General features: G+C 34.9%; 51 protein-coding genes, 1 tRNA gene and 3 pseudogenes (2 of these 55 only partly in view). 32 read left to right on the plus strand and 23 right to left on the minus strand.

Annotated elements, in window-relative coordinates:
- The 9 genes from glmU to ruvC form a co-directional block, all read left to right on the plus strand.
- Window positions 1–98, plus strand: the 3' portion of a protein-coding gene (gene glmU, locus OPR17_RS03410) for a bifunctional UDP-N-acetylglucosamine diphosphorylase/glucosamine-1-phosphate N-acetyltransferase GlmU (protein WP_265022091.1). Its footprint begins 1,195 nt before the window's first position; the window shows 98 of its 1,293 coding nt (coding positions 1,196–1,293); its start codon lies off the left edge, out of view; the stop codon is at window positions 96–98.
- Between the two features lie 897 nt (window positions 99–995).
- Entirely contained in the window at window positions 996–1,298 is a 303-nt protein-coding gene (rplU, locus tag OPR17_RS03415; RefSeq protein ID WP_006279565.1) for a 50S ribosomal protein L21, read from the plus strand.
- 10 nt (window positions 1,299–1,308) lie between these two features.
- Window positions 1,309–1,578, plus strand: coding sequence for a 50S ribosomal protein L27 (gene rpmA, locus OPR17_RS03420; RefSeq protein WP_038249057.1), 270 nt, complete (start codon window positions 1,309–1,311; stop codon window positions 1,576–1,578).
- Between the two features lie 9 nt (window positions 1,579–1,587).
- A tRNA-Ile gene (locus OPR17_RS03425) sits at window positions 1,588–1,664 on the plus strand.
- Window positions 1,665–1,721: 57 nt separating this feature from the next.
- Window positions 1,722–2,894 (plus strand): methionine adenosyltransferase, encoded by a 1,173-nt coding sequence (gene metK, locus OPR17_RS03430; protein WP_265022092.1) that lies wholly within the window; start codon window positions 1,722–1,724, stop codon window positions 2,892–2,894.
- A gap of 129 nt (window positions 2,895–3,023) precedes the next feature.
- Window positions 3,024–3,698 carry a thiaminase II/PqqC family protein gene (locus OPR17_RS03435; protein WP_265022093.1) on the plus strand — a complete coding sequence of 225 codons (675 nt, stop codon included), beginning with the start codon at window positions 3,024–3,026 and terminating at the stop codon, window positions 3,696–3,698.
- A 40-nt stretch (window positions 3,699–3,738) separates the two neighbouring features.
- Entirely contained in the window at window positions 3,739–4,398 is a 660-nt protein-coding gene (locus tag OPR17_RS03440) for a thiaminase II/PqqC family protein (RefSeq protein WP_265022094.1), read from the plus strand.
- Between the two features lie 47 nt (window positions 4,399–4,445).
- Window positions 4,446–5,273, plus strand: coding sequence for a cytochrome c oxidase subunit 3 (locus OPR17_RS03445; protein WP_265022095.1), 828 nt, complete (start codon window positions 4,446–4,448; stop codon window positions 5,271–5,273).
- On the plus strand, window positions 5,274–5,762 hold the full coding sequence (gene ruvC / locus OPR17_RS03450) for a crossover junction endodeoxyribonuclease RuvC (RefSeq protein ID WP_265022096.1): 489 nt from the start codon (window positions 5,274–5,276) through the stop codon (window positions 5,760–5,762).
- Window positions 5,763–5,806: 44 nt separating this feature from the next.
- Here the strand turns inward: ruvC and ruvX are convergent, their stop codons facing one another.
- Window positions 5,807–6,274 (minus strand): Holliday junction resolvase RuvX, encoded by a 468-nt coding sequence (gene ruvX, locus OPR17_RS03455; RefSeq protein ID WP_010082183.1) that lies wholly within the window; start codon window positions 6,272–6,274, stop codon window positions 5,807–5,809.
- A 258-nt stretch (window positions 6,275–6,532) separates the two neighbouring features.
- Between ruvX and OPR17_RS03460 the strand changes: the two genes are divergently transcribed.
- Entirely contained in the window at window positions 6,533–7,432 is a 900-nt protein-coding gene (locus OPR17_RS03460; protein WP_265022097.1) for an IS982 family transposase, read from the plus strand.
- 212 nt (window positions 7,433–7,644) lie between these two features.
- Here the strand turns inward: OPR17_RS03460 and OPR17_RS03465 are convergent, their stop codons facing one another.
- The 3 genes from OPR17_RS03465 to OPR17_RS03475 are packed head-to-tail and all read right to left on the minus strand — an operon-like array spanning window position 7,645 to window position 9,651.
- Entirely contained in the window at window positions 7,645–8,286 is a 642-nt protein-coding gene (locus OPR17_RS03465) for an amino acid ABC transporter ATP-binding protein (RefSeq protein ID WP_265022098.1), read from the minus strand.
- Entirely contained in the window at window positions 8,270–8,917 is a 648-nt protein-coding gene (locus OPR17_RS03470; protein WP_265022099.1) for an amino acid ABC transporter permease, read from the minus strand. The genes OPR17_RS03465 and OPR17_RS03470 overlap by 17 nt, the downstream gene beginning before the upstream one ends.
- Window positions 8,917–9,651 carry a substrate-binding periplasmic protein gene (locus OPR17_RS03475; RefSeq protein ID WP_265022100.1) on the minus strand — a complete coding sequence of 245 codons (735 nt, stop codon included), beginning with the start codon at window positions 9,649–9,651 and terminating at the stop codon, window positions 8,917–8,919. Before OPR17_RS03475 ends, OPR17_RS03470 begins: the two co-directional genes overlap by 1 nt.
- Before the next feature lie 125 nt (window positions 9,652–9,776).
- Between OPR17_RS03475 and OPR17_RS03480 the strand changes: the two genes are divergently transcribed.
- Window positions 9,777–10,232: an arginine repressor gene (locus tag OPR17_RS03480; RefSeq protein ID WP_265022101.1), complete on the plus strand. Its 456-nt coding sequence runs from the start codon at window positions 9,777–9,779 to the stop codon at window positions 10,230–10,232.
- Between the two features lie 53 nt (window positions 10,233–10,285).
- Here the strand turns inward: OPR17_RS03480 and tatC are convergent, their stop codons facing one another.
- The 4 genes from tatC to OPR17_RS03500 form a co-directional block, all read right to left on the minus strand.
- Window positions 10,286–11,047 carry a twin-arginine translocase subunit TatC gene (tatC, locus tag OPR17_RS03485; protein WP_265022102.1) on the minus strand — a complete coding sequence of 254 codons (762 nt, stop codon included), beginning with the start codon at window positions 11,045–11,047 and terminating at the stop codon, window positions 10,286–10,288.
- Complete coding sequence (locus tag OPR17_RS03490) at window positions 11,044–12,141, minus strand: type I glyceraldehyde-3-phosphate dehydrogenase (RefSeq protein ID WP_265022157.1); 1,098 nt, start codon at window positions 12,139–12,141, stop codon at window positions 11,044–11,046. The genes tatC and OPR17_RS03490 overlap by 4 nt, the downstream gene beginning before the upstream one ends.
- A gap of 589 nt (window positions 12,142–12,730) precedes the next feature.
- Window positions 12,731–13,633 carry an IS982 family transposase gene (locus tag OPR17_RS03495; protein WP_265022103.1) on the minus strand — a complete coding sequence of 301 codons (903 nt, stop codon included), beginning with the start codon at window positions 13,631–13,633 and terminating at the stop codon, window positions 12,731–12,733.
- On the minus strand, window positions 13,596–14,516 hold the full coding sequence (locus OPR17_RS03500) for a hypothetical protein (RefSeq protein ID WP_265022104.1): 921 nt from the start codon (window positions 14,514–14,516) through the stop codon (window positions 13,596–13,598). The genes OPR17_RS03495 and OPR17_RS03500 overlap by 38 nt, the downstream gene beginning before the upstream one ends.
- Before the next feature lie 150 nt (window positions 14,517–14,666).
- Here OPR17_RS03500 and elbB point away from each other — a divergent pair, with 150 nt between their 5' ends.
- On the plus strand, window positions 14,667–15,374 hold the full coding sequence (gene elbB, locus OPR17_RS03505) for an isoprenoid biosynthesis glyoxalase ElbB (RefSeq protein WP_265022105.1): 708 nt from the start codon (window positions 14,667–14,669) through the stop codon (window positions 15,372–15,374).
- A 175-nt stretch (window positions 15,375–15,549) separates the two neighbouring features.
- Window positions 15,550–15,858, plus strand: coding sequence for a hypothetical protein (locus OPR17_RS03510; protein ID WP_039963709.1), 309 nt, complete (start codon window positions 15,550–15,552; stop codon window positions 15,856–15,858).
- Between the two features lie 2 nt (window positions 15,859–15,860).
- Here OPR17_RS03510 and OPR17_RS03515 read toward each other — a convergent pair whose 3' ends face one another.
- Window positions 15,861–17,696 carry a peptidoglycan D,D-transpeptidase FtsI family protein gene (locus OPR17_RS03515; protein WP_265022106.1) on the minus strand — a complete coding sequence of 612 codons (1,836 nt, stop codon included), beginning with the start codon at window positions 17,694–17,696 and terminating at the stop codon, window positions 15,861–15,863.
- 20 nt (window positions 17,697–17,716) lie between these two features.
- On the opposite strand from OPR17_RS03515, the gene ispH reads away from it, so the two are divergent.
- The 5 genes from ispH (at window position 17,717) to hemA (ending at window position 26,819) form a co-directional block, all read left to right on the plus strand.
- Entirely contained in the window at window positions 17,717–18,646 is a 930-nt protein-coding gene (gene ispH, locus OPR17_RS03520; protein WP_265022158.1) for a 4-hydroxy-3-methylbut-2-enyl diphosphate reductase, read from the plus strand.
- Window positions 18,647–19,283: 637 nt separating this feature from the next.
- A complete protein-coding gene (locus OPR17_RS07550; protein ID WP_218914978.1) occupies window positions 19,284–19,538 on the plus strand; it encodes a hypothetical protein in 255 nt (84 codons plus the stop codon).
- Between the two features lie 607 nt (window positions 19,539–20,145).
- On the plus strand, window positions 20,146–22,050 hold the full coding sequence (gene htpG, locus OPR17_RS03530; protein ID WP_265022159.1) for a molecular chaperone HtpG: 1,905 nt from the start codon (window positions 20,146–20,148) through the stop codon (window positions 22,048–22,050).
- A 37-nt stretch (window positions 22,051–22,087) separates the two neighbouring features.
- Window positions 22,088–25,546, plus strand: coding sequence for a host RNA manipulator TomO (locus OPR17_RS03535; RefSeq protein ID WP_265022107.1), 3,459 nt, complete (start codon window positions 22,088–22,090; stop codon window positions 25,544–25,546).
- A 64-nt stretch (window positions 25,547–25,610) separates the two neighbouring features.
- Window positions 25,611–26,819, plus strand: a complete 1,209-nt coding sequence (gene hemA, locus OPR17_RS03540; RefSeq protein ID WP_265022108.1) for a 5-aminolevulinate synthase — start codon at window positions 25,611–25,613, stop codon at window positions 26,817–26,819.
- A gap of 118 nt (window positions 26,820–26,937) precedes the next feature.
- Here the strand turns inward: hemA and OPR17_RS03545 are convergent, their stop codons facing one another.
- The 4 genes from OPR17_RS03545 to OPR17_RS03560 form a co-directional block, all read right to left on the minus strand.
- Entirely contained in the window at window positions 26,938–27,633 is a 696-nt protein-coding gene (locus OPR17_RS03545; protein ID WP_265022109.1) for an inositol monophosphatase family protein, read from the minus strand.
- Between the two features lie 8 nt (window positions 27,634–27,641).
- Complete coding sequence (gene efp, locus OPR17_RS03550; protein WP_265022110.1) at window positions 27,642–28,208, minus strand: elongation factor P; 567 nt, start codon at window positions 28,206–28,208, stop codon at window positions 27,642–27,644.
- Between the two features lie 62 nt (window positions 28,209–28,270).
- Window positions 28,271–28,777, minus strand: coding sequence for a ribosome maturation factor RimM (gene rimM / locus OPR17_RS03555; RefSeq protein WP_265022111.1), 507 nt, complete (start codon window positions 28,775–28,777; stop codon window positions 28,271–28,273).
- 14 nt (window positions 28,778–28,791) lie between these two features.
- Complete coding sequence (locus tag OPR17_RS03560; protein WP_265022112.1) at window positions 28,792–29,967, minus strand: aspartate aminotransferase family protein; 1,176 nt, start codon at window positions 29,965–29,967, stop codon at window positions 28,792–28,794.
- A gap of 65 nt (window positions 29,968–30,032) precedes the next feature.
- Here OPR17_RS03560 and OPR17_RS03565 point away from each other — a divergent pair, with 65 nt between their 5' ends.
- The 4 genes from OPR17_RS03565 (at window position 30,033) to OPR17_RS03580 (ending at window position 34,887) form a co-directional block, all read left to right on the plus strand.
- Entirely contained in the window at window positions 30,033–31,460 is a 1,428-nt protein-coding gene (locus OPR17_RS03565; protein WP_320109872.1) for a sensor histidine kinase, read from the plus strand.
- 189 nt (window positions 31,461–31,649) lie between these two features.
- The gene (bcp, locus tag OPR17_RS03570) at window positions 31,650–32,117 is read left to right on the plus strand and encodes a thioredoxin-dependent thiol peroxidase (protein WP_265022160.1); all 468 of its coding nucleotides are present in this window, start codon (window positions 31,650–31,652) and stop codon (window positions 32,115–32,117) included.
- Window positions 32,118–32,133: 16 nt separating this feature from the next.
- Window positions 32,134–33,231, plus strand: coding sequence for a DNA replication/repair protein RecF (recF, locus tag OPR17_RS03575; protein ID WP_265022114.1), 1,098 nt, complete (start codon window positions 32,134–32,136; stop codon window positions 33,229–33,231).
- Window positions 33,232–34,002: 771 nt separating this feature from the next.
- A complete protein-coding gene (locus OPR17_RS03580; protein WP_265021329.1) occupies window positions 34,003–34,887 on the plus strand; it encodes an IS982 family transposase in 885 nt (294 codons plus the stop codon).
- On the opposite strand, the gene OPR17_RS03585 is transcribed toward OPR17_RS03580, so the two are convergent.
- Window positions 34,882–35,409, minus strand: a complete 528-nt coding sequence (locus tag OPR17_RS03585) for a JAB domain-containing protein (RefSeq protein WP_265022115.1) — start codon at window positions 35,407–35,409, stop codon at window positions 34,882–34,884. The two genes, OPR17_RS03580 and OPR17_RS03585, sit on opposite strands and share 6 nt — an antisense overlap.
- A gap of 439 nt (window positions 35,410–35,848) precedes the next feature.
- Between OPR17_RS03585 and OPR17_RS03590 the strand changes: the two genes are divergently transcribed.
- From OPR17_RS03590 to OPR17_RS03610, 5 genes are all read left to right on the plus strand, one after another.
- Window positions 35,849–36,757 carry an Rpn family recombination-promoting nuclease/putative transposase gene (locus OPR17_RS03590; RefSeq protein ID WP_265022116.1) on the plus strand — a complete coding sequence of 303 codons (909 nt, stop codon included), beginning with the start codon at window positions 35,849–35,851 and terminating at the stop codon, window positions 36,755–36,757.
- Window positions 36,758–37,019: 262 nt separating this feature from the next.
- Window positions 37,020–38,066 (plus strand): ATP-binding protein, encoded by a 1,047-nt coding sequence (locus OPR17_RS03595; RefSeq protein ID WP_265022117.1) that lies wholly within the window; start codon window positions 37,020–37,022, stop codon window positions 38,064–38,066.
- A 581-nt stretch (window positions 38,067–38,647) separates the two neighbouring features.
- Window positions 38,648–40,027 (plus strand): hypothetical protein, encoded by a 1,380-nt coding sequence (locus OPR17_RS03600; RefSeq protein ID WP_406828679.1) that lies wholly within the window; start codon window positions 38,648–38,650, stop codon window positions 40,025–40,027.
- A 265-nt stretch (window positions 40,028–40,292) separates the two neighbouring features.
- On the plus strand, window positions 40,293–40,499 hold the full coding sequence (locus OPR17_RS03605; RefSeq protein ID WP_265022119.1) for a hypothetical protein: 207 nt from the start codon (window positions 40,293–40,295) through the stop codon (window positions 40,497–40,499).
- 33 nt (window positions 40,500–40,532) lie between these two features.
- Window positions 40,533–43,082: a hypothetical protein gene (locus OPR17_RS03610; protein WP_265022120.1), complete on the plus strand. Its 2,550-nt coding sequence runs from the start codon at window positions 40,533–40,535 to the stop codon at window positions 43,080–43,082.
- 194 nt (window positions 43,083–43,276) lie between these two features.
- Here the strand turns inward: OPR17_RS03610 and uvrB are convergent, their stop codons facing one another.
- Together uvrB and OPR17_RS03620 are read right to left on the minus strand one after the other, a co-directional pair.
- The gene (gene uvrB, locus OPR17_RS03615; protein WP_265022121.1) at window positions 43,277–45,184 is read right to left on the minus strand and encodes an excinuclease ABC subunit UvrB; all 1,908 of its coding nucleotides are present in this window, start codon (window positions 45,182–45,184) and stop codon (window positions 43,277–43,279) included.
- A 395-nt stretch (window positions 45,185–45,579) separates the two neighbouring features.
- A pseudogene (locus OPR17_RS03620) lies at window positions 45,580–45,852 on the minus strand (transposase); the annotation flags it as partial.
- Window positions 45,853–45,987: 135 nt separating this feature from the next.
- On the opposite strand from OPR17_RS03620, the pseudogene OPR17_RS03625 reads away from it, so the two are divergent.
- Window positions 45,988–46,836 (plus strand): annotated as a pseudogene (locus tag OPR17_RS03625) (IS982 family transposase).
- 22 nt (window positions 46,837–46,858) lie between these two features.
- On the plus strand, window positions 46,859–47,077 hold the full coding sequence (locus tag OPR17_RS03630; RefSeq protein WP_265022122.1) for an IS110 family transposase: 219 nt from the start codon (window positions 46,859–46,861) through the stop codon (window positions 47,075–47,077).
- 344 nt (window positions 47,078–47,421) lie between these two features.
- On the opposite strand, the gene OPR17_RS03635 is transcribed toward OPR17_RS03630, so the two are convergent.
- From OPR17_RS03635 to OPR17_RS03645, 3 genes are read right to left on the minus strand one after another with little or no spacing between them, the layout of a single operon-like run.
- Window positions 47,422–47,799, minus strand: a complete 378-nt coding sequence (locus tag OPR17_RS03635) for a cytochrome c-type biogenesis protein (protein ID WP_265022123.1) — start codon at window positions 47,797–47,799, stop codon at window positions 47,422–47,424.
- Entirely contained in the window at window positions 47,783–48,823 is a 1,041-nt protein-coding gene (locus tag OPR17_RS03640) for a hypothetical protein (RefSeq protein WP_265022124.1), read from the minus strand. The genes OPR17_RS03635 and OPR17_RS03640 overlap by 17 nt, the downstream gene beginning before the upstream one ends.
- Window positions 48,824–48,825: 2 nt before the next feature.
- Entirely contained in the window at window positions 48,826–49,185 is a 360-nt protein-coding gene (locus OPR17_RS03645) for a ferredoxin family 2Fe-2S iron-sulfur cluster binding protein (protein WP_265022125.1), read from the minus strand.
- Window positions 49,186–49,967: 782 nt separating this feature from the next.
- On the opposite strand from OPR17_RS03645, the gene OPR17_RS03650 reads away from it, so the two are divergent.
- The 3 genes and pseudogenes from OPR17_RS03650 to OPR17_RS03660 all read left to right on the plus strand — a co-directional run.
- Window positions 49,968–51,521, plus strand: a complete 1,554-nt coding sequence (locus OPR17_RS03650) for a Mur ligase family protein (RefSeq protein WP_265022126.1) — start codon at window positions 49,968–49,970, stop codon at window positions 51,519–51,521.
- A gap of 6 nt (window positions 51,522–51,527) precedes the next feature.
- A complete protein-coding gene (locus OPR17_RS03655; RefSeq protein WP_064125504.1) occupies window positions 51,528–52,118 on the plus strand; it encodes a COQ9 family protein in 591 nt (196 codons plus the stop codon).
- Window positions 52,119–52,140: 22 nt separating this feature from the next.
- Window positions 52,141–52,455 (plus strand): annotated as a pseudogene (locus OPR17_RS03660) (hypothetical protein); the annotation flags it as partial.
- Here OPR17_RS03660 and rsmD read toward each other — a convergent pair.
- From rsmD to OPR17_RS03680, 4 genes are all read right to left on the minus strand, one after another.
- A complete protein-coding gene (gene rsmD, locus OPR17_RS03665) occupies window positions 52,413–52,961 on the minus strand; it encodes a 16S rRNA (guanine(966)-N(2))-methyltransferase RsmD (protein ID WP_064125164.1) in 549 nt (182 codons plus the stop codon). The pseudogene OPR17_RS03660 and the gene rsmD sit on opposite strands and share 43 nt — an antisense overlap.
- A gap of 122 nt (window positions 52,962–53,083) precedes the next feature.
- Window positions 53,084–53,716 carry a WD_0853 family protein gene (locus tag OPR17_RS03670; protein ID WP_265022161.1) on the minus strand — a complete coding sequence of 211 codons (633 nt, stop codon included), beginning with the start codon at window positions 53,714–53,716 and terminating at the stop codon, window positions 53,084–53,086.
- Complete coding sequence (locus OPR17_RS03675) at window positions 53,706–57,437, minus strand: TrbL/VirB6 family protein (protein ID WP_265021195.1); 3,732 nt, start codon at window positions 57,435–57,437, stop codon at window positions 53,706–53,708. The genes OPR17_RS03670 and OPR17_RS03675 overlap by 11 nt, the downstream gene beginning before the upstream one ends.
- Window positions 57,438–57,527: 90 nt before the next feature.
- Window positions 57,528–57,671 carry the final stretch of a TrbL/VirB6 family protein gene (locus OPR17_RS03680; RefSeq protein ID WP_265021196.1) on the minus strand. It continues 2,874 nt past the right edge of the window, so the window shows 144 of its 3,018 coding nt (coding positions 2,875–3,018); its start codon lies off the right edge, out of view; the stop codon is at window positions 57,528–57,530.

Consider the following 57,671-nt stretch of genomic DNA (forward strand, 5'->3'; position numbering starts at 1 on the left):
AATCTGTAATTGCAGCAGGTAGTGTTATAGTTGAGGATGTACCAGAAAAAAGCCTTGCAATAGCAAGGGAAAAGCAGGTGATTAAGAGAATAAAGTAATTCGCTGTAATTATATTAGACTTCTTGCATTACCTCCCAGACCACAACTGTCATTCAATAGAAACAAAAAAAAATTGCTTTACAAACTTCGCCAGCCCCCTTATTATAGTATTAAGGGTATTTTTGACTCAAAACTTGTTTTTGATCTGCGCAGGTTCAATGACAAAATTCAGTAAAAAACTCAGGGTATCTTTTGGCGGATTACATAAAATTATAGCTGCTGCATGTCTTTTAAATTTTTTTCTACATTCAGCCAAACCGCGCTTAAACTAAGCGTCAGCACATTATTATAGCGCCAATTTAAAGTATTAGAGGGTCAAAACCAGCACCACGGGGTTTCTTTTGCCTTTTTTTTATTTGGTAAATTTCTTAAATATTTATGGCTAAACGACAACCGTCATCCCGCTGCTTGTGAGCGGGATCTAGAGATACCGCGAATGAATCGCGGTATGAAGGTTAAGTATCCCGCTACGTGTTAACGGATGAGATACCGCGAATGAATCGCAGTATGACGTAGAGTTAGCGTTAGCCATAACACAACACTTTTATACTCACCAACTCAGTATCCAACCTGGATCCCAGTGTCTGGGCACTGGGATGACAGGAGAAGGAGGCTACTTAGATGACAGGAAGAGAAGGCTACTTGGATGGCAGGGAGGGGCTACTTGAATGACAGTTCTTATCGTCGTTAAACTTAGAGCTATAATAACTATTTGCCTTTTTTCTGCTTAGGTTATGCAAGAAGTCTACTGTCTGAGAAAAAGTAGATAAAGGGTGAAGAAAGATAGAAGTGTTTAAATAGCTCAAAAAGAACGTTAAGTCATGCTTTTTATTTATATTGACAGCGTATATGACATCGTTTACGATTAAAGTTAATAACAATAATTTATATTTATCATGTTTGCAGTAATTGAGACTGGTGGAAAGCAATATTTAGTAAAAGAAGGTAGTATAATAAAGGTAGAGAAGTTAGAAGCTGAAGAAAAAAAAGAGGTGGAAATCAATAAGGTGATTTGTATTTCAAATAATGGCTTATCTTATTCATCTAATGCTACTGTTAAAGCTGAAGTGTTGGAGCAGTGCAGGGGGGAAAAAATTATAATCTTTAAGAAGAAAAGAAGAAAAAATTACCGTAGGAAAACTGGTCATAGGCAGTATATAACTGTTCTTCGTATAAATGAAATTAGTCTTCAAAAGTAAGAGGTAAGATATGGCAACTAAAAAATCAGGTGGTAGTTCCTGTAATGGTAGAGATTCAGCGGGTCGTAGGTTAGGAATAAAGAAGAATGGGAAGGTTATTCCTGGTAACATAATTGTGCGCCAAAGAGGCACAAAATTCCATCCTGGGAAGAATGTTGGTATAGGTAAAGATCATACGATTTTTGCCAAAGTAGAAGGCTGGGTCAGTTTTAGAAGGTCAGCAAATAAAAAGACTTTTATTGATATCGTGCCTACAGATAATATGAAAGCTTCAGCTTGAATAAATCATGGGTCTGTAGCTCAGGTGGTTAGAGCGCACGCCTGATAAGCGTGAGGTCGGAGGTTCAACTCTTCCCAGACCCACCATTTAGTAGTTACTAACTGTGTTTTCTATAGCGGTTTTGATATTGTATAAGCAAAAACATGAGTTTGTATAAAAATTTAGTAACTAGTGAATCAGTTGCGGCTGGTCATCCAGATAAAGTAGCAGATCAAATTTCAGATGCAATACTTGATAAATACCTTTTTACTGATCCTTTTGCGCGAGCTGCAATAGAGACTTTAGTCACCAAAGATAACGTTATTATAGCTGGGGAAGTGTTTGGGCCTAACATTAAGAATAGCAAGATTAAAAGTATTGTACGGAATACAATAAAAGATATTGGTTATGAGCATGATGGTTTCCACTGGAAAAAAGTGAAGGTAAATATATTGCTGCATGAGCAATCAAATGACATTGCAATAGGGTTGGATCAAGGTGCTGGGGATCAGGGCATAATGTATGGCTATGCAACAACAGAGACAGAAAACCTTATGCCGGCACCCATTTTTTATGCACACTCGATTCTGAAAAATATCATGAGCGCAGTTAAAGAAGCAAAACTTGGTCCAGATGCAAAGTCACAAATCACTTTGGCATATGAGAATAACCTCCCGGTACGTGCTGAAAGTATTATTGTCTCAATACAGCACCCTGAGGATTTGGATCAATCAAAAGTAAAAGAAATAATTTACCCTTACATAGTTTCATCTTTACCTGAAGGATGGATGTGTCCTGAGGAAAATCTCTTAGTCAATCCAACTGGTAGATTTGTTATTGGTGGGCCAGTTGGTGATTGTGGATTAACCGGACGAAAAATTATGGTTGATACTTATGGAGGTTATATTCCACACGGTGGAGGAGCATTTTCCGGAAAAGATGCAACCAAAGTTGATAGATCTGCAGCTTATATGGCAAGATACCTTGCTAAAAATATTGTCTTTGCAGGGTTGGCTGAACGTTGTCTGGTGCAGCTTTCTTATGCAATTGGTATATCAAAACCTACTTCATTCTATATTGATACATTTGGTACGAATACGATAGAGGAAAGAGTAATTAAAAAGTTTATTGAGAATAATATAGATTTATCAACAAAAGGCATAATCAAGCATTTATCGCTTAATCATCCTATATATAAACGTACAGCCTGTTATGGACATTTTGGTAAAAAGTCAGAAAATGATGGTGGATTTTCTTGGGAAAACATGAACTTGTCTGCTGATCTTTGTAGAGAATTCAATATAGAAGGTAATAGTAAAATTTCTTTAGATTGCTAAAATTTTTGATTTACAGCCCCATATTTATATACTAGCTTATTGTTAAAGTATAATTGCTTTTTCATAATAATTATACCATATTAGTGATAATTTTTTTTTATATTCAGTTTTTATTGTGAGGCTCATAAAGTGTATAACGAAATAGAAGGAGAACTGTACAACGTAATTGTAAAAGAGTTTTCCGATCTTATTGATAAGATGAAAGAACATCCTTTTTATGTTGAATTGATGAATGGTACTTTAGATTATAAAAGATTTAAATTTTACCTTCAGCAGGATTTTCTAGGTTCTGTAGATTGCGCTCGTGCTCATTTAGTTGTTGCAGCTAAAGTTAATGATGTTGAGACAATGAGAGGGTTAATTGATATAACAAAAGGAGCATTTGATTTTCGAGAACAATATAAAAAATATTTCGAGGATTGTGATCTATCTGATAATCATAAAAAGTCAAGAGCTTGTTCTGCCTGTGTTGACCTTTTCATGAGTACTGCGTATCACAATTCTGTTACTGAGACCTTAGTGTTGTCTTATTCTCTCTTTAATGTATACCAAATTGTTATATGCCATATGGTAAATGAGATAACAACTAAGGGGATTAAAAATAACAAATACAAAAAGTGGATTGATATCTGTAATAGCAAAGGAATGGACGCGGTGGTTGAAGAGGTTAGTGATATTACAAGTGAGCTATACAAAAAAGCTAGTGACTGTGAAAAGGAAAAGATATATGAGCTTTGTAGAAAAGGACTAGAGCTAGAGATAATGTTTTTGGATGAGGCATATTACTCTAATATACCTCAATAAAAACGCATTAGCACAAGTTGTTTACGTTGGCAGTATTGTAGTGTTCAGTGGTATAATTAAGAGTTGTTATGGATCAAATCTTTTAAAGGATATAATTGAGCATCCTTTTAATGTTGAATTGGCGAGTAACACTCTAAGTATAGAAAGTTTCAGATTCTATATTCAACAAGGTACATTACTCTTGAGTGATTATATTCGTACCGTCTTAATTACTGCATCCAGGGTAGAAGACTGTAACAATGTTGTTTCACTTATTAGGGTGGCTCGAGGGGCAATTGCTATTGAAAGAATTTTGCATAACCACTACTTTGCTATATATGCTATAAATTGTGGAGAGAAATCTCTTGAGTGCTTAAATTTCACTAATTTTCTTTTGTCTACCTCATATAGCAACACTTATGAAGCCATAACAGTTTTGTATTCTTATATGTTTATATACAAGATTATCGTTGATAGTATGAAAAATAGATTCAAGAAAAATAATAGATATAAGGATTGGTTTGATTTTTATAGCGGTAGTTTTATAGAGTCTGGATGCATTATTTTGGAAAATATTGTTGATGGATATTGCAGCAAAGCAAGAGAAAATGAAAAGAGCATGATGCTTAAGTTATTTAGAATAAGCGCCCAATTCATGTTAGATTTTTTGAACGGTGCATATAATTTTTCACAGTTCAATCAAGATTTTAGGAAATATTGACAATTTTAAGCTAATTTGTATCCTTAATAAGTATTTTTTAAAATGCTATGAAAAGTAAAGAACATGATTTTCATTTAGTGGATCCAAGCCCTTGGCCAATTGCTATATCAGCAGCAATTCTTATTCTTGCACTTGGATTAGTTGGCGCGCTTCATAAACAAATTTTCGGAGTGTTTTGTTTAGTTTTGGGAATCTTTGCAGTATCAGGGGTGCTGTTTTATTGGTGGAGAGATGTAATAAGTGAGGCCATTTATGACAAATGTCACACTGCCATTGTAAAACATGGACTCAAATTTGCAATGTACTTATTTATTCTCTCGGAGGTCGTATTTTTTATAGTGTTCTTTTGTTCATTCTTTAAAGCCTGGCTTGATCCAGTTTTTTTATTTGAGGCGTTTTCTCCTGCAAAAAAAGTTGAATGGCCCCCTGAGGGAATTTTGCCACCTGATCCGTGGTCACTACCGTTCATGAATACGTTAATATTATTGCTTTCTGGTACAACAATTACTTGGGCAAATCACTCTTTACTTAAAAATGATAAAAAGAGCATGATTAAAATGCTGTCCATAACTATATTGCTTGGAGTTTTTTTTATAATAGTGCAAGCAATAGAGTATCATGAAGCGAGTTTTTCTCTACAAGAAACAGGAGAAAAGCTTATTTATACATCCAATTTTTATATGATTACCGGTTTTCACTGCGCACACGTTATAATAGGAATAATATTTTTATCAGTGTGTTTATTTAGAGCAAGGAAAGGCCAATTTACACTTCAGGACCATTTGTGCTTTGAGTTTGCCTCCTGGTATTGGCACTTTGTAGATGTAGTCTGGATATTTTTATTTTTGTTTGTCTATTGGTTAAGCGTTTATTAAGTGGTTAAAATAATAGGTCTAGATCCAGGAATAAGCAAGACTGGGTGGGCCATTATCAGCCTGAACGAAAAAAATAATATTGAATTTTTGGGCGGCGGTACCATATCAACTGATGGTAAATTGGGTGCAGGTGAACGCCTACATATAATTTTTGAACAATTAAAGAAAGTAATTTCCCTATACTCTCCGAATGAAGCTGCGGTGGAGAAAATTTTTGTTAATAAAAATCCTAAATCTTCACTAACTTTAGGATATGCAAGAGGGGTTGTAATTTTAGCGTTAAAAATAACAAAGCTAACTATGAATGAATATGATGCAAACTATGTAAAAAAAAGCATTACCGGAAATGGCCATGCTGATAAGGATCAGATTATATTTATGGTGAAGCAAATAGTTAAAAATTTGAGTATAAAATGCCACCATGCTGCTGACGCTCTTGCTGTAGCAATTTGTCATGCTTATACGAAAGGTTCTTGTTTTGTTGAGTAACTTTTATATGGGATTCAGTTTGAAGATTTCCAGATCTGGAAAAACTATTTGATTGTATTTATCTTGTCTAACGTTCGTTGCAAAATAATACATGCGGAGATTTTATCATCTATTTTTTTCGATTTTGTGATTGATATTCCAGTAATTTTTAGTGTATGAGTTGCGATAGATGTTGAGAAGCTTTCGTCTTGTAAGTATATATTTACTTTATATTTTTTTATTATTTTATTTGCGAATTGGATTATAGTTTTACACCATTTAGTTTCTTGCTCGTCCATTTTTAATGGTAGTCCTATTACCATTGATCCAGATTCATTTTCTTTGAATATTCTATGCAGATAACCTAAATCTTTGCTCATATTTTTTCTGTGATATATGCTATGAGCTGTGGCTATGAGCTGTGTTTTATCGCTAAATGCTATGCCTATTTGCTTTTCTCCCATGTCAAGGCACATTATGCGCTTATCTTTTGGAATAGACTTTAGAAACTCATCTGGATTTCTATGTAGCATCTATTAGACTTCCTTTAAAGTGACCTTACCAAAAAAGTGGAGAGAAAGTTAAGAAAATTTTTTACAAAAAGAATAATGAATCAAATTGCTCAGGAATGCAATAGACTTCTTGCATAACCCAAACTAAGTAGAAAAAAGGTATCATCCGAGTAGCTGACACTGGTTCACCTTATAACGCGAATTCTGGATTAAAGGAGAATAGAAAAGGCAGAAAACAGGGTAAACTCAGCAATTATAAAAAAATAGATGAGGTTACCCATGGAAGACATAACAAAACTGTTTTGTTTGGTCGATGATTTTTGCAGAGATATAGAGAAAAATTTTGCAGGCAAACTACTGCCAAATGGTAAAAAACCCACAAGAACAACGGAAATTGAGCACTCTGAAATCATGACAATAATCCTGCTATATCAACAATCTCCGTGTAAAAATTTCAAAACTTTCTATCTACATTACCTAACGTTGCTCTACAAATCAGAGTTTCCAAAGTTGCCTTCATATACCAGGTTTGTTGCTCTAAAGCCTAGGGTTTTGTGGCATTTAGCAATGTTGTTGCATTGGCTTTGTGGACAGTCAGAAAACACTGGAATTTCATATATAGACACAACTCCCATTGCAGTTTGTCATGCAAAAAGAATATCCAAAAACAAAGTTTTTGCTGGAATTGCAAAATTAAGCAAGAGTACTTACGGCTGGTTTTTTGGTTTCAAATTACATATGGTAATCAATGAAAATGGTGAAATTCATGCACTTACGCTAACAAAAGGCAATGTTGATGATAGGATACCTGTGCCAAATTTGACGGAAAAATTAACCGGCCTTTTGTTTGGTGACAAAGGTTATATTGCAAAAGAGCTTTTTCAGAAGCTGTTTGACCGAGGTTTGAAACTTGTTACCAAGGTGAAAAAAGGTATGAAAAATACATTAATTTCGCTAAATGAGAAGATTTTACTGAGAAAAAGGTCTATCATTGAGACTGTTTTTGGTTACCTAAAAAATAGACTAGAAATTGAACACACTCGCCATAGATCCCCTGTTGATTTCTTGGTTCATATCTTTTCTACTCTCATCTCCTATTCCATCAAATCCAAAAAGCCTTCTATTTCCTATACTTCCTTCCTTAATCCAGAATTTGCGTATATAGCTAAACTGACTTAGATTTACCGACAGTTTGAAAAACAAAAATTCGTCATTCCGCTACTTGTTAGCGGAATCTATGCTGAGATATCGCGGCGGTATGACGTAGGAAAACCTTTCTTGGGTTAGCTATAGTTTGCTATATTATGTAATTTACATTCCATAATGTATATTATGTAATTTTCGATGCTAAGATCTGTTATAGCTCTCAGTATGATATGAGTGATTCTCTTTTAATAATTATTTTTTAAATAGTTTGTTGGTTCATCAATTTCTTTAGGATTGATATCTACAATTATTTTTCCGTTTTTTAACAGAATAATCCGATCTGATATTTTTGTTAAAAAATCCAAATTGTGAGAAGCGATAATCATAGTAATACCCATATCTCTAACTGATTGTAGTAGTTCCACAACGTCGACTATTGTTGCTACATCTAAACCAGACGTTGGCTCATCGCATAATAGAATCCTTGGATTCATCATTAAGCTTCTGGCAAGCGCAACCCGCTGTTTTTGCCCACCGGATAGATTGCTAGGGTAATCATTTTTTTTAGAGGCAATACCCAAAGACTCAAGTAGTGAATCACTTTGATTCTGGGTTTTATTTTTAAGCTTGGGAGCGTATGTAAGATTTTCCCAGACAGTCATATGTGGGAAAAGTTGAAAATCCTGAAATACAAATCCAGTACTATCATCGCATTCAATGCTACCAGAATCTAAAACTTCGAGTTTTTGTATACAACGTAACAATGTTGATTTACCACTACCAGAAGGACCAGCAAGACCAACTATAGATTGTTCTATAATCAGGTTAATATTATTAAGTACTGGAACATTATTAAATAACTTACAAACATTATGCATTTTTATCATATATACCTTTCTGTTCAATCTTTTTGCCTATATATTCAATTAGTACTACAAGAGCGTAATAATAAGCCCCAGCAAGACAAAGTGGTATAAAATAAGTAAATTGTTCTGCTGCAAGCATTTGCGCAGAGCGCATAATATCAACACCACCAATAGTAGAGATTAATGCCGTTTCTTTAAGGAGTGCAATGATCTCATTTATCATTGCAGGAAGAATATTTTTAATAACTTGTGGTAATATAATATCTCTCCACATATAGAAACTAGGTATTTGTAAAGTTTTAGCTGCTTCAAACTGGTTTTTTGATATAGTTTCAATACCAGCTCGTAAAATCTCAGCAATATAAGCACAGCTATTTAGACCAAATGCTATAATGCCAGCACTAAATATGTTTAATTTAATTCCTGCAATGGTTGGGGTCATAAAATAAACAACACTTAACTGTAATATAAGGGGGGTGCCACGTATTACAGATATAATTCCATTAATTAATGGAATACAGATCTTATTATATCTGAGTACTGACAATAATCCCCCTAGACTCACACCTAAAAGCAGTCCTCCTATCAATAATTTTAAAGTAAAGGCAAGGCCTGTTCCAACAAACAAGAAATTAGAAATTAATTCTTGCATCAGTTATCTCCTAGCCATTTTTCTGTTATCTTTTGTATTACACCTTTACTTTCTAAACTTTTTAACGCCTCGTTTATTTTATCCTTTAAATCAGATCCTTTATTCACAGCAATAGAATAACCATTATCTGACTTAGCGATGGCTGACCATGATAGACCAGTATTTTTTTTGCTAAATACTTTACCTTGGAATTCATCAATTAGGATGCCATCAACATGACCAGACTTTAATGTTTCTACAGCTTGATTATTATTGTCCATAGCAATAATTTGAGCTGTTGTAGGAACATGCTCTTTTAGCCAAATTTCCATGACAGTTCCTAGTTGAACGGCTATCTTCTCGTGAGTTAAATTGTTTATACCGGCTACAGGTTTATTTTTGTGATATAGAATACCAAATTCCCCTGTATAATAACTATTTGAAAAATCAAAATTTTTTTCACGCTCTTCTGTGCTACCAATAGTAGATATAGCAGCATCTACAGAATTACTTTGCAATACTGCAAATATAGTACTAAACTGCATATCTTTAAATATCGCTTCTTTACCTAACTCTTTTGCTACTAATTGAGCAAGCTCAATGTCAAAGCCAGTAAATTTACCATTTTCATAATATTCAAAAGGTGGATAATCTGCAGAAATTGCAAATCTAATGATATTATCGTGTTTATCTTCCTTGCATCCTGTTAATAGAATACTTATCGCTATAATAGCATTTAAAATGTATTTTTTCATATTACTAATTTATATTCATATTTTATTCATCTTATGAATATAGACATTAAAAATTGAATAGTCAAGAAATAATGAATATAATTTCAAATATACTTATTACATATTCAATATGAGGAAAATGCATAATGCATGACAACACACTAGGTGAACATATTTTAAATATTATTCAAAATCATGAAATTTTAGAACAGAGCGATTTACAGACCTTACTCAAAAAAAGAGGGTATAACATTTCTCAGGCTACTTTATCAAGAAAATTGAAAGAACTTAAAATTGCCAAAGTTGCTGGTATGTATAAAGTAATTGACATCAACCAATATCGATTACCATTAATACTTAATATGCAAATTTCAGATTTTGGTTTAATAGTACTACACACTCAACCAGGACAAGCTAGCAGCCTAGCTTACTTTCTAGATCAGAAGTATGTTATTTATTCATTAAATAATAGCAAAAACATAGGAATTATAGGAACTATAGCAGGTGATGATACAGTATTATTGATCATCAAAAGTAAGGCTGAACTTAACAAAGTATTACAATCAATTTATAAAACATTTCCATATTTAAGTCCTGAATAAGAATGTTGTAAGTTAAAAATGTGATATAAAGGAGATAAGAGGGATTCCTTTGTTTAAATCTTTGTCTTCTTTTTTTCAATATACCTACATATCAGAATGGACAATTCATATAGAATCAGCATTGGTATTGCAAGCCCTACTTGGCTTAATACATCAGGTGGAGTTAAGATTGCAGCGATAATAAAAATTACCACTATCGCGATTCTGCGTTTATTTGACAAATTTTGTGTAGTGAGTAACCCTACTCTCACCATCAATGTGAGTATTACTGGAATTTGAAATGCAGTGCCAAATGCAAACATAAATTGGAGAACGAGGTCTAAATATTCGCTAACTGATGGCATAAACTCTATCGGTATATCGAAGGATTTACCACTGTGTTCGAAGTTGATAAAAAACTTCCAGGCTAAAGGAAATATATAGTAATAGACTACAGTAGCTCCCATTACAAATAAAACCGGTGTTGCAATTAAGTATGGCAACAACACTGCCCTTTCACTTTTATATAACCCAGGTGCTAAGAACATATAGGATTGCCATGCAAACACAGGAAAGGAGAGCAAAAGTGCACTTATTATTGCAACTCTAAGATACACAAAAAATGCCTCTGTTAAGTCTGTGTAAATTAAAGAAAAACCTTCGCTACCTTTTGTTGCTTCTATTAGAGGTGCAAGTAAAAAACGGTATATATTTTCCTTAAAGTAATAACAAAAACCAAAAGCAACGCAAAAAAATAGAAAGCAAAAGATAACTCTTTTTCTGAGTTCCGCAAAGTGCTCATAAAAAGAGGCATATTTGTTCGAGTTTTCATTCATACTTTACTATAGCTAAATAATGCTATGTCTAACATTCTCAGCGAAAAAGCCCACTCATTGTCATACCACGCTGCAACCCTGCATATATCACCTGTAACATATGTACCAGTTAAATCCACAATTGCACTATAAGGGTTATGCACAAAATCTATTGAGACTAAAGGTTCCGCGCATATAGAAAGTACATTTGACATTGGATAACCCTCTGTCATCCTAGTACCCTCTGATGTCATCCGAGTAGCTGACACTGGGATCCAGAAATTAGATTCCAGCGTCACGCGCTGGAATGACGTAGAGGAGAGAGCTGCATCCTTAAACATTTCATTGATTTCTTTAACGGTCGCTTTCTTATCAGTCGTAAATTTAAAATCAACCATAGAAACATTGCTAACTGGAACTCTGACGGCAGTGCCATCTAGCTTTCCTTTTAATTCAGGGATGACAGAACCAATTGTTTTTGCTGCCCCGGTTGTAGTTGGCACCATAGATAATCCGCAAGCCCTTGCTCTACGCAAATCTTTATGATTACCATCAAGAACATTTTGATCATTCGTGTAGGCATGTATAGTAGTCATAAAACCGCTTTTTATGCCTAAACTAGAATGTAGGACTTTCACAATCGGAGCAAGGCAATTTGTAGTGCAAGAACCTGCTGATATCACTTTATGCTCTTTTTTGAGCATATCGTTATTCACACCATAAACTATAGTGACATCAGCATCCGGAACTGGAGCAGAGACAATTACTTTCTCTGCATTGTGCCTTATTGCTTCTTCACGTTTGTTGAATGCACCAGTACATTCAAGTATTACATCAACATTCCAAGGAATATTTTCAGGGCTCCGTTCTCTATATAAAGAAAACTTTTTGCCATTTATAGAAATCCAATTTTGAGACTCATTAAAATCAATATCACCACTGAATTTGCCATGAACAGAATCATATTTAATCAAATGTGCATGCTGCTCAGCACCGAGCGATCCATTGACAGCTACAACTTCTATTTGTTTGCTATATTCTTCTATTTCGAAAATAGCACGCAATACGCCTCTGCCTATTCTACCCAGGCCATTAATTCCTACGCGAATCGTCATCTCTTCATTCAAAAAATTTAATTATAGAGGATATCACTTGATATTTCATTCTATTCTTTTGCTTTTCTATCGATATGAACATTATAGCAAGGAGACAGGGCTAAAAACTTGCTTGACAAACTCCGCCAGCCCCCTTATCATAAAATTGAAGCTATTTATTTATCTTTGCAATCTGTGCAGGTTAATGACAAAAAACTTAGGGTATTTGGCGTCTCATGTTTAATTTTTCGCACTACGTGCATCGCATGTCTTTAAAAATTTTAGGTTTTTACCTATACAAGCCGAAACGCGCTTACAAAGCGTTTAAGACAGCAAAAAACGTCAAATTGACAAGGGAGAATTTGAATGCTAGCTACTACGGGGTTTCTTTGCCTTTTTTCCTGCTTAGTAAATTTCTTAAACACTTGCGGTGTAGGTTAGTTGCAAGTTAAAAGCAACTAAATCGCTCTTAATCAAGCGTTTTAGAATAAAAAAACGCCGATATTTTAGTACATAGTAAATAGCCAACCACCATGGGGCTTCTTTTGCCTTTTTTTTTATTTGGTAAATTTCTTAATATTTATAGCTAAAGATTGCACGAATGTTGCAATTACAAAAGCGTTTCTACTATAAACGCGAATTCTGGATTAAGGAAGGAAGTATAGGAAATAGAAGGCTTTTTGGATTTGATGGAATAGGAGATGAGAGTAGAAAAGATATGAACCAAGAAATCAACAGGGGATCTATGGCGAGTGTGTTCAATTTCTAGTCTATTTTTTAGGTAACCAAAAACAGTCTCAATGATAGACCTTTTTCTCAGTAAAATCTTCTCATTTAGCGAAATTAATGTATTTTTCATACCTTTTTTCACCTTGGTAACAAGTTTCAAACCTCGGTCAAACAGCTTCTGAAAAAGCTCTTTTGCAATATAACCTTTGTCACCAAACAAAAGGCCGGTTAATTTTTCCGTCAAATTTGGCACAGGTATCCTATCATCAACATTGCCTTTTGTTAGCGTAAGTGCATGAATTTCACCATTTTCATTGATTACCATATGTAATTTGAAACCAAAAAACCAGCCGTAAGTACTCTTGCTTAATTTTGCAATTCCAGCAAAAACTTTGTTTTTGGATATTCTTTTTGCATGACAAACTGCAATGGGAGTTGTGTCTATATATGAAATTCCAGTGTTTTCTGACTGTCCACAAAGCCAATGCAACAACATTGCTAAATGCCACAAAACCCTAGGCTTTAGAGCAACAAACCTGGTATATGAAGGCAACTTTGGAAACTCTGATTTGTAGAGCAACGTTAGGTAATGTAGATAGAAAGTTTTGAAATTTTTACACGGAGATTGTTGATATAGCAGGATTATTGTCATGATTTCAGAGTGCTCAATTTCCGTTGTTCTTGTGGGTTTTTTACCATTTGGCAGTAGTTTGCCTGCAAAATTTTTCTCTATATCTCTGCAAAAATCATCGACCAAACAAAACAGTTTTGTTATATCTTCCATGGGTAACCTCATCTATTTTTTTATAACTGCTGAGTTTACCCTGTTTTCTGCCTTTTCTATTCTCCTTTAATCCAGAATTCGCGTTAAGACCTTTATTCATAAGTCTGCTCATGTCATCTTCTAAAAAATTTTGAATGGTTCCATCTTTTACTAATTCCTTTATAGCCGATCGTTGCTCTTCATTTTGAAGCATTTCCACTATTTTTAGTTTATTATCAAGCGTTGTTTTTTCTTCTTGATTAGCATTTTTATAATGCTGTTTCATCAAATCGTTCTTCAATTTTTCAAAATTATTCTCTCTTGCTTGAATTGTAGGTAATTTATCGATTATATTTTTCACAAAACTTTTCACTGCTTTTACAAATTCAACTGTACCCTGGGTTGCTTTACTGGCACCCTTATCTACGTTTTCTTTTATCTCACTTCGATGCTGATATATAGCATAACCAATAGCAGCTATAGCAACTAGTGCCACAAATCCTACTAATGCTGCTCCTCCTATTGCCAATGTACCTGCTAGTGCACCTGTCAATGTTGTAAATGCTGCTCCACTTATAACTCCTTGTATTAACAATCGATTACCTAAAGCTTCCAGCTTGTTCTCCATTACTCGATTTTTACCAACTTGCTCAGCTAGTTTTTTGAATTTTTCTATTTTAGATAATTCTTTTGACATAGCTGCCAAAAATTCTTCGCTTTTCCTACTACTTAATAAAAAAATTACGCTTCCCTCTTTAGTTAAATCTAGATCTTTTAGATCTTTATTTTTATCCAGAAAACTTTTTATTTTTTCTTGTAAGTCTTCACTTTCCTGAATAATTTTAAGTACACCTTGGGTAAGATACTCACTGTTGCCAGTATCTACTGCACTACCTTCTACCATATTCAATTCCTATCAATTATAAATATGCCTAATTATACATACTAATTATTAATTATATTATAATAAGTATAAAATAATTAATATAATAACCTCTTTCCAAATATAGAATTTGTATTAAAATACCTAGATTACATGAAATTAAGGTACTTTATGGGTGAAAAAAAATTAAAAGCTGCTGTGGTTTTATCAGGGTGTGGTCACCTTGACGGTGCAGAGGTAAGAGAAGCGGTTTTAAGTTTGCTTGTGCTTGATCAGCAGGAAGTGGATGTTAAATGCTTTGCACCTGATATCAATATCACACAAATTATGAATCATAAAACAAAAGAGGCAACAAAAGAAAAAAGGAATGTACTTGTGGAAGCAGCAAGAATCGCAAGAGGCGAAATATATGACTTAAAAGAAGCCAAAGCTGAAAATTTTGACATGCTAGTTGTACCTGGTGGATACGAGGTTGCAAAAAATTTGTCTGACTTAGCTGAAAGTAAAGACATGGTGACAGTAATGCCTGAATTTGAAAGATTAGTTTCAGAATTTTTTGTTACAAAAAAGCCAATAGGAGCGATATGCATATCTCCAGCCATCATTGTTTCAATTTTAAGTAGCAAGATAGGTAAAGAAGAAAGTAAGGTTAAGGTAACTATAGGAGATGACAGAGAACAGTTGATAGAAAGGCTTGGCGGCGAGCACATAAAATGCGATACAGAGTTATCAATAGAAGACGAAGAACATAATGTATTTTCCTGTTCTGCTTATATGCGTAGCGACGAAAGTACATACTCTGTATATCAAGGGATAAAGCATATGATTGACAGCATGGTAAAAAAGATTAACAAAAAAACTAAACAGCCATTCCTATAAGGTGTACTAAATAAGACTTCTCTATTAATCACACAATTAACTGTTGAATTTTACATTTCTAGCTGTATTATGGCTACGTAGCTAAAGTAACTTAGGTTTATCGACGCTTTACTACTTGTTAGCGGTGTGGTGTAGTGGCCATATATGTTTAGTTCTTTTTTTTAAGGTATTTTGTATGTCAGATCTTTTCTATATTGAAACTACGTGTTGTGTGGACGGTCAGTGTGATGTCTATACAGGGGAAGTGAGTTTTAATGATGTCATGTTAGGCAAGTTCAGTCTAAATTCGTGCAGCGGGAAAGAAGCTATGATAAATCTAGACATTATTACATTCGATATTAATATCGCTATTGATGGTCAAAATGGAAAGACAATAAAAAAAGACCTTAAAGGTCTTGAATTTGTAACTAAAGATGATGGTTCTTGGTATATTAATAAGGATTTTGGTAATGATAAATTTGAAATTATAGTAAAGCAATCATAATTTTACATCTCAGGTGTAACATTTAGTATAGGTGCTACTCTATTTATAATGTTTCTTACTATAGGCGCAGCAATTACTCCCCCGGTATGGTGCATCCCTTGAGGCTCATCAATAGCAATTAGCACTATGTACCTTGGGTCAAGCATAGTTAGCACTCCTATAAATGATGCTATGTTTGCATCTTTGCTATATTTACCATCTACAACTTTTTCCGCCGATCCAGTTTTTCCTCCTATTGAATATGCCTTTATTTTTGCTTTTCTGCCAGTGCCATCTGTTACTGCTGCACGTAATAATTTTCTCATTTCCCTGGAAGTTCTTCTTGAGATAATTTGCTCTCCTATACTTCTTTTATTCAACATCAAGGTTGCGTTATGAAATATCCCATTGTTGATTAATGCTGCTGCAGTTTGTGCAAGATGTATAGGAGTTACAGCTATGCCATAACCATAAGATGCTGTTATTAAAGTGTTTTCACTCCATTTATCCGGGATTATCGGTGTGGATTTTTCTGGTATTTCTATTTTCAAAGGAGAAAATAGCTTCATAGCTTTAAAGTATTCTACCTGTTTTTCAATACCTAGTTTGACTGCAATTTTTGCTGCACCAATGTTGGATGATTTTACAAATATATCTTGCACAGTAATTTTTGGAATTTTAGATTTATGAAAATCCTGAATTTTATACTTTCCAATGGTGATTGGTGTTGATACGTCATATAAATCGCTAGTTTTTGTAGCGTTCGCATCAAGCGCTGCGGCTATTGTAAAGTATTTTAATACCGACCCCATCTCATATACCCCAAGACTGGCGCGATTAAACTTTTGTACGTCTTCTGCCTTATTCTGTAAGTTGGGATTAAAATCAGGTAGGCTGACCATCGAGATGACTTCACTATTTCTCACATTTAAAACAATTCCTACTCCGCCAAGTGCCTGATATCTGCTTACAGCTTTAGTTAGCTCTTCATGCACTATGCTTTGCACTCGTGTATCTAAGGATAGTTGAACATATTGAGCAGCAGAGCGTGACCATCCCTGTCGGATGACAGAAGATTGTGCAGAAGCTTGGTCTGGTGTCATTCCAGTGCACTGACACTGGAATCCAGTTTTATGCGCAATTTCATCACAAACATTGTTTTTGACATATGTTTCTGGAATCCGTTGTTCATCACATAATTTGTCAGTATTTTTATATCTGGATCCCAGTGTCACGCACTGGATCTGTTGTGTGGGGAATTGCTGTGCAGGAATTGCTTTCAAGTTGCAACATTCATACAACTGTATATCAGGTACTTGGATAACAGAATGTTGTTTGTTTTTACTTATATATGCTTCAACTCCTGCAATACCGTTGCCATCTATGTCAGTGTAACCAAGCACGTGTGAAAATAAATTACTGTGAGGATATATACGCTTTATGTCGTCATAAAAATTTACTCCTGGTACACCAGCGTTTTTGATCGCTAGTAATTCTTTTGGAGTCAAGTGTCGCTTTATCCAAGCAAATTTCTTTTCTGAAGTAAGTACTCTATATAAGTTCTTGTATTCGAGGTCATGCAAAGTAGAACACAGTTGTGCTGCTATACTTTCCGGATTCTTTACTTTGGTTGCATCTATATATAGTGATGTTGTGGGCACATTTGTTGCTATTACCACTCCATTTCTATCTAAAATATCGGGTTGTTTATGTACTATATTATCTTTTCTAACATTTTCTGAAGTAGTAAGTTGATCAAATGTGAAAGAGAATATGCGAAAAATAATTATTATATAAAATATAAATAGTGGTACTATAAAATACAGTGAGCGGAGCTTATTTTTAAGTAATGCTTGCATATTTACTTGATTTGACAAAAATGGAAATCATCTTAGCTGAACCACGAGGTTTTTGTGCCGGGGTAAAAAGAGCTGTGGACATATTAGCTATTACTTTAGAAAAATACAAAAACGAGCGCCAAGTTTATGTGCTACACGAAATTGTTCACAATAAATATATAGTAGAGGACTTTAAGAAACAAGGAGTGGTTTTTGTAAGCATTATCGAGGAAATTGAAGATAATGAAGGAATACTGATCTTCAGCGCGCACGGAGTATCAAAAAATATAGAAGATGAGGCAAAAAGAAAGGGTATTCAAGTGATTGATGCAACATGTCCTTTAGTCAGCAAAGTGCATAAAGAAGCAAAAAGGTATGAAAACAGTGGTAAAGAATTAATTCTCATTGGGCATGAAAACCATCCAGAAGTTAAGGGAATTAGGGGAAGAGTAAACAATCCTATCACTTTAGTGCAAACTTTGCAGGATGTATATGATTTAAAGGTTAAAGATCCAGATAATTTGTCTTATGTTACACAAACTACGTTAAGCATCGACGATACCCGTGACATTATTGCTGCCCTAAAATTAAGGTTTCCAAGCATAACAGGTCCAGATTTAAAGGACATATGCTATGCAACGCAAAATAGACAAAATGCTGTTAAAAAGCTAGCTGAAATTGTAGACATGGTGTTAGTTGTAGGAAGTAAAAATAGCTCAAATTCAAACCGCTTATTAGATCTGTGCACTGCTAGAGGAAAAAGAGCCTACTTGATTGATAATTACAGCTGTGTGAATAAAAGCTGGTTTCAGGGCGTAGAAAAGATAGGAATCACCGCAGGTGCTTCCGCTCCTGACATATTAGTTGATGAATTAATAGACTACCTAAAAGTAAACCTGAGTGTAAAAATTTCAGTTATGCCAGGTGGTATTACTGAAAATGTTCAGTTTAAAATACCGAATCTGGTTTAAAACACAACTTATCTACTAAACTTCTCTTGAAATCACACAAACCAGCATCTATAGCTAAGACGTCATACCGCGATTCATTAGACTTCTTGCATAACCATATAACAAACTTTTATTGGGAATAGAAACGAAAAAACTTACTTGACACCCTTCGCCAGCCCCCTTATCATGAAACTGAAGCTATTGTATTTGCTTTCGCCAATCTGCAGATTAAAAGGTAAGGATTACTTAATGTATCGGCGTCTTATGTTCAATTTTTTGCAGTATATAGATACTGTATGTCTTTACAAAACTTCACCTACATCTAGATTTTTATCTAAATAAGCTGAACGCGCTTATAAAGCGTTACAAGACATCAAAAAATGCCAATACTCGACAGAGATAGTAAAAGACTAGCTAACTCGGGGATTCTTTGTCTTTTTTTTGCTTAGTAAATTTCTTAAACATTTGCAGCGTAAGTTAGTTGCAATTAAAAGCAGCTGAATTTCGCTTGTCAAGCGTTTAAAACATAAAAAACGCCAATATTTTAAAGCGGATAATAACCACGGGGCTTCTTTTGCCTTTTTTTTCGTTTGGTAAATTTCTTAATGTTTGTGGCTAACATAAAGCTAAGTATGAACTTTGTTAAACACAACAAATGGTGTCATTCCAGTCTGGAATCCAGGAAAAAGAATGGTGTCATCCCAGTGCCCAAACACTGGGATCCAGTTTTCTTTACAAATTCACCAAAAGTGTTTCATTCTATAACATAAAACCCATACTCACCAAATCCAATGCATTACTTGCAATTAAGTTTCCTGGATCCCAGTGTCTGGGCACTGGGATAACAAAGGAGGACGTTATTCCAGTGCCAAGCACTGACCATTTCTGGTCTCTTAAATTGCAACTAATCTAAGTATTAAAAAATTTACCAAACGAAAAAAAGGCAAAAAAAGCCCGATGGTTGGCTAGTTACTTACATTATATTTTCAAGTATGGCGTTTTTTTATTCTAAACGCTTAATAACCGTGACTCAGCCGCTTTTAAGCCGCAACTAATCTAAATTATAAACGTTAAGAAATTTACTAAACAGAAAAAAAGGCAAAGAAACCCTAGGGTAGCTAATTATTCACTATCCATTTTTTAAGTTGGCGTTTTTTGATGTTTTAAATAGCGTATTTCAGCTTGTGTAGCTAGAAATTTGATAAAGACATGAGGTGCACATAGTGCAAAAAATTAAGCATGATTTACGCCAAATACATTAAGTTTTTTTGTCATTAATCCACTGCAGAGATTGCGAAGATAAATAAATAGCTTCAGTTTCATGATAAGGGGGCTGGCGAAGGGTGTCAAGTAAGTTTTTCGTTTCATCCAATGCGCTGCCAAAAGTTTGTTATGCAAGAAATCCCATAAATTGGGTGTCATAATAACTACACCCACATTAATTTTGGTGTACGTGACCTTGAAAGATCGTGATTCAATACTTAAATTATTAGGGTAGTAGGCAAATAATGGAGCTCAAAATGCATAATGTACAAGAAACTGAAAATTTAAAATTTGACGCTGAGGTAGGGAAAGTACTGAATATAGTGATTCATTCACTTTACACCAATAAAGACATTTTTCTGCGTGAATTAATATCAAATGCATCAGATGCATGTAATAAGTTGCGCTATGAATCTCAACTAAACCCTGATTTGCTAGATTTGAGTGACGAATTAAAAATCACTATCAGCTCCAATAAAGATAAGAACGAGCTATATATCACTGATAATGGCATTGGAATGAATAGACAGGATTTAATAGACAATCTTGGTACAATTGCAAGCTCTGGTACGCAAAAGTTCTTGGATGCGATTAAGAATAGCAAGGATTCAAGCCAAACTGTGGAGCTGATTGGGAAGTTTGGTGTTGGTTTTTACTCAAGCTTTATGGTTGCATCAGAAGTAATAGTAGAATCAAGAAAAGCTGGAGAAGAGGAGTCTTGGATCTGGCAATCCAAAGGAGATGGGGAATATTCAATCAGCAAGTCAGATAATCAAGTCCCTCGCGGAACCAAAATTACGCTCATTATGCATCCTGAAGAAAACGAGTTTTTAGATAAATTTCGTGTTGAAAATATTGTCACTACTTACTCTGATCACATAAATTTTCCTGTTGAATTTATAGACGAAGAAGGAAAAAGTGAAAAGTTAAACAGTAAGGCTGCAATTTGGACTAAGCCAAAAAATGACGTTACTCAAGAGGAGCACAACGATTTTTTCCGCAGTGTTGCCCACGTTGGCGGGGAGCCCTGGATGATATTGCATAATAAAAATGAAGGTGCAATAGAATATACAAATTTGCTTTATGTTCCTTCTATAAAACCTTTTGATTTATTCCATCCAGATAGACGTTGCTCTGTTAAGTTATATGTAAATAAAGTATTTATCACTGAAGATAATGTACAGATCATACCGCAGTATTTACGTTTCTTGAAAGGTATTGTTGATTCACCGGACTTGCCTCTTAATATCAGCAGAGAAACGCTGCAGAATAATCGTGTTGTTGAGCAAATCAGGAAATCCCTCACTAAACGCGCGATATCAGAGCTCGGTAAAAAGGCAAAAGAGAATTTAGAGGAGTACACAAAATTCTGGACCAATTTTGGTGCAGTATTAAAAGAGGGTCTTTGTGAAGCTATGCCAACTGATGAGAGAGAGGCGCTGCTCTCAATTTGCAGATTTCAGAGCACTGGTGATGAGAAATTAGTCAGCATTGGTGACTATATAAGCAGAATGAAGTCTGAGCAGGAGCATATCTATTATCTCACCGGAAATAGCTTGGATTCAGTGAAAAATAGTCCACAACTTGAGGGATTCGTCAGTAAAGGACTAGAAGTGCTCCTATTTGTTGATCCAGTTGATGATTTCTGGACTAGCGTGATTCATGAATATAAAGATCAAAAATTTAAGTCTGTGACCCGCGCAGATGTTGATTTGGAAAAATTCTCTTCAGAAGAAGATAAGACAGATGAAGAAAATAAATCGAATGGAGAAAAAACTGAGGAAAATACGGATCTTATATTGCAATATTTTACCACAGTGCTTGGAGATTCAGTAAAAAGCGTAAAAATCTCCAAAAAATTGACTGATAGTCCCGTATGCCTAGCGGTTGATGAAGGTGCTATGGATCTTCGCATGGAACGTTTTTTGCGTGAACAAAAGCAGCTAAACTACTGCACGCCAAAGGTGCTGGAAATCAACACCAAACATCCTGTAATAAAAAATATAATGAAATCTCACGCTGAAAATGGTGAAAACCCAACATTGGAAGACATGATTCATTTATTATTTTACCAAGCCTGTATAGTGGAAGGTGAAGAGATGGACAATGCAAGCCTGTTTGCTAAGAGACTGAATAATTTGCTTGGCAAGATTTCTGTTTAATGCTATGCTTAGCTTAGCTGTTAATTAGGGGTAAAACATGTTTGGTCCAGATTTTAGAGACTTTGTATCACAGGAGCAGAGTCAGTCAAGTAAAATTTTAAAAAAATCGGATTCTGGAGATTCAGGTGCTGAAGAAGGATTCGAGATTTTAGGGCAAGAAGAAATTAAAGAGCATCGCCATTCTGAAGATTCAGGTAATTGTTCAGAGGCTGAAGGAGAGTTTGAAGTTTTAGATGGCAAAAGTCAAGAGATACCAGCTAATCCATGTGATGCACTCCCTGAAGATCTAAGTTTAGAGAGTGCAATACTTGCAAACTTTCCTGATGGTTGTGATAGGTCGCTTACCGTAGAATTAAAAGATGAAGTTTCATTTGATATCATTTCTAAAAGTTTAACTTTTGCTGAAATAACAAATATCCTAAATCAAGCTATACAAGAAGATAATTGTGAAGAACTAGACAAGGTTGTACAAAATATTGAAGATTATGAAGGCAGGTCTATTACGCTGGATAATGTAAATTTAAAGAGTTTTTGTGAGCAACAACTTAACTTAGATTTACAAGATAGAAGCGATCATCAACATATATACTCAAATGTACTATCACAGTATAAATTTGATCAAGAGGAGTTCAAGTATGATTATTCAGTAAAAGAATTGGTACTATTGGCAATTGCAGCTAATGACAAGCTGACAGAACGATATCAGGACATACTTTTTATTGAAGAAAATTTGAGTCTTTTACCTTTACTTGTTGGTGGTCAAGAATACGTTAAAGCTTTTATAGGAAGATTCCATGATACTGATGGGATTTATGGAAGATTAAAAGATCAAACTATACAACTTGTTGAACCTAATAAGATTGACTTTTTCTCAGTTATAGCACTAAGAAAAGAGCAAGAATTATTAAATGCAGTTTTTGTCGAATACGTTTTAAGAGATTTTGGACAGGTGTTAAAAACAAGTAATCCTGATTCTTTGTATGGTGTGCTTGAAACAGCGTCTCTGATCAAAAATAAAGAATTCATCACGATAGTGCTAGATACATTTGAAAGATATATTAATGAGCTAACTAAAAAAGCCTCAACAGAAGAGTTATTAAAAAAGAGCTTTGCTACCTTGTTAGAAACTGCGATAAGTCAAGAACACATATCTGTCGTTGAATACTTGTGCAAACGATACACTAATAGCACAGATCATGCCATTTACGATGTATATGAACAAGCATTTGCAGATGATAAAGTTATTACAATACTAAGGCAACAAATCCTGAAAAACATAGGAGCTCGTGGCAGAAAAGAAATTTATGATTTAATTCTGAAAACTGCATTGGATGCTGGCAATATTGCATTTATTGAGCACCTATGCAAAGAATGTGCTGAGTGCAGCAATGATGTTATTAATTATCTTGATCATAAATTTAAAAATAACGAATTTGATAAAATATATGAATCGATTCTAGTTGCATTGTCTAATACTGGAAGTCAAAACATTATAGCCAGTGTTCTAGCTCATGTTCAAATTTATCAAAGCATACCCAATAATAAACAGCAAGTAGTCAGGCAAACCATACAAAGTATACTGAGAAATGCTATAAAAGAAGCTAATTGTGAAGTTGTTGTACTCTTATGTCAGCATGTTGACCTAAAATTCGCAGCTCTTCAGGCAATATACAAGAAAGAATTTGAGAAAGTTTTACCAGTAGTTGCAGAACAGCTTGAAAAAATAAGTATGGAACTTTTTCCAAGTATGACTCGTAATGAGTATCAAAAAAGTAGAGATACTTTGGATAATCTATATCTAATTAGAAGTTTGTTAGAAAGTAGTAAATTAATCAATACTTCCAGTAAAGCAAATATACAGACACAAACAGGTACACAAGTTAATAAAGGAAGTAGTAATAATGCAGCATCACCTATCTCAGCTATGATAGGCGAAACTGCAACTTCAAACCAAGTAGTGAATGAAGAAAATAACAATCAATCAAAAAATCCAAGACTTGAAAAGTCTGGCAGTCAACAACCACAAGAAAATGTGGACAGACGAGAAAATATTATGAATAATGAAAAGGCTTCAATAGAAGAAGCTATAGGTAATGATTATAGGAGGGGTAAAAATAGTGCTAAAAAACGTAAAGAGAGAATAAAACGATCTAAAGAAGAAAAAAAGAAAAATGAACAAGAAAAAGAAGTGCAATTTAGAGAACTATATGTTGGTAAAAATGATGGCTCAAAGGTAATCACTGAAGTTGATAGTAGTAAGAAGAAACAAGCTCCTGGTCAACTTGCTGGATATGTAGAACAAACAGGTGGTCTAGGTTCTTCGAATGATAATAATCCTTTAGATAATGGCACAAATGGTGAGAAGAATTCTACGCTTAAAACTGATGAACAAGATACAAAACCAGCACCAATACTAGAACCAGTGCCTTCAGTAGCTAGCGAAAACTCTGAACAAGAAGATGGTACTCAAACTACCACCAGGCAGCAAGAACCGAATCCAATTCCAACGCCTACACCGGTGCCAACGCCGAACCTAACACCAACGCCAAATCCAATTCCAACACCTACGCCAGAGCCGACACCACAACCAACACCGGCACTGAAGCCAACACTAATACCTTCAGTAGCTAACAACAAATCTGAGCAGGTGAATAATGCTCAAAGTAATGGTAGACAGTCTGATAATCAAAACAATAAAGATATACAAGATGTTAGCGCTACTATAAGTGATCAGGTAACTTCTGTGAGTAGTGATACTGAAAACAATAAAGTGGAAAAAAGTGGTGTGAGTTTACAAAGCAGCGGCTATGTGGACAATAGCACAGTATTATCCTTTGTGGATAGAGAGCGTGTTATTCATGTTGATGCGCAGGTTTCAGGGGATGTGAGTTGTCTGGTTGAAACTATTAGTGAAGATACTGATGAAGTTGCAAGTAATCAAAATGGTGTACTTTTGCTGGAAGCTCAACCTATGGTACAGAGTTATGATTCAAGTGAAAAAGGTAATACTAATTTGCAAAGTGCAGGTGATAGTAGTGTAGGTGTAGTGTCAAAGAATGGTAGTGATCAACTACCTGCCGATAATCTAGAGCAGAATAGCAAAGGGGTGGATGATAGTAGTGTATCTGTGCAGTCTATAGGTATGGTGATAAGTCAATCTAATAGTGCTTCCACTATAACTCTGGATGATCACAAGCCTCTCATGAAAGATATAGAAAATGATAATGATCCAAGTGAAGAAGATAATGATTCTCCACAGAATATCAAAAAAAGCACATTGTCTACTATAGTTGTTTCAACACTAGTCGTGGCTGCAGTAGCTTCGATAGCTATCTCTGTTTACTTAGAAATGTTAGCAGTGGGGATAGCAGTTGGAGCTTGTTGTCTGGTTGCCGCTACAATTATATACTACTGTACACCTAAAAGCCAAGTTGAAAACAACGAGGTTGAAAAATCTTTCAACACGGGGAAAGTACCTACTGCCGTGCATGTATAATAAATATAGTAGTTTACCATTTAATAATTTATTATAATTATGTTAATTATCGGTAAATAAGGACTTGGTAAACTACGAAGAAATATTCTTGAATAAAATAAAAGATATAAAAGATGAGGGGCGCTACCGTGAATTTACGCACTTTGCGTCATTACCAGGTAGGCTCCCCCACATTATGGACTATGAAAGAAATAGGGAAGTAATCGTCTGGTGCAGTAATAACTATTTGGGAATGTCACAAAATGAGAGTGTAATTGCCGCTATCCAAAATTCATCTGTTGGTGCTGGAGGAACAAGAAATATATCTGGTACAACAAAAGAGGTTGTCGAACTTGAAAAATCCTTAGCTTGTTTGCATAAAAAAGAGGCTGCTTTAACTTTTGCTTGTGGCTACCTCGCTAACCAGACAACACTTAGCACTTTATCATCTGTTATTCCTGGCGTAGTAATTTTTTCAGACGAGAAGAACCATTCTTCAATGATAGAAGGCATAAAATCAGGAAAAAGACCAAAACATATATTTAAACACAATGATGTTGATCACTTAGAGCAGTTGTTAAAGTCCGTAGACACAAAAACACCAAAGATAATAGCACTTGAGTCCGTATATTCAATGGATGGCGATATAGCGCCGCTTGAAGCGATATGCGATCTTGCAGATCAACATAATGCAATTACCTATTTGGATGAGGTGCACGCAGTTGGCATGTATGGTTCACATGGTGGCGGAATTGCAGAAAGAGAAGGTCTGATGGATAGAATAACCGTTATTCAAGGTACACTATCGAAGGCTTTTGGAGTGATGGGTGGGTATATAGCGTCTTCAAAGAGCTTGGTAGATGTAATAAGAAGTTCCGCTCCAGGATTTATTTTCACCACTGCTATGTCGCCTGTTTTAGCAGCGGCAGCAAAGGCAAGCGTTGAGCACCTAAAATCGAGCAACATTGAAAGGGAAAAGCAAAAGCAAGTCGTTGAAAAAGTAAAAAACTCACTGAGAAATGCAGGAATTAACTTCATTCCAACAGAAACTCATATAATTCCAATAATAATTGGCGATTCAGAGTTATCCAAAAAAGCATCAAAATTATTATTTGATGAGCATGGAATATACGTTCAACATATAAATTACCCGACAGTTCCAAGAGGAACTGAGCGTTTCCGTATTACCCCTACACCTTATCATACAGATGAAATGATAGAGCATTTAACAGAATCTCTTGTAAAAGTTTTCGAAAAGTTATCTATCTTTGTAGCCTGTTTATGCTATAGCTAGTACAGCCCTACGTCATACCGCGATTTATTCGCGGTATCTCAGCATGGATTCCGCTAACAAGTAGCGGAATGACGAGTTTTACGCTTATCAAATTGTAGGTAAACATAAATTACTTTAGCTATAGTTTTATATCTCCAGCAATGATTAGCCCGTTGTCTTCCGTTAGCCTTCCACCGCTTTCTTGTAGAAAAAGTCTACCGAGCAAGGCTTTATATTTGTTAACTCCAGAGTAAACTGTTCCTCTGTGCCTTCCTGCTGCAAGGTATGCAAAGCCTAAAATTGTTGAACCTATGGAGCGTACATTACTATTGCCAGGCAGCAATTTATTTAACAAATTACCACTTACATCTATTAGACCCCCTTCACGGCTTTTCACTCGCATTTTTACATGACGAGATCTAAAATCCTCAAGAAAAGCACCTTTCTTTTCTTCTGCCCAAAAAGTTTCTCTAAGAGCCGGAGCATCAATTACAGCTGCCACAACTTTATTTTTATGAATGAGACAGACTGATACTGCAAAATAAACCATGCAACTAGAAAAGTTCTCCCTGCCCTCTATAGGTATAATAAACCAGGTATAAGTGTCATCTTTTACTTCTTGATCAGTATCATCTTCAAAAATAAAATCATAGTCTCGTTTGTAGTCGTGCAAGCAATCGTATATGGTTTGCTTGGATTTTGAATAAGTTTTATTGATAAAGTCTGCTGATTTAACATTAGAAATTTGCAATTCATTAAAATCGCGCATAAGCTGCCTGGAAGCATTACGCACAGAATCAAGCATCACATTAATTCGTGGTGATGAGATGGACATTCTTCTTTTTACTCTTTCACTCTTTCATAATAGCTGTCACCTGGAGTATATACTACAATTTTATCCTCTTCTTTTATAAACTGAGGCACGTTAACGCGCATTCCGTTTTCCAAAATTGCAGGCTTATAAGAAGCAGTAGCAGTTTGTCCTTTAATAACAGACTCTGTTTCTTTCACAGCAAGTCTAACATAATCAGGCACATGCGCAGAAATTATTTTGTCTTGATAAGCTACAACTTTAATTTTCATGTTATCCTGTAAATAAATCTTTTTTTCTCCCAATAAGTCCAAATTTATAGTGATTTGCTCGTAATTACTTGGATGCATAAGATTTACAATGTTTCCTTCAGTGAAAAGGTAAACATATTCCTCTTCATCTAAAATTGCCCTTCTGATTGTTGCATCAGAACGAAATCTTTCATAGTGTTTTGCTCCGGTTTTAATGTTTTTCATTTCAGCTTGTATGTATGCACCACCTTTACCAGGTTGAGTATGCATAATGCCTACAACCAAAAATAATCCGCCGTTATGTTCCAACACCTGACCTGGTCTGATATCGTTAGCTCTTTCTGCCATAATTACATTTTCAGTTTGATCTTACAATTATAAGTAGCTTTATATAAATATCAAAGTCTTTATTAGTCAATAAATTCTGGTATATTTAATACTATATACCTCCCCTTTATATTTATATGTGGAAATATCTCTTTAGTGAAAGATAGCATAATGCGTTTTTTTGTGTTGATAACTAAAATTTCTAATATATCCCCTGAGCCAAAATTATACACAGATTTTACATTGCCATATAATTCATTACTTTCCAGCCTTACTTCCATATCTACAAGGTCACTTTGGTAAAATTCATCCTCATCATTTAGCTCTGGTAACTTGCTTCTTTCTATATATAGCTTCTTATTCCTTAAAAGCTCTGCTTCATTACGGGAATTTACTCCGCTTATTGTAGCTATTACTAAATTATCACCTATGACGGATACTGAGTCTATTTTATAATTCTCATCACCACTTATTAGCTTACCATATAAGGAGATATTTTCAGGCTTTTCAGTAAAGGTTTTTACTTTAACAGCTCCTTTAATTCCGTGAGGAGAGGTAATAATTCCTAAGCATACCAGATTGTCGTTCATATTAATGCAAGTATCTAATCAGAAGATTTCTCAGATAAATATTGAGTCAAAATCTCGATGCCTTCATCAATCTCTTTTTCAGTGATAATGAGTGGAGGTAAAATTCTCACAACGTTATCTGATGTTACCCCAACAGTAAGCAAGCCGCGATGACTTAACTCTTCTGCACACTTTTGATTGTCTGCTTTCACTTTTATTCCAAGCATTAACCCTTTCCCTCTTGCTTCCTCTATTATTGGAAATTTACTTGCTAAGTCTTCTAGTTTATTTTTTAAGTATTTACCTCTAATTTCAACATTTTTCAAAAAGCCGGGGCTGAGCAATTCTTCGAGCACAGCATTACCTACTGAGGTTGCAAGCGGATTGCCACCAAAAGTGGAACCGTGCATACCGACCGCCATATATTTAGCAGCATTTTCAGTCGCAAGACAAGCCCCTAGCGGAAACCCGCCGCCTATTCCCTTTGCAAGGGCACATATATCAGGTTCCACTCCTATATGTTCGTATGCAAATAATTTTCCTGTCCTACCAGCACCGCATTGTACGCAATCAAAAAATAACAATATGTCATTTTCATCACACAGCTTTCTTAGTTCTTTCATAAAGACTTCATTCATTACTTTGATACCACCTTGCCCTTGTATTGGTTCTATTAATATAACGCCTATACCACTTGAAATTGCTTTCTTTACGCTCTCAATATTGGGCTCGATGTTATCACACCAATCAATGTAGGGATTTAGTAATTCAGAAAATTTCTGTTTATCGTTTGTAGCACAAGTTAAAAAGGTTCTTCCATGAAATGCACCATGAAATGTTAAAATTCTGTGACGATTTTTATTGCCTTTTCCATTTTGATAGATCCTAGCAATCTTAAGTCCACATTCTACTGCCTCTGATCCAGAATTTGAGAAAAATACAGTGTCAGCGAAACTGTTGTTTATTAATTTTTCTGCAAAATTATTGGCAGCAGGTATATTATAGGTATTTGATATATGCCATAATTTTTCTCCTTGCAATTTTAGAGCACTAATTAATCGCGAATTAGTGTGACCTAAGCTACTAACGGCTATTCCGGAGTGAAAATCTACGTAGCGCTCACCATCAACATCATATAGGTAGATACCTTTGCCATGAGAAAAATTTATATTAACAGGAGAATAAACTGGCAAAATAGGAGAAATTGTCATAAAATATTATATGCTAAATTTTATTATTAATAACATAAAAACCGTTGTTTCACAATAAGAAGGACATGTATAAGCTAGGTAAATTGATGTTTTCTGCGTTGAAGAAAAACAAATACACAAAAGTTATTGTATTACTCTCATCGATCTTTATGATTTTATTCAGTGTGATATATTGTAATCATTTACTAAGGAGTAATTTCCTTTCTTCTTACCGTGATTCAAGTGTAAACTTAAAAAGCGTACTGGAAAATGGCATAATAAAAAAATACCATTATTTACTAATAGAAAAGCATCACATTAAATACAAAATTTTTGACTACATAAACCAACTAGTAAAACTACGTGCTGAATTATTACAATCAGTGAGCAAAGTAAAGGATTTCAGCTTAATACTGTATGATCAAAACGGCAGAATAATATTCAGTAATTTTAACACTCAAGATTATGATTATGAACAGTTACTTACAAACGATGAAATTGATAAACTATTAAGTAACCAAGAAATATTTTATACTACAGGAAATACATCAACTTCTATTTTCCCTATATTCCATGAAAATAGCGTTAAACCGTCGTTTTTTTTGAAGATTCTTCGAAACTACAATAATTCTTATGTTATAGCATATGGCCTGTTTTTAACATTTTTGGGCCTATTATTAATAATCTTAATATTAATAATGTTCTATTTGCACTTTTCTAATACCCAAATGCTAGCCAAGCAACATAAAACTAACATTGAATTACAGCAGATAAAAGAGGCATTAGAGCAAGAAAATGCAAATAAGCTAAAATTTTTTGCAAGCGTTACACATGAATTACGCACACCTCTTAATGCTATTATTGGATTTGCGGAGTTGATCAAAAATAAAACTTTAGGTTCAATGGATAATTCTCAATACAAGGAGTATGCAGACGATATATATAATGCAGGGACGCATTTACTTGCTTTAATTAACGATGTGCTCGATTTTTCTAAAGCTGAATCAAGTAGTTTAACAGTAGAAAAAGTGAAGTTTAACCTGAACAAAATAATGGATTCATGCATAAATATGCTATTACCTAAATTAAGAGAAACTGAGATTAATTTAAAAAAAGAGATACCTAATAAGCAATTATTAGTTATTGCAGATCCTAAGAGAATGAAACAAGTTATAATAAATTTATTATCAAACTCAATCAAATTTACCCCAAAGGGTGGTTTAATAAGAATGGTGGTAAAAGAAAATATAGAAAAAAACTTATTAACTATTGAGTTTCATGACAATGGAATAGGAATAATGCAGCAGGACATATATAAAGTTATGTCTGTTTTTGGCCAAGCAGATTCGGGGTATAGAAACGAAGGTACGGGCATCGGATTGCCGCTAAGCAAGAAATTAGTAGAGTTAATGGGTGGAACTTTTGACATTAAAAGTGAAGCAAAACTTGGTACTACGATAACATTGAACTTCTTTTATGAAGAACAAACATGTGAAGATTCGATTGATTTTTAATAGGATCTATTTGATATGGCCTTACATCAGACGAAAACCACACTTTATCAAAAGCGGCAAGCCGAGAAGGTAGGCAGAAATTCATCAATAAGCCCCCATCAAGAATCTTATCTGTTAGCTATATATAAAATTTGATACTCTGACTACAATATACTACTATAGATAGAAGTGTTATTAATGGAGCAAGGTATGGAATTAGCAGTAGGAAATAATGCACCCGATTTTAGCTTGCCAGCAGATTCTGGTGAAAATTTATCACTGAGTGAATTTTTTGATAAAAAAAATGTAGTTCTTTATTTTTATCCTAAAGACGATACTCCGAGTTGTACAATGGAGGCAAAAGGCTTTAGAGATAAAATAGATGATTTTTCTTCCCTTGACACAGTGATAATTGGTGTATCAAAAGATAGTGTTAAGTGCCACGCTAACTTCAAAGCAAAATATTCTCTGCCGTTTTCTTTAGTTTCTGATGAGAATGCTGAAATGTTGGGAAAATATGGTGTTTGGGTAGAGAAAAGTATGTTTGGCAAAAAGTATATGGGAATAGAACGCACTACTTTTTTAATAGATAAAAAAGGTAAAATAGTGAAGATCTGGAAAAATGTAAAAGTTAGTGGACATGTTGATGAGGTTCTGGAAGAAGTAAAGAGAATATAAACTAAAGAATAGGTTAATGGCTACCCATTGCTACATAAAAAAGCTGAAATTACATAATTTTCGTAGCCACTCAAACTTTGAACTGGATTCAGATGATAGCTCAGTTGTAATAACTGGCAAAAACGGTATTGGTAAAACTAATATACTTGAAGCAATCTCGTTGCTTGCTAAAAGCAATGGAATGAAAAAAGCAAAAGCCAGTGAGATACAAAATAGATTCAGTAATGAAGATTGGGTAGTGCACTATGATTTTTTTAATGGAATGGATTTTAATTCAATTGGTATCGCAAAGAGTTTTGATAAGAAACTAATACAAATTGATGGAAAAACGCAATCGAGTTATTCATCTCTGTATAAGATATCCAATGTAATATGGCTAATTCCACAAATGGACTATGTTCTTCTTAATTCTCCAAGTGACAGATTAAAATTTTTAGACCGTATAGTCTCACTGTTTGAGGAAAATTACACTTGCTGCTACATGAAACACAGAAAAGCTAAACGTGAGCGAAGTAAACTGTTGAGAGAGAACACCTTGGACGAAAATTGGCTCTCTAGTCTTGAAAACATAATGGCCGTTAATGCAGTTAGTATTTTACGTATGCGATCGTCTGTTTTAAAGACACTACAAGACACAATTGATAACCATTCCAGTGAGTTTTTTCCGAAGGCAAGTTTGAAATTCAGCAGCCAGATAACTTTGGACGATACTGCAGAATATTTTCAGAATCGTCTAAAGGAAAACAGAGAAAAAGACTCATTGACTGGTAGAGTAACCTTTGGTGTGCATAACGATAATTTTCGGGTTTTTTGTCAAAAAAGAAACGTACCAATAAATCTGTGCTCCACTGGAGAACAAAAGTTATTACTGCTTTCTATTATTTTATCCAGTGTAAAAGCAAGGTGTATTCATTACAATAAGGCACCACTTCTTCTACTTGATGATATAATGTCTCATCTGGATAAACATTACAGAAAGGCGTTAATAGAGGAAGTGTTAAGTATTCAATGTCAAACTTGGATAACTGATGTAAATCAAGATAATTTCAATAGCTATCTTTATTCTTTCAAGTTTTTTGAATTATCAAATGAATTAAATGCAAAACTTCCTTGACAAACCTCGCCAGCCCCCTTATTATGAAACTGAAGCTATTTATTTATCTTCGCAATCTGTGCAGGTTAATGACAAAAAACTTAGGGTATTTGGCGTCTCATGTTTAATTTTTCGCACTACGTGCATCGCATGTCTTTAAAAATTTCTGGGTTTTTACCTATATAAGCCGAAACGCGCTTACAAAGCGTTTAAGACAGCAAAAAACGTCAAATTGACAAGGGAGAATTTGAATGCTAGCTACTACGGGGTTTCTTTGCCTTTTTTCCTGCTTAGTAAATTTCTTAAACACTTGCGGTGTAGGTTAGTTGCAAGTTAAAAGCAGCTAAATCGCTCTTAATCAAGCGTTTTAGAATAAAAAAACGCCGATATTTTAGTACATAGTAAATAGCCAACCACCACGGGGCTTCTTTTGCCTTTTTTTCGTTTGGTAAATTTCTTAAATATTTATGGCTAAACGACAACCGTCATCCCGCTACTTGTTAGCGGCTGAGATACCGCGAATGAATCGCGGTATGAAGGTTTGCGGTGACATGACGATAACCTTGTCATTCCAGCGCGTGACGCTGGAATCCAGCTTTTGATCGAAAATGTTGTATAGTGCGTTTGTTTACAATTTTTCTGGATCCCAGTGTCTGGGCACTGGGATGACACCTTTGTGTTTGAGGCAAAATCGGCTATAACACTTAACACGCGAATTCTGGATTAAAGGAGAATAGAAAAGGCAGAAAACAGGGTAACTCAGCAATTATAAAAAAATAGATGAGGTTACCCATGGAAGATATAACAAAACTGTTTTGTTTGGTCGATGATTTTTGCAGAGATATAGAGAAAAATTTTGCAGGCAAACTACTGCCAAATGGTAAAAAACCCACAAGAACAACGGAAATTGAGCACTCTGAAATCATGACAATAATCCTGCTATATCAACAATCTCCGTGTAAAAATTTCAAAACTTTCTATCTACATTACCTAACGTTGCTCTACAAATCAGAGTTTCCAAAGTTGCCTTCATATACCAGGTTTGTTGCTCTAAAGCCTAGGGTTTTGTGGCATTTAGCAATGTTGTTGCATTGGCTTTGTGGACAGTCAGAAAACACTGGAATTTCATATATAGACACAACTCCCATTGCAGTTTGTCATGCAAAAAGAATATCCAAAAACAAAGTTTTTGCTGGAATTGCAAAATTAAGCAAGAGTACTTACGGCTGGTTTTTTGGTTTCAAATTACATATGGTAATCAATGAAAATGGTGAAATTCATGCACTTACGCTAACAAAAGGCAATGTTGATGATAGGATACCTGTGCCAAATTTGACGGAAAAATTAACCGGCCTTTTGTTTGGTGACAAAGGTTATATTGCAAAAGAGCTTTTTCAGAAGCTGTTTGACCGAGGTTTGAAACTTGTTACCAAGGTGAAAAAAGGTATGAAAAATACATTAATTTCGCTAAATGAGAAGATTTTACTGAGAAAAAGGTCTATCATTGAGACTGTTTTTGGTTACCTAAAAAATAGACTAGAAATTGAACACACTCGCCATAGATCCCCTGTTGATTTCTTGGTTCATATCTTTTCTACTCTCATCTCCTATTCCATCAAATCCAAAAAGCCTTCTATTTCCTATACTTCCTTCCTTAATCCAGAATTCGCGTTATAAGCTTCCCCCAGGGTGGTTATGTGACATTATTATGAATGTTGCATTTTTTATTAATGCTTTTCTTGTAATTTCCTTTATGTATACCGGTGCTTTTTCCATTTCACCAATATAGGATTCCTCTCCAATTAGCTGGCGCCTGGTATTCAAGTACAGTATTTTTACACATTCCCTTTCTGAGTGGCCTATACTTACGTTTAAATATTCTACTAGCCCTTGTAAGTTATCCATTATTGGCTCACTCTTGAGCTTTTCTCTAAGTACCCTTTCTAGCGTTTCCTTAACGCACATAATCATTGCTATTGAAGAATCAGTTACTCCTTCTATAACTTTCAGGTCATCCATTTCTCGGCCTAAAATCCTTCCTACTCCTGCATAGGTATTCACCAGATTTTTAGCAATTTCTTGAGCCTGTGGCCTTTCATGTACTGCACTTAGAAACGTTTCCATTATTTCACGATCAAGTAGTGCTTTACCTTTGCTTTCTAATATTCTAAATTCTATTTCTTCTTTACTTTTATTCATATAATTTACCTTTCACTAACAACAAACTTTTTTTTAATGTTTACTGCTGTTTTTTATCAGCATTGGCATAGCTTGCGAGTGAAGTCAAATCAATTTCTCAATCTTTTTTATTTATTTTTTTATGAGATAGTAAGGATATTAATAGTTACTAGTTTCTTTAAACGATGTCGTTGTATTTTTATACACCAATTTGACGTCTCCTATAGCTTTAAACTCATCGCATCCATTTGCTAGCCCTTTTAGGTACTTTATAGCAGAGTTAATAAAAGATGTACAAGTTGACGTCTAAAGCAGAAGATGCTATTCTTAGGCCATCTGTGACAGTCGTTTTTTTTCTCTAACATACCCAAAGTTTAAAAAAATAAGATTTAAACACAAAAGAGTTGAATATTTCTTCAGAATTGTGTATAATTATTAATGCTTTTTAGGTTAGTTCGTTATGGCTCTTTCGAAGTTTCTCGATCCCAAAAATGATGTCGCCTTTCGCCGTATATTTGGTACAGAAAAGAATAAAGATATCCTCATTCACTTTCTCAATGATATTCTGGGTTTTACTGGCAAAAATGAAATAAAGGATATAGAGTTTTTAAGTACTATTCAAGACCCTGATATTGCCTCTAAAAAGCAAAGCATTGTTGATGTATTATGTAGAGATTCCACAGGGGTGCAATGGATTATTGAAATGCAGGTCGCTAAAACCAAAGGCTTCGAAAAACGTGCCCAATACTATGCTGCTAAAGCCTATTCAAGACAAGCCGATAAAGGTGATCAATACCAAGACCTTAAGGAAATTATCTTTATTGCTATAGCAGATTGTGTTTTATTTCCTGATAAGTCTGAGTATAAATCAAAGCACACTATTCGAGATGAAGATACTAATGAGCATGATCTAAAAGATTTTTACTTCATATTTATTGAATTGCCAAAGTTTCCAAAAACCAAAGAGGATCAGCTTTCAAGTATAGTTGAAAAATGGATATACTTCTTTAAATATGCAGATGAGACTAGCGAAGAAGAGCTGGAAAAAATAATAGGTAGCGATCTAATAATTAAAAAGGCCTATGAAGAGCTAAATAAATTCAACTGGTCAGAAAAAGAATTTATTGCCTATGAACAGGAAATAAAACGTATTCTTGATGAACAGGCTGTCCTCGCTCAAAAACTTGATGATGCTACTCAAAAAGGCATCAAAATCGGTGAAGAGAAGGGCGAAAAACAGGCTAAAATAGCAGTGGCAAAGGAAATGCTTATTGATAAAATGGATATCAACACTATTGCCAAATTTACTGGACTGCACATCAGTGAAATCGAGAAACTTTGTTCAGAGATTGCTAATGATACTTTATAACGATAATATAATTGAGTGCTTAATGACATTAAGGATAATAATATCGATGAAGTAAGCATCTGCTTCCCCTTACTACCCATGGTTGGCGTTGATTTTTGCTAGCTCTTTTAGAAAAGAGAGTTATAATGTCAACTGAAAGTGAGAAAAATGATCATGGTAAGCTAGATAAAATTATTCTTAGTTTGAAATTGGTATAAGGTATTAAGATGAAAAAATTGAAATTTCAGAATTACTAAAAAGAATAGCAATCTGTTTACTATGTGTGGCAACTATTGTCTCTATCGCTTTTTTGTTTGCCTATATGCATACGATGTTGCTTAGTAAAGGGTATGAGTTAGCCGCACATTATCTTAGTGAAACCATGCCTTTTGTGTTACTTGTCGTTTTCTTTTTTATTGCTTGGTTTATATATGATCAAATATTCAGCAAACTAAAGGAAGTAGAGCTGCCTATATCGATAGAATTAGCTAATTCAGATGATAAAAGAATAACATTTGCTGATGTTATAATTGATGACTCCTTAAAACAAAGGTTGCAGATGATTTGCTGTGACAAGATGAAGGAAGAAATGCGCAAGTTGTTTGGAGATAAAAGTATTAATTCACTAAAAGGTTACATGTTACATGGCCCTCCTGGAAATGGTAAAACGCTTATTGCTTGTGCAATTGCAGGTGAATCAAATATGAATTTCATAAGCATCTCAGGCCCTGAACTTATTGGAGTATATATTGGTCATGGTGCACATGCTGTACGCGAGCTTTTTAAAATAGCAAAAAAATATTCTCCTTGTATAGTCTTTATAGATGAAATAGATGCAGTTGCTCAAAAAAGAAGTACCGCTAATAACTCAGCTTACCATTGTCGAGAGAGTTTAACACAGTTATTAACTGAAATAGATGGATTTAAGAGCAGAAAAGATATAATAGTAATTGGTGCAACTAACCTTATCGGTGATATAGGTCCAGCACTTACTAGACCTGGACGTTTAGGTAATAAGGTTTATGTCCCTAATCCAAACATAGAAGCGAGACAAAAGATATTGGAACTTTATATGCAAGGTATAGAAACCGATAATAAGTTAAACCTTAAAAAAATTGCAGAAGATACTGCAGGCTGTTCTGGAGCTGAGTTAGAGCAATTAGTAAGTGAGGCAAAAATGTGTGCTGTTAAAGAAAGACGGTCTAAGGTTAGTGAAAAAGATTTCTATGACTCGCTTCGTCATATGTTGTATTCAGAAAGAAGATGTCTACCAAAGTCATATTCAAGCGTACAGACACAGACAGAAGCACCTTATTCTATTTGGAGTTAAAACTATCATAAATTTTTCTGTTATTTCTAAATGAATTGCTATTAACTTAGTAATATGTACCACTAATAACTTAAACAATCCAACCATTTCCAGCACCCAAAACCAGCAAGCGTGAGAAGTTTTCGTTTTGGGATGGGTTGGTCTAGAGTTAAGATCTTGGATATTTTTGAGCACCTTTAGTAAGTAAGCGTTTCCTCTATTTTCAAGTTTGAGGTTTAGTCACTATTTGTATTGCTCTGCCTCTGATGCTCTCTCCTTTGATAGTAATTTTTATATCATTACACTCCAAGTATAATATGTTGTGTTGCACAATGTTATGCAAAAGAGTATAATAAAACTTATATCAAATACTTTACAAGAAAAAGTGGTGGTAGAGGCAAAAGTGAACATTAATAAGAAGGAAAGCGCATGCTAAAGCTTGAAAAAGCAGCAAGAATAAAAGATATTATTGAAAGGTTAAATGGTGTGTGATATAATATAGTGTAAGAATGTAAATAATTTTATTGACATCTTTACGTTAACACTTCTTAAATGTTTAGTACTGTAGAATTAAATTATTAAGCTTTATGAGTGGAGTAAAAATGGCAGAAAACCTTATAGGCAACAACAAAGACAATGATTTAATAGAGGGAGCAAAAATAATGGAAAATTTTTCAGATAATAACGGAAACGGTAGCTCAATCTTCCAAGGAAAAATCAGGGAGCAAGATTTCTCTGCGGAGAAGAAGTTAAATGAACTAAAAGCAGCCATAGAGGAGCTTAACAGACAAGATTTGCTCAGAAGGCTCGAGTGTGAGCATCAGGCTTCTAGCTGTATCGATGAAGTATCATCTCAAGCAGAGATACATATCAAAGATGATGAGGATTACTTCAATGGTGAAAGAGAAAGAGTACTCGGAGATTTCTGGAATTTCTTTGAATCTCTCTTCAACCTCTTTGAAGTAGATGTAGATGATCCGAAAATCTACCAAATGTTCAAGGAGAAGAAAGAAAAGAACCTGATTGCTGCGATAATGAAGTTTTTGCGTGATAAGCTTAAGGAGTTAATCAAGAACATCTTCACAAGTAATTTAGATTTGAGTTGGGACAAGAGGTTGGACAAAGAGATAAAAGAATTGCAGGAGAAATTGGGCAGTGGTGAGTTATCAGAAGAGGAGTTTGCAAGGGTGTTAGAGAGGCTCGATGCTCTACAAAATCTTAAACTAAAGTTACAGCTCGCCGTTACCGGATGGATTATTACAATGTTCGCAGAGATGTTTGGAGTTGAGCTAGCAGCTATAGTAGAGGCATCTAAAGAAGAAACAGCTAAAGCAGAAGATAAAAAAGCAGAAAAAACATCATTAAAGGAAGAAGCAATTAAAGAAGTTCGTAAAGACGTAGAAATCAAGGTAGACGAAAGAGAAAAACCTAAAGTGCCGGTTTTCCTTTTTGACGTTTCACCCAGATTTGTAAGACCGGTTGTTCTGAACAAACCAGAACTTGAAATTATGTCAGATCCTTTGAAATATCTATTGCGTCTTACTGAGCTTGAAAGAAAATCTCATGAAAATTCACAAAAACTAGAAAAAGTGAACGAAGAGAAAAAAGCGAAGCCGGCAGAACCGAAGGTAGCTGAGCGTCCACCTACTCCAAAGACTGCACCGAATATGACAGGGGCGGGGCCAAGAGTTGTTCAAAAAACTTTAGAACATTCTGGTAAGGATGACAGGGATGATCTGAGTGATGTTAATAGTAAAGAAGTACCAACAATCAAATCTACTAATGTAACCAAGTCTATTAGTGAGCAAAGAACGGATGACGCTTTCGCTGAATTTGCAAAAGAATTTGCCAATTTTAGAATGACTACTTGGAATGGTGCTGAGAATGAAGGTTCTGTGAATAATGCTCAACCACCAAAAGGATTGACTAATGATGTAAAAGTTGAGAAATGTGTAGAAGGTCAGTCAGTAGGGAAGACATAATCATGAAAATAGTTATATTCCAGTGTCTGGGCACTGGGATGACAAGAAAAAGAGGTACTGGTATGACATTAAAGAGTAGGAGTTGATGATAAAAAGAAACACAGGTGTCATTCAGCGTCTTTTTTTGTCATTCCAGCGCGTGACGCTGGAATCTAGGAGTATAAAAATGATGAATAAAATTTATGCTAAAAAATATAAAAAAAGTGCTTGCACTACAATTTATTTTTAGTATATTAATTACATAATATTTTTACTAGGGGTTAATATGCATAGTGGTAATGATAAAAAAGATAGCGGTAGTTCAAAAGGGTGGATTACAAGCAGCAGGTATGAAAAATATAACGGTCCTAATAAGGAAATACGTGAGCAGTATAAGAAAGAGATGCGGGAACGTGAAAGTAATAAACCTGATACACGAATGGATAAGTGTAGCTCTACTGGTGCCGGTGGCAGTAAAGATAATAAAAAATAATATAACTTTACAGTAATTTTAATAGGAGTGGTTATGCCAACAAAAGTTTTTGTAACAGAACTAGTTAATGCGTTTAATTTAAATAATTATTTTTCTGATAATATTTATACTAATTTTACTGTGCAGGGTGGAACGAAAGGAAAAAATGATAAGATTGTCAGTTCATTTGGTCGTGATGGAGATATAAAGAAATATTTGAAGGAGGTGAGAGAGGAGATAATAAGACAACACTATAGTAATGAAGAGGCAGCAGGTGGGTTCTATAATTTAAACTGTTTGCCATTTGTTTTTGATGTCGATTTTAATAAAAAAGGAAAGTTTATAAATCAAAATGTGAAAGTAGTAGAGCTAGCAAATCTTACGGATAGTAAAGTAATCCATAACTTAAAGCTTCATTTTGCTAATGAGTTTCAGGAACGTGTGGAAGCAGGAGTTACAGGAGAGCTAAAAGCGATGGGGATGACGAAAGATGAGGCTTTGAAATGCGTGAGAAAGTCTGTTCAGTTAGAAAGAGTAGGTAAGCCCTCTCCTTATCTATACTGTATATCTTTTGGTGATGGGTATTTTAAGGAGATAGGGCATCCAAATCCTTCACGGTTTCTTGAGTTATTTAGGAATGTGTATGTTGCAAAATTTAACTTAAGGTTAGAGAGGTGTGGTTTAAATGATAGTTCAATCTTTTATGAACAAAGAGATAATAAGTTGTATATTAAAGATATTACCGACATTAATGTCATCAAGGATATAGTAAGATATGTTAAAGAGCGAATAGCGCTTGATTTTAAAACTCCAGGCGACGTAGATTCCAAAGTTGAAAATTGCAAAGATGCTATTAATGATTTAATTTTTAAAATAACAGGAAAGTTTATTGAAGGTTGCGAATATGATGTGTTTACAAATAAAGACAAAATAAAGAGTGGTCATAGTTTTGCTCTTATACCTTTAGTAGAAGTAAATGGTCAGGTGGTTCCTTTGAGTGGGGAAGATGCATATAAGATTAAGAAAAAATTTTACGAGATTTTAGGTGATGTTGTTTTTAGCAATATTAAAGGTGAAACTAAAGACGAGCTTGGACAAATTAGCAGTTCTGAAGGGCCAGTTTATGCTTTCTCTAATAAGCAGATTGCTCTTTTACTCCCTATAATTATGCAGTCTCCAATTGCATATAATCAAATAAACGGACGTTTTGAATTTGCAGTTGATCTTGAGAATTTTAAGAGACGTGGCTCGAGTCGATCCTCCTCAACAGTAGCTTCTCCATTCAATTCTCCTACACATGCAGGCCCGAGTGGACTAGAAACACCGCCCAACCCAAGAAAAAGAAACAGAGATAGTGGTATTGGTGAGTCACCTACGAAACTTGAGGATTCTGGTGCTTCAAGTGGTGGTCCAAGATCATTGTTTGAGCAACCACAGGCACAGAAGTGTCCCACGCGGAGTCCCGATGGAGCATTAGATGGGCCTCCCAGGCAATGGTCAGAAAGAGAGGAAGAAACAGGGAGAGTGCTTCGGGAGGAAATAGGTCAGGCTAGTACTTCTTCTCAGCAAACGGACGATATGCCACACAGGTCATACACGAGCAGATGTAGACAGGAACCGTTAATGTCACAACCGTCGACACTTAGAGAACTTTTATTATCGGAAGGTGTTTATGAAAGTATGCCAATAGAGATTCGGGATCAGAAAATGACCTGTAGACCATCATCGATTCCTTTTCCTACAGCATGGGATAATTCAATATCCTTAAATTTTGGGGTTTCTGAAGATTCTCCAAAAGATACGGAGAACATTTGTAATGAGGAACCTGAAAAACAGCAAGTTACTGATAAAAGTGATCGAAAAAGTAGTGATGAGTGTTCTGAAGCAAAGTCACAAGATAGTAAATATCCGAAGAAACATGGGGGTGGTTTGTTCTGTAAAAAAGGAATGCCGATACTAGCAAAGTCATCACCTTTTAAGCGACGTAGCGTAGAGCGTGATACGATGTGTTCAAGTAAAAGTGATCTTGTGTATCATGTAACTGAAAAATCATCTGTGTCTAAGCCATTTTTTTCATTTCCAACTAGAATAAAAGCAAAAAGTAATCCACCCTCAGGAGTGACTTCTCCTACGCATGAAGGTGGACCAGAGTGGCAACAACGTCTTAGTCCTGATCAGAGGGAGGAACTATGCAAAGTTCTTTCTCCTGAGATGAAGGAGAAGCTAAACTCCGGCTTTTTTCTTCCTGGGTACGAGAAGTTACTACACTTACTTTATGTTGATAGTGAGATACTGCATTCACTTCTTTCTACTTCTGAGGGAGCAGAGCAAGTGTGCTCAGTTCTTCCTCCTGAGAAGGGGAAGCAACTACACTCAGGTTTACCTTTTAAGACAAAAAAAGGCTTACTTTTTACATTCTTTGATGATGAACAAGAAATTAGTCGTAACGTTTCTACAAGTTCTGCAGATAGTGGTTATTCTTCAGGATTACCTGCTTCTCCTGCTGTGCCACATAAGGAAAGTGTCTCTTCAGAGTTCAAAAAGTGTAGTGTGCAACAGGTAAAGCATATGTCAGAAGCTTTGGAGAAAAATGGAGGTTTTTAGATATATCTTAACCACCCAAGTGTTTTATTAGGGTTGGGGCCAAAGTCCCTGACCCTGAAAGCACTGGTGTTGGTTTTTCTTGTCCATTGCAGATATTGCGCGGTACTAAATATTTAAAAAGTATTAATATAAAGATATCAATAAAATTATTTACATTTTTATAATATGCACATTACATCATGTGTTATTTAACCTTACAATAATTTTTTTATTCTTGCTGCTTCTTCAAATTCTAAATTTTCAGCATGCTTTATCATTTGCTTTCTCAAATCATCCTTATTAGTATTTACTTTCGGTTCTGCTATTGCCCTCTCCTGTAAGGTGTTTGATATAGGTTTTATTATAGTCTTTGGGACAATATTGTGCAATATATTATGTTCTTCTTGTTTTTTTCTTCTTCTTTCGGTCTCTCTTAATGCACGGTCCAGAGAACCAGTGATTTTATCTGCATACAAAATTACTCTACCTTCAGCATTACGTGCAGCACGACCAATCGTTTGAATTAATGAAGTTTCCGATCGCAAAAATCCTTCTTTATCAGCATCCAAAATTGCAACCAACCCACACTCTGGAATATCAAGACCTTCCCTCAGCAAGTTAACACCTACTAAAACATCGATTTCTTTAGATCTCAATTTGTATATAATTTCTATTCTCTCCAGCGCACCAATATCAGAATGCAAATAACTCACTTTCATATTCAATTCACTCATATATTCAGCTAAATTTTCAGCCATTTTTTTCGTCAATGTAGTAATTAAAACACAAAATCCCTTCCCTATTGTCACTTGTGCCTCATGAATTACATCATCAATTTGACTCTCTATTGGTTTTACAATGCAGATTGGGTCCGTAAGCCCTGTTGGACGGATAACTTGCTCTATAAATACATTACTGGTCTTTGCCAACTCATACTTTCCGGGAGTGGCTGAAATGTAAATAGTCTGCGGCCTAACTCCCTCCCACTCTTCAAATTTTAATGGACGATTATCAAAAGCGGAAGAGAGCCTGAAGCCATAGTCGATCAATTTCTTTTTACGCGCCTCATTACCACTGTACATCGCACCAACCTGAGGAACGGTGACATGACTCTCATCAACAAATAAAATTACGTCTTTAGGTAAATATTCAAACAAAGTAGGTGGTGGATCCCCAGCTTCCATTCCATAGAGATAACGCGAATAATTTTCAATACCTTTACATATTCCTGTTGTTCTCATCATTTCGATATCAAAATTAGTGCGTTGCTCGAGGCGCTTTGCTTCAACAATCTTGTTTCGCGAGTAGTAATAATCCAAGCGTTCATGCAGCTCTTTTTTGACTAGTTCAATTGCCTGCAACAAAGCCTCACGTGGGGTTATGTAATAGCTATTTGGAAAAATGGTGATTTTATTTACGCCTTTGGTAACATTGCCCGTTATAGCATCAACTTCAAAAATTTCTTCTACTTCATCGCCAAATAACGATAAACGCCAAGCTTTACTTTCATAATGGGAAGGAAATATATCAACAATATCGCCGCGCACTCTGAAATATCCTCTCTCAAACCTGGCATCAGAGCGCTTGTATTGAAGATCAGTTAAGTTGCTCAGGAAATCATTAATACGAATTTTATTTCCAACACTAAGCGGTATGATCATGCTGCGGTAGCTCTCAGGCGAACCAAGACCGTATATGCAGGAAACACTGGCAACTACGATCGTATCCCTGCGCTCCAAAAGGGAGCAGACGGTGGAATAACGCAGCATCTCAATTCTTTCGTTAATTGCAGAATCTTTTTCGATATAAGTATCAGTTTGTGGTAAATAGGCTTCAGGTTGATAATAATCATAATAAGAAATGAAGTATTCAACAGCATTATGGGGAAACAATCCTTTCATTTCCTCATAAAGCTGTGCTGCTAAAGTTTTATTGTGTGCCATAATTAATGCAGGCCTGTTTGTCCTTGCAATAACATTTGCCATAGTAAAAGTTTTCCCAGAACCAGTAACTCCAAGCAAAACCTGATCTCTTTTATTACTATTTAGCCCTGCAATTAAGCTATCGATTGCCTGTGGTTGATCCCCAGCCGGTTGAAAATGCGTAGCGATTTGAAATTTCATAGACTTTACTTACTATCTTTGATTCATTGTATAGTAAACACTATATTGCTTTTAAGATAAGTTGTATAGCTATCGTAAAGCCATAAAACATTAACCAACAATGTCATGCAAGTAGCTGACACTGGAATCTTGTTTCAATGTTAAACAAAATACCATAGAATTCAAGAAGACAATTCCTAAAAAATCCCTACATCCAAAAAAAGGCAAAATGCTGCTTGAATAAGCTAAATTTTTTTAGATGCAAAAACAATAAAACATAGTTGATACTAAAGTTATAGTACTCCTATGACAACGTTACAAAAATTAAGGAAATGGATAGCTCTGATCAATTGGAATAGTATTTTCAGGTACCGGTGGTCAATATGACATTTTTAAAATAAAGATTTAGAACCTGTTTAAAATCTTCTCAATAGAAGAGAAATGAAGGAAAGAACGACCATTTGTAGGCTAGTGTTAAGTTTTCGCTCGCAATTTTTCCACAATCGTCTGCATTTTTCTAACCAAGCGAAAGATCGCTCTACAACCCATCTTTGTGGCAATACAGAAAAGGAATGTAATTCACTTCGTTTTATTACTTCTACAGTTGCTCCAATAATCGTTTTTATTTGAGTTGCAAAATTTTCTCCTGTATAACCTGCATCGACCAGTATATTTTTAACTTCCGAGAGGTTTTCTTTTGCGCTTTCAACCATTCTCACAGCACTGCTAACCCCAGTTGTAAATTAGAAAAAAAATAGAAAAGGTAAGGAAATAGGGTAAACTCCGAGGTATTTGATATTCATTCCTAAAATAGGAGGTTACCAATGAAAGAGAAAGTAACAGAAATCTTTTGTATAGTCGATGATTTTTGCAATACAGTCGATGAAAATTTTGCAGAAAAACTTCTACCAAGTGGCAAAAAACCAACCAGGAAGCCAGAGATTACGCATTCAGAGATTTTTACCATAATATTGCTATATCACCAATCCAAGTGCGACAATTTTAAAATTTTCTATGTGCATTATTTGAAATGATTATACGAATCAGCGTTTCCAAAATTGCCATCCTATAGTAGGTTTATCAGGCTAAAATCGCGGTTTTTATGGTATTTAGCGCTCTTAATGCAATGGTTTTGCGAACAGTCAAAAGTGACAGGGATTTCGTACATAGATGCAACATCTATCGCTGTTTGCCATCCAAAAAGGACCTCGAGAAACAAAGTTTTCAAAGGGTTGGCAAAGATTGGAAAGACTACTTATGGGTGGTTTTTCGGTACATCTAGTAATCAATGAAACTGGCGAAATTCAAGGGGTTACGGTGATAAAAGGCAACGTTGATACCTGTGCCAAATTTAACTAAGAAATTGACTGGATTATTTTTTGGAGATAAAGGGTATATCAAAAAAGATCTTTTTCGCGAATTATTCGATAGAGGGTTAAAGCTTGTAACCAGTATAAAAAAGGGTATGAAAAACTCATTAATGGCGCTAAATGAGAAGATTTTGTTAAGAAAAAGATCGATTATTGAAACAGTTTTTGGCTCTCTGAAAAACAAATTTGAGATTGAGCATACTCGCCATAGATCACCGATAAATTTTTTGGTACACATTTTTTCTACGCTTGTTTCATATTCCATGCAGCCGCTGCATTTCTAAGCTTTACTTCGTTGGCTAATCCGCGACTGGGGTATATAGGGTTGACACCAAGGCAATATTCTTCTGGAGAAGTTGATCGGCATGGCAGCATATCAAAGATGGGACCAGCGGAATGTAGAAGTATGTTATATGAAGCTGCACAAACAATGCTTACAGTTACCAAGAGGACATTTAAATTAAAAAACTGGAGTTGCGAAGAAAAAAGGAATGAAAAAAGCAATTGTAGCAGTAGCAAGAAAATTAGCTGTAATTATGCATAGGATGTTGGTTGATAAAACAGAATTTTATTATCAATAAACATCAAAAGAGCATAGGACGATAATTTTATTGAAAATAAAGATAGCAATGCTGATGGAAGGGACAAGCAAGAACTTAGTTAGACTTCGTGGTAAATATGTTACCGTCCACTTCCGCCTAACAAGTATAATGCGGCTTGACAAATTTATTGTCATCTCAGACCGCGGAGAGAACCATATGCTACTTTTAACTTATGTAAAATTACCAAGGATCATGAAGAAGATATGCTGTTTTGATTTGTGTGAAAATTATTGTTGACTTATGTGCAATTAGAGAACCTAAGTCACTTTAGCTATATATAAAAGATTTAAGTGGTTGTATTGATGTATCTTTGTATTAGAAAACACCCAATAAGCAGAGTTGTAAGTGGAATAAACCACAAGATGTAAGTGCTAGGTGGGGTAGTTATAATTGAATTGCCGTAAGAATTTTTTAACTCTGAGATTATCTCTTCATCTGTGTATCCATCATTGATTTTTTTACGAATTGCTTTTCGCATATCATACGCGATCTGAGATCCAGATTCAGACAATGATTCGCCAGAACATATTGGACACCTTATTATTTCAAATAAACTTGTTGCTCGTTTTTCCATGCTTTTATCTCTGAGTTTATTATCCAGAGTAAAAGCGTTTACGCCTGAGTGAAATATCAATATGAAAAGTAAACTAACTACTGCTCTCATCCTTGGTTAATTGGGTTATTTTACTGAGTTGGTTCATAAAATCAGTGATGGATAACTTTCCAATAAAGCTTGACCCTACATCATCATCGTACTTTATTGAAAATCGAACGCTGTCATCAGTTGTTTTTTCTGATAAGAAAGACATTAATTTTTCAAACGCATCTGAAGTTTTTGAGTCACCAATCATAAACGAGATTAATTCTTTATAATTTGATATAGCCACGTTGATTTTGTCTTTAAATGAAGACGTAACCAAATTATAATTTTGCACTCCACCATCTGCAGCAAGAGAAAAATTATTACTTTGAATTAAAAATTTCTCTATGTTGAAATTAACTCTGGAAGCTGAGATGTGGTTTACAAATTCGTAATCAAATTTAGTGTCGATACTAAGGTAACTTTCAGGACTTGCAGTATTTTTATACCGATAAGTATAAAAATCAAATCCTAGTTTAGTATTTCCATTCAGTTCTTTATCGAGGTGAAATTGAATGTAATTGCTTTTATCATTCACTTCAGTTATAACACTTTGCTGATTTTCTGAAACATCACATTTTAATCCATAATCTTCGTAACGAAGTGTATCTATATAGTCTATTACGGTACTATTTCTGTTAAATCGCAATGAAGATGGTAAATCATTTAGTCTAACAACAAAGTGGCTGCTATCGTTTGTGTGGCATTTTATATTCTTTTTCTCATCACCATGAACAACAATGTTGACTTCATTGCTTGGTATGTAGATATATACTGATTTATCAAACAATCTATTTTTTATCAATAAAGCATCAGATGAGATGGTTAATTGCTCATTGGAAAATTTTGGGTTTGTCACACGGAAAATTAGGTTAGAAGGAAGTCCACTGAAGTCATGTGAAATATCAAACTTTTCGTCGTTAATGTATAGTATTGTTTCAGCTAAAAGATTTTTTACCTTACATGCAGAAAAATACCAAAAACCACTATACGCTACAGGAATAAACAAAAGTAAAGAGATGATAATATAGATAAAAATCTTACGCATAGCTAATTATTCCCCTGTTTATCCAATGATATATTTCTTGTACCCCTTGGCATGGTTACACACAAACCATCGATATCTTTTGTGATTTTTATTTGGCACCCAAGTCTTGATGTCTCTGTTAAGCCGAAGGCTAGATCTAACATATCGTTTTCCTCATCAGATATGGGATTATGCGTTTCTACAGCATCATAAAATTCTGGATCAACAATCACGTGGCATGTAGAACAAGCAAGAGAGCCTTCACATGCACCTTCAAGCAGATCTGGATCACTTCTGTGGGCTAAATTAAGCAGAGTTTCTCCCTCTGCAGCTTCATAGCTTTTCTTACTCCCATCAGGTAAAACAAAAGTAACAGATGGCATATTATTCCTATTAAAATCCTTACTAATTTCTCTGTATTCTACAGGTAATAACTAATATTTGCAAACTCTTTGCAATTTCAGTGCCTATTTCTTGTTATCCAAGTATCTCCTTTAGCATAGATCCCGCTAACAAGCAGCGGGATGACGAGATTATCGTCATTCCACCGCGAACCGTCATACCGCGATTCATTCGCGGTATCTCATCCGCTAACAAGAGATCCCGTTGCGGGATGACGGTTGTCGTTTAGCTATAAACATTAAGAAATTTACCAAATGAAAAAAAAGGCAAAAGAAGCCCCGTGGTGGTTGGCTATTTACCATGTACTAAAATATCGGCGTTTTTTTTATTCTAAAACGCTTGATTAAGAGCGATTTAGCTTCTTTTAACTTGCAACTAACCTACACCGCAAGTGTTTAAGAAATTTACTAAGCAGGAAAAAAGGCAAAGAAACCCCGTAGTAGCTAGCATTCAAATTCTCCCTTGTCAATTTGACGTTTTTTGCTGTCTTAAACGCTTTGTAAGCGCGTTTCGGCTTATATAGGTAAAAACCCAGAAATTTTTAAAGACATGCGATGCACGTAGTGCGAAAAATTAAACATGAGACGCCAAATACCCTAAGTTTTTTGTCATTAACCTGCACAGATTGCGAAGATAAATAAATAGCTTCAGTTTCATGATAAGGGGACTGGCGAAGGGTGTCAAGTAAGTTTTTTGTTTCTATTGAATGACAGTTGTAACCTACGAAAGAAGTCTGTTGTAATTTGTACGATATCTTTATAAAATGGTTCGCATAAGTTATCTAGCAGTGCAACTAAACAAATACAAAAATCAAAACGTTGCGGTTTTTGGTCTTGGTAAAACTGGGTTATCCGCCATTAACGCTCTGATAAAGAGTGGTGCAAGAGTATATGCATGGGATGATCATGAAGAGCAAATAGCAAACGCAAAAATGATGTATAAAAAATGTAATTTTATTCATCCCAAGGAATATAATTGGCATGAGATCAGTGCATTGGTTTTAAGCCCTGGAGTGCCAATAGAGCCACATTGGATAGTAAAACTTGCAAGAAGTTTTGATTGTAAAATAAAATCAGACATTGAGCTATTTCTTGAAGCTAAAACTACGAACCAGAAGGTAATAGGCGTCACAGGAACAAATGGTAAATCAACCACTACATCACTAATAGGGCACATATTAAAATCTGCAGGGAAAAAAGTAGCTATTGGTGGAAATTTAGGCGTTCCTGTTTTGGATCTAGAAAGAGATGCAGAAATTTATGTAATCGAACTCTCCTCTTTTCAATTGGAGTTGATGAATGAAATTAACGTGGACATTTCAGCACTGCTCAATATTACACCAGATCACATAGATAGGCATGGAAGTATGAAGAACTACATAGCAACTAAATTAAAACTGATAAACGGTAGTGAGGTTGCCGTAATAGGATGTGACAATGAGATTACTGCTGATATATTCAACAAATTCACTGGAGACAAAATTCCAATCTCAGTAACATATTCCCCGATGTCATTCCAGCGCGTGACGCTGGAATCCAGAAAAGAAAAACCATTGCCAACTACTCAGATGACAGAAGGTGGTGCAAGAGATCTAATATCATTGGCAGGTAACAATTTGCTTGATTATAGTGAACAGATTACTGGTATAGATCGAAATTATCTGGATCCCAGTGTCAGCTACTTGGATGACAAAAGGGGCACTGGGATCCAGAAGATCTCGTTAAAACTAGAGAATCATAGCTTATCAGTAAGCGACGTGAAAATAAACCTAATATCCAACGCAGAAAACATAGCAGCCACATATGCCGTATGTAAGGTACTTGGAGTAGATAGCAACACTATTATCAATGGAATCAAGTCCTTTTCAGGACTGAGGCATAGAAATGAACTGCTTGGCAAAATAAGAAATGTGTTTTTCGTGAACGATAGCAAAGCAACTAATGCAAAATCGAGCGAAAAGGCGATCTTATCTTATGAAAACATAAATTGGATCGTTGGTGGAAGAAGCAAAAAAGGTGGAATAGAATCATTAAGCAAGCATTTTACAAGGGTTAGAAAAGCTTTTCTTATTGGAGAATCAACCGAAGCTTTTGCAAATGTTATGGAGAATAAAGTAGATTATGTTAAATGTTGCAATCTAGAAGATGCATTCAGATTGGCTTTTGAAGAGGCCTTAAATAGCGCAGAAGAAGTAACAATATTACTTTCTCCCGCGTGTGCTTCTTTTGATCAATGGAAAAATTTCGAGGAACGTGGTGAAGCATTTTGTAGAATGTTTGAAAATCTCAGGTACAATCACACATGCTGTTTAGTATAATGTTGCGTGGAACAAAAGTTAATAATAGATAAGCTAATTAGGGTTATTCCATTTGAAGGGATAAGCGATGAAACCCTATTAAAGGTGTGCACTGACCTTAATCTAGCTAATAGCTTTTGCAAATTTCAGAATGGAATATATAGCGCTTTGGAGCACATAGCAGAGGACTTAAATAGCTCAATGGAAGCTGAACTAAGGAATTCTAATTTAGAAGATATGAAAGTGCGAGAGCGAGTAAAGTTAGCCATTCAAATACGCCTTTCAAATTACGCTAAGCTACCAAATTATAGAGAACTTTTAAAAAATGTTTTATTATTCTCTGTATCACCAAAAAATACATATTTTTCTAGTAAACTTTTATACAGAACTGTTAGTGCGATTTGGTATGGCATTTATGACCAATCAACAGATTTTAACTACTATACAAAAAGAGCAATATTAGCTGGAGTGTACTTAAGTACGATACTTTTTTTTATCAATGATTATTCAGAAGATTTTGTGGATACTTTATCGTTTCTTGATAACCGTATCAACAATGTCATGACATTTCAAAAATTCAAAACTCGCTTAAAAGGAATCATAGGAAATTTCTTATAAGCTATTGATTGTTGGTAGAAAAGTACTTGAGCACGATCCTGAAAAGGTTTGTGAAAATAAAAATATTCATGCTGATCATAAAGAACATTTAGTTTATCGTGAGGATAATAATGGTACAACAAAATACACCAGTTACGAAGAAAAAGAAAATAAATTTATTGAAGAAGCACATGAATATTTAATAGACTCTGAATTTAATAAAAATTTTGATCTAGGGCAGTACAGAATAAGTAATTTCTCCGGAAACTTGACGAAAATAGAACTGGAACTCATCAATGAAAAGTATATGCAAGTTCAAGTTAATAGAGAAAGAAAAATTATTCTCGCTATACCGTAGGTGCGTTCCAAGATTATACTAAAGTTTTTATTGCACTCAAAACCTTCGTTTTTCCTAATCTCTAGAATTATCAATGCATCATCACTTAACCAGCCTGAGTGAGCTAGTCCATTCAACGTTGATTCAACTAGATTGCTATTGTAAGGTGGGTCTATAAAAACTATATCGCACTTTGAAATAGGTTGTGGCAATTTGTTAGCACTACAACAAATTAGCGTGACATTGTTCGTAATTCCAAAATCTTCTGCTGTTTTTTTAGGCAGTTGCAAATTGTAATAATCTGAATCCACCATGAATGCATGTTTAGCGCCGCGAGAAAGCGCTTCAAATGAAAAAGAACCACTACCACAGAATAAATCAAGTACATTCAAGTTATAAATAGGTTTTCTTGAGGAAAGCATATTAAATATTGCTTCTCGGACAATACTCATAGTTGGCCGTGCAGCTAAATGCTTACCTGTAGTTATTTTTCTTCCGCGATATTTGCCTGCAATGATGCGTAGCATATTAAATAAGCTCCAAAATAATTAATTATTTATACTATATGATTAATGTCAATATGGCTTTAGCAGTTTAATAGAGAGAAGCTATCGAGTCGCTTGTAAGAAAAACACAAACACAAGACTCATCAGTTATCTTTTTCTGATTTGCCTGCTGCATTAATTGCTTGACCAATCTCATCTTGTAAATCATCATGATCATTTTTTTTATCATGATTTAGCCCTTCAATTCTGCTTTCTAACTCTAACTTAATTATAGTATTGATTTTATCTATATTATCAAGAAAGCCTCTACATTCTTCTTCACTATACTCTTTACCAGATGCCTTTTTTTCGATAAATAGACTTTTAAACTCTGTAAGATCAGAATTCTGATCGGTATTTAGTACAACATTTCTCTCTATGAAGCTAAGGTCTGATAGCAATAAACTAACCTCTAATAGCTCTTCACTTTTAATGTTTGCAAGATTATCAAGATTGTCTAAAATATTAGACATCTTAAGCCTTTCTTGTGCAATCTCTTTGTCTTCCTTATCAAATTCAGACAATAAACCATGATTATCTACAAATTTCTCACTCAAAGCTTTATTCAATTTAGCAAAATTGACATCCTTGTCAAGTGATGTGTTATCCCGCAACAAGTCTACCCTTGCCCTACGCGCATTTAAAATGTCGTCGTAGTCATTTAACTTTATGTTGCCATCTTTGTCTTGCTGCAATTTATAATAATCAAGGCCTTTGAAATTTTTATTAGTCTTCATCTTCAATCCTTTTCTCATCTCCTTTTGCATCTGGTTTCCTCATTGGTTCCGGTAATTTCCTTTTACTGTCTTCTCGATTTCTTTTTTCCTCTCTTTCAGCACGTTTTTTTATAGCTTCCTGGGTATTCATTTCAAAAAGTGCCTTAACGTACTCTTCTGGATTTTTTGGTTCTTTAAATAAAGGCTTAAGATTATAAACTTCGTCTTTTCGATCTCTTTCTTCTTTTCTTCTAGCTCTTTCAGCACGTTTTTCTACAGCTTCTGGAGTGTTCATTTCAAAAAGTGGTGAGAGGTTGTAAACTTTATCTTGATTTCTTCTGCCTTCTCTTTCAGCACGTTTTTCCATACCTTCAAAAGCAGATCCAAAATCATCAATTTCATCTAAACCTTTTGGTTCCGTGCCTAAATTTCGTGTCACTTCATTTGATTGATCAGGCTTATCTTCTTCTGTTGGCTGATCATGCTGTAGTTGATTAGGCTTGTCTTCTTGTTCTGTGCTTAGTTCTTGTACTACCTTATCTGGCTGACCTCCCCCTCGTAGTCGAAGAGGGTCGCCTTCTTCTAGTGGCTGATCATGGTTATCTCTTACTAGTTCCGTGCCTAACTCTCGTTCTACCTTATTTGATTGATCAGGATTGTCTTTTTCTGGTTCTCTCTTACGGCCGATAGTGTAATCATGAAGCTTCTCTAAGAAATCTCGCCTATATTCTTTTGCTCTATAGAGTAGGTTATGATCATAGCCATGCTTTCCTATAGAATCAAGACCATGTTCCCAAGTAAACTTCATAGCATCTTCTATTGTATAGCCCAAATGTGATCCTACATATCCTTTGTAATATTCTAAATATTTACCAATTCTTCTGTGCGTAATATCTTCCTTATCAACTCCAAATGCCCTGTAAATTTTTTCCTCGAGCTTATCAACATCATTTTCAGGCGATGTTGCAAACTTTGTTGCTTCAATAGTAGCATCTACAAATTTACGTGGCACATCAATAGCGTATTTCAGCACTCCTCCAACTCTTGGTATCCTCCCCAGCAAATTAGCTGTACCTCCAGCTAATCTATCCGGTAAATGAGTAGCCCAATTACCTAAAGATTCTAGTTTTCCACCAATTGCGTCTTGCCAATAATGCCGTTTTAATCCTTCCATTATGCCAACCAAAGGCGATGCTTCATACATTCTAGATATATTGTAAACGCTGAATCCACCACCAGCTATACTTGAGCCCATCTGTTGTACGAACTCGCGTAAGGAGAACATTAAAAATGAAAGCAAGAATAGTACAAAGATCTCTCCTGCATTGATTAAATAACCTCTCTGTATGTCTTGTACCCTTTGGTAATCGCTATTTTCTTGATAATTTTTGCAATCCTCACAATCTTTACATTTCTGACAGTATTCACTGTTGGGATCCTTATATAAATCATGAAGTTTCAGTATTCTACAACCTTGTTTTTCTACCGCACTCCGCATTAAAGATCTTATTTCATTAATTATTTCCCTATAACTATTGCATTTATTTATATCTTGACAGTAGCGTTTTATTATTTCACTAACATCACCTATCCTTTTCTCTATATTGTTGATCAGTAATATAATGTCAGCCCTCTCTGATGCATGGGATAAACTATTTGTTAAGCGTACTAGATCTTTTGCACTGCAGCCATTACTAACTACCATATCACTTTCTGCAATATAGTGGTCTGCTGGATTACCTTTAGTTCCAGGCATTGGATTAAAGAAAGGATAATCTATATAACGAAACCCTTTTATATGTTCACCATTTTTATCTTTAGGGTAATCCGGTGGAAGCGGGATATATCCAGCACCTCCAGTAAATTTTATTGTACCACCTTCTCTGTTTATCTTTTCTATACCTTCTATACTTTTATCTATGTTAAGAGAAGAAGCTTCTCCAAGAGTGTAAGGTACAAAAATTTGCCCTGGTGTCCAACCAAAGTACTGCTTATCAACGATACAAAAACCGCCAAACACCCATTTTGGAGCACATAACTTTACCTCGAACCATTTATTGTAGCATACAGTAAAACCTAGTTGTCTATAAAAGGTGTTCATTATAATAGCAGCCAGCAATGACAGCAGGGTAAATATCATAATCGACTGTAAACAAAAGCTGATGCAGAATTTTATCCAACCTTCAAATAGACTTTTCAGCGGTGAAAATAAAATAGAGATCAGGAACAGTGGCATGATAGCTATAAGAAAAGCTATACCCATAAAGCCAGAGAGAAATATTATGTAAGCATACAAGCACAACAAGAAGTATAGCACAATCCCTATGAAAATTGCCGGTATCATAAGAAGGCTTGCCCACATTTGGTAATGTAAAAACGCTGCAAACTTTTTCCAAACAGAATAAGCAAAAAATTTATTGAACATGTCCTCCATGAAGCTAAACAACTTAGCTTCATCTCCTTGAGCAATACTTCCGGTGTTCATGTTGGGAGCAAAGTTAGTAATTACACTTATCAAGTGTTCAAGACCTTTAACGAATAAAACAAGAAAATGATCATAGAAAAATCTAAAACTTCCAGGAGATATAAGCACTATTACTAGAGTGATTTTCATCATTCTGATGAGCATATCATGCTTAGTTTCTCGTATCATGCCAAAAAGATAAAGAAGCGATGAAATCATTACAAATAGAACAAGCAAGGAAAGAACAAAATTGTGAAAGCTCGTACTTTTTTCAGCTATATTTTCGAACATAGCTTGTGCAACTGCAGAATCATTGCTATTAAAATGTTCTTTGCAATTTTCGTTAATCAATAATACACATTTTAGATAGTTATAAATGTAATCAAAAAACCCAAAACTACTTGGCTGCTGCACTCCACTTAAGAACTCAAAAGAGTAGCCACCTACATTATCTAAGTAATATCTATCTAATATTTTTACATATATTTTCCATCCCTTTTTTAACTTCAACTCATTACAATTTCTGTCCTTTAATTTAGTGTTATCTCTGTCTAAAGTAAAAAATCCATTGTCGCCCTCTGCTGTGGAGTTATAACCTAGATGTACAGTAGGATATTGAGGATCGCGCATTAACTTTAGATTTTCGTTAGGATCATCTTTCCCCGTTTGAAACAAAAGATAAGCACCATGACCATTGGTAAACCAACATGGAGCACCACGTGATACTGTATTTGCGCTATCATCTTCATTAATGCACTTGCAATTTACAGTGCAACTTGTATCAGACTTACTTGAAAATTTTTGTATGCTAGGTTTATAATCATTACAAACTAAGTGAAAATTAGGTAAACTATTATCACTTTGTTTACCTTCAAATTTAGTTGCATATTTTAACTGCTCCAAGCTTTGTAAGGTATAACTGCCTTTTTTAGATTCCTTCTTGTTATTATTACTCCAAGATATCCATGCACCATTAACTCGCACTTTTAAACTATCCCCATTGGTTTCGAGTCCGGTATCCTCCCACTTCACCACTTGGTTATGGTGAAACCCATAATTAATTTCGCCAGTTTCAGGATCAATAACTTCTCCATCTCCTGGAATAAACGCATCGTGGTCGCTTGAAAAATGAGCGCTTACTGCAATAGGTTTAGGACCAAAATAGTCAGCAGATATGCACCTTGGAAAAGGCATATCATTCTTACTACAACCTGTGATCAGCATATAAGCTGCAAGAAGTAATACCCTAAACCAACATTTGCCTAAGCGTGATTGCATATCTAAACTTTTTCCAAATATAGAAATAAATTTCTAAAACTTTACTTAAAATATCTTTTTAATTAGTTACTCCATAACATCATTCATATCTTACTTCTCTCCATTTCCTTCCTTGTTTTTAGCTTTATCACTAGGATCACTTCTTATTGTTTCATCAGGATTTTTTTGCTGACCTGATTGTTTTGGTGCTTCAGGTTTAGAGCTCCCCCTCTCCTTTTTATCAGGACCTTCTTG

Origin of the sequence: Wolbachia endosymbiont (group A) of Icerya purchasi (genome assembly GCF_947251635.1) — a bacterium.
Lineage (GTDB): Bacteria > Pseudomonadota > Alphaproteobacteria > Rickettsiales > Anaplasmataceae > Wolbachia > Wolbachia pipientis.

Excerpts from the sequence above, each read along its gene's own strand:
- rplU (WP_006279565.1), top strand. The coding sequence starts at position 996 with ATGTTTGCAGTAATTGAGACTGGTGGAAAGCAATATTTAGTAAAAGAA.
- rpmA (WP_038249057.1), top strand. The coding sequence starts at position 1,309 with ATGGCAACTAAAAAATCAGGTGGTAGTTCCTGTAATGGTAGAGATTCA.
- metK (WP_265022092.1), top strand. The coding sequence starts at position 1,722 with ATGAGTTTGTATAAAAATTTAGTAACTAGTGAATCAGTTGCGGCTGGT.
- OPR17_RS03445 (WP_265022095.1), top strand. The coding sequence starts at position 4,446 with ATGAAAAGTAAAGAACATGATTTTCATTTAGTGGATCCAAGCCCTTGG.
- ruvX (WP_010082183.1), bottom strand. The coding sequence starts at position 6,274 with ATGCTACATAGAAATCCAGATGAGTTTCTAAAGTCTATTCCAAAAGAT.
- OPR17_RS03460 (WP_265022097.1), top strand. The coding sequence starts at position 6,533 with ATGGAAGACATAACAAAACTGTTTTGTTTGGTCGATGATTTTTGCAGA.
- OPR17_RS03465 (WP_265022098.1), bottom strand. The coding sequence starts at position 8,286 with ATGATAAAAATGCATAATGTTTGTAAGTTATTTAATAATGTTCCAGTA.
- OPR17_RS03470 (WP_265022099.1), bottom strand. The coding sequence starts at position 8,917 with ATGCAAGAATTAATTTCTAATTTCTTGTTTGTTGGAACAGGCCTTGCC.
- OPR17_RS03475 (WP_265022100.1), bottom strand. The coding sequence starts at position 9,651 with ATGAAAAAATACATTTTAAATGCTATTATAGCGATAAGTATTCTATTA.
- OPR17_RS03480 (WP_265022101.1), top strand. The coding sequence starts at position 9,777 with ATGCATGACAACACACTAGGTGAACATATTTTAAATATTATTCAAAAT.
- tatC (WP_265022102.1), bottom strand. The coding sequence starts at position 11,047 with ATGAATGAAAACTCGAACAAATATGCCTCTTTTTATGAGCACTTTGCG.
- OPR17_RS03490 (WP_265022157.1), bottom strand. The coding sequence starts at position 12,141 with ATGACGATTCGCGTAGGAATTAATGGCCTGGGTAGAATAGGCAGAGGC.
- OPR17_RS03495 (WP_265022103.1), bottom strand. The coding sequence starts at position 13,633 with ATGGAAGATATAACAAAACTGTTTTGTTTGGTCGATGATTTTTGCAGA.
- OPR17_RS03500 (WP_265022104.1), bottom strand. The coding sequence starts at position 14,516 with ATGGTAGAAGGTAGTGCAGTAGATACTGGCAACAGTGAGTATCTTACC.
- elbB (WP_265022105.1), top strand. The coding sequence starts at position 14,667 with ATGGGTGAAAAAAAATTAAAAGCTGCTGTGGTTTTATCAGGGTGTGGT.
- OPR17_RS03510 (WP_039963709.1), top strand. The coding sequence starts at position 15,550 with ATGTCAGATCTTTTCTATATTGAAACTACGTGTTGTGTGGACGGTCAG.
- OPR17_RS03515 (WP_265022106.1), bottom strand. The coding sequence starts at position 17,696 with ATGCAAGCATTACTTAAAAATAAGCTCCGCTCACTGTATTTTATAGTA.
- ispH (WP_265022158.1), top strand. The coding sequence starts at position 17,717 with ATGGAAATCATCTTAGCTGAACCACGAGGTTTTTGTGCCGGGGTAAAA.
- htpG (WP_265022159.1), top strand. The coding sequence starts at position 20,146 with ATGCATAATGTACAAGAAACTGAAAATTTAAAATTTGACGCTGAGGTA.
- OPR17_RS03535 (WP_265022107.1), top strand. The coding sequence starts at position 22,088 with ATGTTTGGTCCAGATTTTAGAGACTTTGTATCACAGGAGCAGAGTCAG.
- OPR17_RS03545 (WP_265022109.1), bottom strand. The coding sequence starts at position 27,633 with ATGTCCATCTCATCACCACGAATTAATGTGATGCTTGATTCTGTGCGT.
- efp (WP_265022110.1), bottom strand. The coding sequence starts at position 28,208 with ATGGCAGAAAGAGCTAACGATATCAGACCAGGTCAGGTGTTGGAACAT.
- rimM (WP_265022111.1), bottom strand. The coding sequence starts at position 28,777 with ATGAACGACAATCTGGTATGCTTAGGAATTATTACCTCTCCTCACGGA.
- OPR17_RS03560 (WP_265022112.1), bottom strand. The coding sequence starts at position 29,967 with ATGACAATTTCTCCTATTTTGCCAGTTTATTCTCCTGTTAATATAAAT.
- OPR17_RS03565 (WP_320109872.1), top strand. The coding sequence starts at position 30,033 with ATGTATAAGCTAGGTAAATTGATGTTTTCTGCGTTGAAGAAAAACAAA.
- bcp (WP_265022160.1), top strand. The coding sequence starts at position 31,650 with ATGGAATTAGCAGTAGGAAATAATGCACCCGATTTTAGCTTGCCAGCA.
- recF (WP_265022114.1), top strand. The coding sequence starts at position 32,134 with ATGGCTACCCATTGCTACATAAAAAAGCTGAAATTACATAATTTTCGT.
- OPR17_RS03580 (WP_265021329.1), top strand. The coding sequence starts at position 34,003 with ATGGAAGATATAACAAAACTGTTTTGTTTGGTCGATGATTTTTGCAGA.
- OPR17_RS03585 (WP_265022115.1), bottom strand. The coding sequence starts at position 35,409 with ATGAATAAAAGTAAAGAAGAAATAGAATTTAGAATATTAGAAAGCAAA.
- OPR17_RS03590 (WP_265022116.1), top strand. The coding sequence starts at position 35,849 with ATGGCTCTTTCGAAGTTTCTCGATCCCAAAAATGATGTCGCCTTTCGC.
- OPR17_RS03600 (WP_406828679.1), top strand. The coding sequence starts at position 38,648 with ATGGCAGAAAACCTTATAGGCAACAACAAAGACAATGATTTAATAGAG.
- OPR17_RS03605 (WP_265022119.1), top strand. The coding sequence starts at position 40,293 with ATGCATAGTGGTAATGATAAAAAAGATAGCGGTAGTTCAAAAGGGTGG.
- OPR17_RS03610 (WP_265022120.1), top strand. The coding sequence starts at position 40,533 with ATGCCAACAAAAGTTTTTGTAACAGAACTAGTTAATGCGTTTAATTTA.
- uvrB (WP_265022121.1), bottom strand. The coding sequence starts at position 45,184 with ATGAAATTTCAAATCGCTACGCATTTTCAACCGGCTGGGGATCAACCA.
- OPR17_RS03635 (WP_265022123.1), bottom strand. The coding sequence starts at position 47,799 with ATGAGAGCAGTAGTTAGTTTACTTTTCATATTGATATTTCACTCAGGC.
- OPR17_RS03640 (WP_265022124.1), bottom strand. The coding sequence starts at position 48,823 with ATGCGTAAGATTTTTATCTATATTATCATCTCTTTACTTTTGTTTATT.
- OPR17_RS03645 (WP_265022125.1), bottom strand. The coding sequence starts at position 49,185 with ATGCCATCTGTTACTTTTGTTTTACCTGATGGGAGTAAGAAAAGCTAT.
- OPR17_RS03650 (WP_265022126.1), top strand. The coding sequence starts at position 49,968 with ATGGTTCGCATAAGTTATCTAGCAGTGCAACTAAACAAATACAAAAAT.
- rsmD (WP_064125164.1), bottom strand. The coding sequence starts at position 52,961 with ATGCTACGCATCATTGCAGGCAAATATCGCGGAAGAAAAATAACTACA.
- OPR17_RS03670 (WP_265022161.1), bottom strand. The coding sequence starts at position 53,716 with ATGAAGACTAATAAAAATTTCAAAGGCCTTGATTATTATAAATTGCAG.
- OPR17_RS03675 (WP_265021195.1), bottom strand. The coding sequence starts at position 57,437 with ATGCAATCACGCTTAGGCAAATGTTGGTTTAGGGTATTACTTCTTGCA.